Source organism: Actinomadura sp. NPDC048032, from assembly GCF_040653175.1.
Taxonomy (GTDB): domain Bacteria; phylum Actinomycetota; class Actinomycetes; order Streptosporangiales; family Streptosporangiaceae; genus Spirillospora; species Spirillospora verrucosospora.
In genome coordinates, this window is record NZ_JBEZJP010000002.1 from 1 (window position 1) to 56,680 (window position 56,680).

The 56,680-nt window shown below is 71.9% G+C and carries 50 protein-coding genes (1 of these 50 cut by a window edge); 22 read left to right on the top strand and 28 right to left on the bottom strand.

What is annotated here, in order from left to right:
* From AB0C69_RS00505 to abc-f, 3 genes are all read right to left on the bottom strand, one after another.
* Positions 1-582 (bottom strand): enoyl-CoA hydratase/isomerase family protein (locus tag AB0C69_RS00505; protein WP_360347845.1); only part of this gene is annotated, 582 nt, incomplete at its 3' end.
* Between the two features lie 144 nt (positions 583-726).
* Positions 727-939: a helix-turn-helix domain-containing protein gene (locus tag AB0C69_RS00510; RefSeq protein WP_021596738.1), complete on the bottom strand. Its 213-nt coding sequence runs from the start codon at positions 937-939 to the stop codon at positions 727-729.
* Between the two features lie 116 nt (positions 940-1,055).
* Positions 1,056-2,654, bottom strand: coding sequence for a ribosomal protection-like ABC-F family protein (gene abc-f, locus AB0C69_RS00515; RefSeq protein WP_360347850.1), 1,599 nt, complete (start codon positions 2,652-2,654; stop codon positions 1,056-1,058).
* A gap of 271 nt (positions 2,655-2,925) precedes the next feature.
* Here abc-f and AB0C69_RS00520 point away from each other — a divergent pair, with 271 nt between their 5' ends.
* A complete protein-coding gene (locus tag AB0C69_RS00520; protein ID WP_353834053.1) occupies positions 2,926-3,723 on the top strand; it encodes a VOC family protein in 798 nt (265 codons plus the stop codon).
* Positions 3,724-4,372: 649 nt separating this feature from the next.
* Here AB0C69_RS00520 and lexA read toward each other — a convergent pair.
* Entirely contained in the window at positions 4,373-5,059 is a 687-nt protein-coding gene (gene lexA / locus AB0C69_RS00525) for a transcriptional repressor LexA (RefSeq protein ID WP_353832695.1), read from the bottom strand.
* Positions 5,060-5,235: 176 nt separating this feature from the next.
* Here lexA and AB0C69_RS00530 point away from each other — a divergent pair, with 176 nt between their 5' ends.
* The 3 genes from AB0C69_RS00530 to AB0C69_RS00540 all read left to right on the top strand — a co-directional run bounded on the left by AB0C69_RS00530 (position 5,236) and on the right by AB0C69_RS00540 (position 9,602).
* On the top strand, positions 5,236-5,571 hold the full coding sequence (locus AB0C69_RS00530) for a LysM domain-containing protein (RefSeq protein ID WP_360347854.1): 336 nt from the start codon (positions 5,236-5,238) through the stop codon (positions 5,569-5,571).
* Positions 5,572-6,193: 622 nt separating this feature from the next.
* A complete protein-coding gene (gene nrdR, locus AB0C69_RS00535) occupies positions 6,194-6,667 on the top strand; it encodes a transcriptional regulator NrdR (RefSeq protein WP_141583086.1) in 474 nt (157 codons plus the stop codon).
* A 118-nt stretch (positions 6,668-6,785) separates the two neighbouring features.
* Positions 6,786-9,602 carry a vitamin B12-dependent ribonucleotide reductase gene (locus AB0C69_RS00540; RefSeq protein WP_345183129.1) on the top strand — a complete coding sequence of 939 codons (2,817 nt, stop codon included), beginning with the start codon at positions 6,786-6,788 and terminating at the stop codon, positions 9,600-9,602.
* 177 nt (positions 9,603-9,779) lie between these two features.
* On the opposite strand, the gene AB0C69_RS00545 is transcribed toward AB0C69_RS00540, so the two are convergent.
* Complete coding sequence (locus AB0C69_RS00545; RefSeq protein WP_360347859.1) at positions 9,780-11,252, bottom strand: MFS transporter; 1,473 nt, start codon at positions 11,250-11,252, stop codon at positions 9,780-9,782.
* 102 nt (positions 11,253-11,354) lie between these two features.
* On the opposite strand from AB0C69_RS00545, the gene AB0C69_RS00550 reads away from it, so the two are divergent.
* The 3 genes from AB0C69_RS00550 to AB0C69_RS00560 all read left to right on the top strand — a co-directional run bounded on the left by AB0C69_RS00550 (position 11,355) and on the right by AB0C69_RS00560 (position 14,031).
* Positions 11,355-11,954 carry a helix-turn-helix domain-containing protein gene (locus AB0C69_RS00550; RefSeq protein WP_360347862.1) on the top strand — a complete coding sequence of 200 codons (600 nt, stop codon included), beginning with the start codon at positions 11,355-11,357 and terminating at the stop codon, positions 11,952-11,954.
* Positions 11,955-12,067: 113 nt separating this feature from the next.
* Entirely contained in the window at positions 12,068-13,009 is a 942-nt protein-coding gene (gene sigJ / locus AB0C69_RS00555; RefSeq protein ID WP_360347865.1) for an RNA polymerase sigma factor SigJ, read from the top strand.
* An 86-nt stretch (positions 13,010-13,095) separates the two neighbouring features.
* Positions 13,096-14,031, top strand: coding sequence for an NAD(P)-dependent oxidoreductase (locus AB0C69_RS00560; RefSeq protein WP_360347868.1), 936 nt, complete (start codon positions 13,096-13,098; stop codon positions 14,029-14,031).
* 92 nt (positions 14,032-14,123) lie between these two features.
* Here AB0C69_RS00560 and AB0C69_RS00565 read toward each other — a convergent pair whose 3' ends face one another.
* Together AB0C69_RS00565 and AB0C69_RS00570 are read right to left on the bottom strand one after the other, a co-directional pair.
* On the bottom strand, positions 14,124-14,819 hold the full coding sequence (locus AB0C69_RS00565) for a DoxX family protein (RefSeq protein ID WP_360347871.1): 696 nt from the start codon (positions 14,817-14,819) through the stop codon (positions 14,124-14,126).
* Between the two features lie 98 nt (positions 14,820-14,917).
* Positions 14,918-15,805, bottom strand: a complete 888-nt coding sequence (locus AB0C69_RS00570) for a serine hydrolase (RefSeq protein ID WP_360347874.1) — start codon at positions 15,803-15,805, stop codon at positions 14,918-14,920.
* A 126-nt stretch (positions 15,806-15,931) separates the two neighbouring features.
* Between AB0C69_RS00570 and AB0C69_RS00575 the strand changes: the two genes are divergently transcribed.
* The 3 genes from AB0C69_RS00575 to AB0C69_RS00585 all read left to right on the top strand — a co-directional run bounded on the left by AB0C69_RS00575 (position 15,932) and on the right by AB0C69_RS00585 (position 19,358).
* The gene (locus tag AB0C69_RS00575; RefSeq protein WP_360347877.1) at positions 15,932-16,834 is read left to right on the top strand and encodes a LysR family transcriptional regulator; all 903 of its coding nucleotides are present in this window, start codon (positions 15,932-15,934) and stop codon (positions 16,832-16,834) included.
* Positions 16,835-17,014: 180 nt separating this feature from the next.
* Positions 17,015-18,178 carry an alpha/beta fold hydrolase gene (locus AB0C69_RS00580; RefSeq protein WP_360347880.1) on the top strand — a complete coding sequence of 388 codons (1,164 nt, stop codon included), beginning with the start codon at positions 17,015-17,017 and terminating at the stop codon, positions 18,176-18,178.
* Positions 18,179-18,269: 91 nt separating this feature from the next.
* Complete coding sequence (locus tag AB0C69_RS00585) at positions 18,270-19,358, top strand: hypothetical protein (RefSeq protein ID WP_360347883.1); 1,089 nt, start codon at positions 18,270-18,272, stop codon at positions 19,356-19,358.
* 17 nt (positions 19,359-19,375) lie between these two features.
* Here the strand turns inward: AB0C69_RS00585 and AB0C69_RS00590 are convergent, their stop codons facing one another.
* The 3 genes from AB0C69_RS00590 to AB0C69_RS00600 form a co-directional block, all read right to left on the bottom strand.
* Positions 19,376-20,341 carry a pirin family protein gene (locus tag AB0C69_RS00590; protein ID WP_360347886.1) on the bottom strand — a complete coding sequence of 322 codons (966 nt, stop codon included), beginning with the start codon at positions 20,339-20,341 and terminating at the stop codon, positions 19,376-19,378.
* Positions 20,342-20,485: 144 nt separating this feature from the next.
* Entirely contained in the window at positions 20,486-21,034 is a 549-nt protein-coding gene (locus tag AB0C69_RS00595) for a carboxymuconolactone decarboxylase family protein (protein WP_360347889.1), read from the bottom strand.
* A gap of 137 nt (positions 21,035-21,171) precedes the next feature.
* The gene (locus AB0C69_RS00600; protein WP_345183103.1) at positions 21,172-21,507 is read right to left on the bottom strand and encodes a helix-turn-helix domain-containing protein; all 336 of its coding nucleotides are present in this window, start codon (positions 21,505-21,507) and stop codon (positions 21,172-21,174) included.
* 115 nt (positions 21,508-21,622) lie between these two features.
* On the opposite strand from AB0C69_RS00600, the gene AB0C69_RS00605 reads away from it, so the two are divergent.
* Positions 21,623-22,672, top strand: a complete 1,050-nt coding sequence (locus AB0C69_RS00605; RefSeq protein ID WP_345183101.1) for a biotin/lipoate A/B protein ligase family protein — start codon at positions 21,623-21,625, stop codon at positions 22,670-22,672.
* A gap of 41 nt (positions 22,673-22,713) precedes the next feature.
* Here the strand turns inward: AB0C69_RS00605 and AB0C69_RS00610 are convergent, their stop codons facing one another.
* Positions 22,714-24,138: an MFS transporter gene (locus tag AB0C69_RS00610; protein ID WP_360347893.1), complete on the bottom strand. Its 1,425-nt coding sequence runs from the start codon at positions 24,136-24,138 to the stop codon at positions 22,714-22,716.
* Positions 24,139-24,258: 120 nt separating this feature from the next.
* Between AB0C69_RS00610 and AB0C69_RS00615 the strand changes: the two genes are divergently transcribed.
* The 3 genes from AB0C69_RS00615 (at position 24,259) to AB0C69_RS00625 (ending at position 27,289) form a co-directional block, all read left to right on the top strand.
* Positions 24,259-24,894, top strand: coding sequence for a TetR/AcrR family transcriptional regulator (locus AB0C69_RS00615; protein WP_360347896.1), 636 nt, complete (start codon positions 24,259-24,261; stop codon positions 24,892-24,894).
* Between the two features lie 119 nt (positions 24,895-25,013).
* Positions 25,014-26,531, top strand: coding sequence for a TerD family protein (locus AB0C69_RS00620; protein WP_360347899.1), 1,518 nt, complete (start codon positions 25,014-25,016; stop codon positions 26,529-26,531).
* Positions 26,532-26,626: 95 nt separating this feature from the next.
* Entirely contained in the window at positions 26,627-27,289 is a 663-nt protein-coding gene (locus AB0C69_RS00625) for a nitroreductase family protein (protein ID WP_345183092.1), read from the top strand.
* Positions 27,290-27,305: 16 nt separating this feature from the next.
* Here the strand turns inward: AB0C69_RS00625 and AB0C69_RS00630 are convergent, their stop codons facing one another.
* Complete coding sequence (locus AB0C69_RS00630; protein WP_345183090.1) at positions 27,306-27,938, bottom strand: endonuclease; 633 nt, start codon at positions 27,936-27,938, stop codon at positions 27,306-27,308.
* Positions 27,939-28,019: 81 nt separating this feature from the next.
* A complete protein-coding gene (locus AB0C69_RS00635) occupies positions 28,020-28,769 on the bottom strand; it encodes a ribonuclease HII (protein WP_360348002.1) in 750 nt (249 codons plus the stop codon).
* Positions 28,770-29,026: 257 nt separating this feature from the next.
* Here AB0C69_RS00635 and AB0C69_RS00640 point away from each other — a divergent pair, with 257 nt between their 5' ends.
* From AB0C69_RS00640 to AB0C69_RS00650, 3 genes are read left to right on the top strand one after another with little or no spacing between them, the layout of a single operon-like run.
* Positions 29,027-31,588 (top strand): AAA family ATPase, encoded by a 2,562-nt coding sequence (locus AB0C69_RS00640; protein ID WP_360347902.1) that lies wholly within the window; start codon positions 29,027-29,029, stop codon positions 31,586-31,588.
* A 54-nt stretch (positions 31,589-31,642) separates the two neighbouring features.
* A complete protein-coding gene (locus AB0C69_RS00645) occupies positions 31,643-32,728 on the top strand; it encodes a winged helix DNA-binding domain-containing protein (RefSeq protein ID WP_360347905.1) in 1,086 nt (361 codons plus the stop codon).
* A 27-nt stretch (positions 32,729-32,755) separates the two neighbouring features.
* On the top strand, positions 32,756-33,451 hold the full coding sequence (locus AB0C69_RS00650; protein WP_360347908.1) for a histidine phosphatase family protein: 696 nt from the start codon (positions 32,756-32,758) through the stop codon (positions 33,449-33,451).
* A gap of 24 nt (positions 33,452-33,475) precedes the next feature.
* Here AB0C69_RS00650 and AB0C69_RS00655 read toward each other — a convergent pair whose 3' ends face one another.
* The 9 genes from AB0C69_RS00655 to AB0C69_RS00695 all read right to left on the bottom strand — a co-directional run bounded on the left by AB0C69_RS00655 (position 33,476) and on the right by AB0C69_RS00695 (position 43,608).
* Positions 33,476-34,324, bottom strand: coding sequence for a biotin-dependent carboxyltransferase family protein (locus AB0C69_RS00655; RefSeq protein WP_360347911.1), 849 nt, complete (start codon positions 34,322-34,324; stop codon positions 33,476-33,478).
* Positions 34,321-34,935, bottom strand: a complete 615-nt coding sequence (gene pxpB, locus AB0C69_RS00660; protein ID WP_360347914.1) for a 5-oxoprolinase subunit PxpB — start codon at positions 34,933-34,935, stop codon at positions 34,321-34,323. The genes AB0C69_RS00655 and pxpB overlap by 4 nt, the downstream gene beginning before the upstream one ends.
* A complete protein-coding gene (locus AB0C69_RS00665) occupies positions 34,932-35,684 on the bottom strand; it encodes a 5-oxoprolinase subunit PxpA (RefSeq protein ID WP_353835774.1) in 753 nt (250 codons plus the stop codon). Before AB0C69_RS00665 ends, pxpB begins: the two co-directional genes overlap by 4 nt.
* Positions 35,685-35,791: 107 nt before the next feature.
* On the bottom strand, positions 35,792-36,160 hold the full coding sequence (locus AB0C69_RS00670) for a hypothetical protein (protein ID WP_360347917.1): 369 nt from the start codon (positions 36,158-36,160) through the stop codon (positions 35,792-35,794).
* Positions 36,157-38,181 (bottom strand): SseB family protein, encoded by a 2,025-nt coding sequence (locus AB0C69_RS00675; protein ID WP_360347920.1) that lies wholly within the window; start codon positions 38,179-38,181, stop codon positions 36,157-36,159. The genes AB0C69_RS00670 and AB0C69_RS00675 overlap by 4 nt, the downstream gene beginning before the upstream one ends.
* 60 nt (positions 38,182-38,241) lie before the next feature.
* Positions 38,242-39,915 (bottom strand): SseB family protein, encoded by a 1,674-nt coding sequence (locus tag AB0C69_RS00680; RefSeq protein ID WP_360347923.1) that lies wholly within the window; start codon positions 39,913-39,915, stop codon positions 38,242-38,244.
* A 97-nt stretch (positions 39,916-40,012) separates the two neighbouring features.
* On the bottom strand, positions 40,013-41,551 hold the full coding sequence (locus AB0C69_RS00685) for a hypothetical protein (protein ID WP_360348005.1): 1,539 nt from the start codon (positions 41,549-41,551) through the stop codon (positions 40,013-40,015).
* 586 nt (positions 41,552-42,137) lie between these two features.
* Positions 42,138-42,917, bottom strand: a complete 780-nt coding sequence (locus tag AB0C69_RS00690; RefSeq protein WP_360347926.1) for a cytochrome b/b6 domain-containing protein — start codon at positions 42,915-42,917, stop codon at positions 42,138-42,140.
* Positions 42,904-43,608 carry a molybdopterin-dependent oxidoreductase gene (locus AB0C69_RS00695; RefSeq protein ID WP_345183067.1) on the bottom strand — a complete coding sequence of 235 codons (705 nt, stop codon included), beginning with the start codon at positions 43,606-43,608 and terminating at the stop codon, positions 42,904-42,906. The genes AB0C69_RS00690 and AB0C69_RS00695 overlap by 14 nt, the downstream gene beginning before the upstream one ends.
* Positions 43,609-43,725: 117 nt before the next feature.
* Between AB0C69_RS00695 and AB0C69_RS00700 the strand changes: the two genes are divergently transcribed.
* The 3 genes from AB0C69_RS00700 (at position 43,726) to AB0C69_RS00710 (ending at position 48,669) form a co-directional block, all read left to right on the top strand.
* Complete coding sequence (locus tag AB0C69_RS00700) at positions 43,726-44,307, top strand: HhH-GPD-type base excision DNA repair protein (protein WP_353834132.1); 582 nt, start codon at positions 43,726-43,728, stop codon at positions 44,305-44,307.
* A gap of 380 nt (positions 44,308-44,687) precedes the next feature.
* Entirely contained in the window at positions 44,688-46,766 is a 2,079-nt protein-coding gene (locus AB0C69_RS00705; protein WP_360347930.1) for a SpoIIE family protein phosphatase, read from the top strand.
* Between the two features lie 253 nt (positions 46,767-47,019).
* Entirely contained in the window at positions 47,020-48,669 is a 1,650-nt protein-coding gene (locus AB0C69_RS00710) for an RNA polymerase sigma factor (RefSeq protein WP_360347933.1), read from the top strand.
* 376 nt (positions 48,670-49,045) lie between these two features.
* Here the strand turns inward: AB0C69_RS00710 and AB0C69_RS00715 are convergent, their stop codons facing one another.
* On the bottom strand, positions 49,046-49,288 hold the full coding sequence (locus AB0C69_RS00715) for a hypothetical protein (protein ID WP_360347936.1): 243 nt from the start codon (positions 49,286-49,288) through the stop codon (positions 49,046-49,048).
* A 239-nt stretch (positions 49,289-49,527) separates the two neighbouring features.
* Between AB0C69_RS00715 and AB0C69_RS00720 the strand changes: the two genes are divergently transcribed.
* Positions 49,528-49,812 (top strand): phosphopantetheine-binding protein, encoded by a 285-nt coding sequence (locus AB0C69_RS00720; protein WP_353833234.1) that lies wholly within the window; start codon positions 49,528-49,530, stop codon positions 49,810-49,812.
* Between the two features lies 1 nt (position 49,813).
* Positions 49,814-51,163, top strand: a complete 1,350-nt coding sequence (locus tag AB0C69_RS00725; RefSeq protein WP_360347939.1) for a TrpB-like pyridoxal phosphate-dependent enzyme — start codon at positions 49,814-49,816, stop codon at positions 51,161-51,163.
* 73 nt (positions 51,164-51,236) lie between these two features.
* On the opposite strand, the gene AB0C69_RS00730 is transcribed toward AB0C69_RS00725, so the two are convergent.
* The 5 genes in view from AB0C69_RS00730 to AB0C69_RS00750 are tightly spaced (at most 57 nt apart) and all read right to left on the bottom strand, a layout consistent with a single transcriptional unit that may run on beyond the window.
* Entirely contained in the window at positions 51,237-52,829 is a 1,593-nt protein-coding gene (locus AB0C69_RS00730; protein WP_360347942.1) for a sialidase family protein, read from the bottom strand.
* Between the two features lie 57 nt (positions 52,830-52,886).
* On the bottom strand, positions 52,887-54,011 hold the full coding sequence (locus AB0C69_RS00735) for an alanine racemase (RefSeq protein ID WP_360347945.1): 1,125 nt from the start codon (positions 54,009-54,011) through the stop codon (positions 52,887-52,889).
* Positions 54,008-54,835, bottom strand: coding sequence for an amidohydrolase family protein (locus AB0C69_RS00740; RefSeq protein ID WP_360347948.1), 828 nt, complete (start codon positions 54,833-54,835; stop codon positions 54,008-54,010). Before AB0C69_RS00740 ends, AB0C69_RS00735 begins: the two co-directional genes overlap by 4 nt.
* On the bottom strand, positions 54,832-55,734 hold the full coding sequence (locus AB0C69_RS00745; RefSeq protein WP_360347951.1) for an IclR family transcriptional regulator: 903 nt from the start codon (positions 55,732-55,734) through the stop codon (positions 54,832-54,834). The genes AB0C69_RS00740 and AB0C69_RS00745 overlap by 4 nt, the downstream gene beginning before the upstream one ends.
* 32 nt (positions 55,735-55,766) lie before the next feature.
* Positions 55,767-56,680: the 3' portion of a D-aminoacylase gene (locus tag AB0C69_RS00750; protein ID WP_360347954.1), read on the bottom strand. 637 nt of this gene lie beyond the right edge of the window; the window shows 914 of its 1,551 coding nt (coding positions 638-1,551); its start codon lies beyond the right edge, outside the window; the stop codon is at positions 55,767-55,769.

Below are 56,680 nucleotides of genomic sequence, written 5' to 3' on the forward strand. Positions count from 1 at the left end.
GCACAGCTCCAGGGCCCGCCCGATCCCCACGATCTCGACCAGCGGCTTGGTGCCGGTCAGGTCCGGGACGAGCCCGAGCGCGGGCTCCTTCATGCAGAACTTCGCGTCCTCGGCGACCACGCGGATGTCGCAGGCCAGCGCGAGCTGGAAGCCGGCGCCGATGGCGTGGCCGTGCACCGCCGCGACGGAGACGATGTCGGGGCGCCGCAGCCAGGTGTAGCCCTCCTGCAGCTCGGCGATGAAGCGGTCGGTTCCCTCGGCGTCTGCGCCGTCGGTGAATCCTTCGCCGCCTCCCCCGCCGGAGAACATGCCGAGGTCGATGCCCGCCGAGAACGAGGGGCCCTCGCCCCGCAGGACGACGACGCGCACGTCCGGGGGCAGGGAGCGCCCGATCGCGGCGAGCCCGCGCCAGGTCGCGAACGTCATGGCGTTGCGCCGCTCGGGCCGGTCCAGGGTGACGGTCGCGATCGCGCCGTCCACGTCCAGCCGCAGGCCCGCCTCGTCGAGGCCGGGCGGGGTGTGCTCCGCCGTCTCCGGCGCCGTGGCCGTTTCCGGCCCGCCGGCCGTGGTCGCGTCCCCCATGGGTCTTCCTTCCGATGAGCGTTCGGGTCCCGCCCCGCCGTCCACGGGGCGGGACCCGCACCTGTCCGTCGCCGCGACCGAACCTTACTCGGTCGGTCGCGGCGCCGGGTCAGGCGGTGCGCTCATCCGGGGGCCGGTGTCCGGTCAGGACTTCTTGCCCCGGGTCGCGCCACCGCGACCGCGCAGGTTGACGCCGGACTCGGTCAGAATCCGGTGGATGAAACCGTACGAGCGGCCGGTGGCGGCTGCCAGGGCGCGGATGCTCTCGCCGGAGTCGTACCTCTTCTTCAGGTCCGCCGCCAGCTTGTCGCGCTCGGCACCGGTCACGCGGGTGCCCTTCTTCAGGGTCTCGGCCACGAGTACCTCCCGTAGTGATGTGGTGACCGCTGCGTTATCCCCCGCCATGATCAGTCATTCCCGCCGGTTCGGCTACCCACTCGGCCAGAAAAGATCTGCGGAAGTCACTCCGCAGGTCACGCGAGGGCCACCAGATCGGCAAACTCGTCACTCCAGATGTCTTCCACACCATCTGGCAGCAAAATCACTCTTTCCGGTGCGAGCGCCTCCACCGCGCCCTCGTCGTGGGTCACCAGGACGATCGCTCCGGCGAACGTCCGCAGCGCGGCGAGGATCTCCTCGCGGCTCGCCGGGTCGAGGTTGTTGGTGGGCTCGTCGAGCAGCAGCACGTTGGCGCTGGAGACCACGAGCATCGCCAGTGCCAGCCGGGTCTTCTCGCCGCCGGACAGCACCCCGGCGGGCTTGTCGACGTCGTCGCCGGAGAACAGGAACGACCCGAGGATCTTGCGGACCTCGACCGGTGCCATGCCGGGCGCGGCGGACTGCATGTTCTCCAGGACGGACCGCTCGACCTCCAGCGTCTCGTGCTCCTGCGCGTAGTAGCCGATCCGCAGCCCGTGACCGGCCACGACGGTACCGGTGTCGGCCTTGTCGACCCCGGCCAGCAGGCGCAGGAGGGTGGTCTTCCCGGCGCCGTTCAGGCCCAGGATGACGACCCGGCTGCCGCGGTCGATGGCCAGGTCGACGTCGGTGAATATCTCCAAAGATCCGTACGATTTCGACAAACCCTCCGCGGTGAGGGGGGTTTTGCCGCAGGGAGCCGGGTCCGGGAAGCGAATTTTGGCCACCTTGTCGGCCTGCCGCTCGCCCTCGACGCCCGCCAGCAGCTGCCGGGCCCGCCGGTCCATCTGCTGGGCCGCCTTGGCCTTGGTGGCCTTGGCCCGCATCTTGTCGGCCTGCGACAGCAGCGTCGACGCCTGCCGCTGCGCGTTCGCCGACTCGCGCTTGCGGCGCCGCTCGTCGGTCTCGCGCTGGTCGAGGTACTTCTTCCAGCCGACGTTGTAGATGTCGATCACGCTGCGGTTGGCGTCCTGGTGGAAGACCCGGTTGACCACCGCGTCGAGCAGCTCCACGTCGTGGCTGATGACGACCAGGCCGCCCTGGTGGCCCTTGAGGAAGTCGCGCAGCCAGACGATCGAGTCGGCGTCCAGGTGGTTGGTGGGCTCGTCCAGCAGCAGGGTGTCGGCGCCGGAGAACAGGATGCGGGCCAGCTCGACGCGCCGCCGCTGGCCGCCCGACAGCGTGCCGAGCGGCTGGGTCAGCACCCGGTCCGGCAGCCCGAGGCTGGAGGCGATCGAGGCGGCCTCGGCCTCCGCGCTGTAGCCGCCGAGGACGTGCAGCCGCTCCTCCAGCCGCCCGTACCGGCGGACGGCCTTGTCGCGCCCGGCGCCGGTCGCGGTCGCCATCGCCTCCTCGGCGGCGCGCAGCTCGCGGATCACCTCGTCCAGCCCGCGGGCCGACAGGATCCGGTCGCGGGCCAGCTCGTCGAGGTCGACGCCGCGGGGGTCCTGCGGCAGGTAGCCGATGGTCCCGGAGGACGTCACGGCGCCCTGCGCGGGCAGCGCCTCACCCGCCAGGACCTTGGTGAGGGTGGTCTTGCCGGCGCCGTTGCGGCCGACGAAGCCGACCCGGTCGCCGGGGTTGACCCGGAAGCTGGCGGCCTCGATCAGCAGCCGGGCCCCGGCGCGCAGCTCGATGTCTTTCGCGATGATCACAGTGACAGGGCTCCCCTGACGGACGGCTCGGTGGACAGGCACGAAGAAGCGCGCCGCGCGGTCCTGTGACCGGGGCGCGCTGGGCGGCCTGTCAGTTCGGGAGCGGAACCATTCGCCCAGTGTACGTGAAGCCGGGCCGGTCCCGGCCATCGCGGCGCCTGCCGGGGCCCGATGTGTAGACGCGGTGGGCGGGGCCAGGATGGGAAGTGGCGGCGCGTGCGGCGGGACGACACCGGGGCCACGGTCCCCAGCACGGAGGAGTGTGAGGCAGATGACCCACGTCACGGGCAACGCGCCGGAAGGAACGCCCAACTGGCTGGACATCGGCGTCCCCGATCTCGACCGGGCCAGGACGTTCTACGGGACCCTGCTGGGCTGGCAGTTCCAGGACGCCGGGCCGGAGGCGGGCCACTACAACATGTGCAACCTGCGCGGCGAGCCCGTCGCGGGGATGATGCAGAACCCCGAGGGCGAGCCCGACGTGTTCTGGTGGAGCGTCTACTTCGCCGCGGACGACTGCGACGCGCTGGTCAAGCGCGCCACCGACGGGGGCGGGGAGGTCGTGGTCGCGCCCATGGACGTGATGGACCTCGGCCGCATGGCCGTCCTGCGCGACCCGCAGGGCGCGCACTTCGGCCTGTGGCAGGGCCGCTCCCACTTCGGCTCGCGGATCGTCAACGAGCCGGGCTCGTTCGCGTGGAACGAACTGGTCACGCGCGACTCCGCCGCGGCCGGGGAGTTCTACCGGGCGGTGTTCGGCTACGAACTGGAGCCGATGCCGGGCGACATGGACTACACCGTCCTGCGGCGGGCGGGCGACGGGCGCTACGCCGGCGGCATCCTCGGGGGTTCCGAGATCGTCCTCGGCGGGGGTGACGGCCCCGTCTCGTCCTGGCTGACGTACTTCGCGGTCGACGACGCCGACGAGGCGGTCCGCAAGGTCCGCGCGGGCGGCGGCGCCGTCGACTCCGAGCCCGAGGACACCCCGTACGGGCGGGCGGCCTCCGTCCGCGACCCCTTCGGCGTCCCGTTCCAGGTGATCAAGCCCGCGCAGGAGCCGGAGTCCTGACCGGGCGGCCCGGGGGCCGGACGTGCTGCTGGCCGGGTGCGTTGTCTGAGGTGGCGTGCCCACCTGGCTCATGCGCCACCTGAGATAGCGCGCCATGCAAGGGTGCGCAGCCTCTGGGCGTGCCCAGTACCGGGGGGACGCGCCGATTGAGGTTACGCGCCATACGGGTCGGGCACCCGCCGATTGAGGTCGCTGTGCCGCTGGGTGGGCGCCTCGCTTGAGGTGGTGTGCCCGCTGGGGTAATGCGCCCCCTCGGACCGAGCCTTTGCCGGTCTTGGCTGCTCAGGGTGTGTGCCATACGGGTTGTGCGTCAGAGCTGGCGCTATGCGGGTGGTGCGCCGCTTGAGGGTGATGCGTTGACGGGGTGGGTGCGCTGCCTGGGGTGGTGCGCCTTACGAGGTGTGCGCAGCCTCGGGGTGTGACCTGTGCCGGGGCGTGTGGCGGTTGAGGTTGCGCGCGCCATGCGAGTGCGGGCATAGATGGCGCTTGCCAGGTGGGGCGGGGGGGCACACGTGGGGCAATGGGGTAGAGCGCTCGTTGCGCCCTGGGGTGGTGCCAGGGGGCCGTCTTGGCGTTGGTGACGGCGGCTGGGGGCTGGGCGTGCGTGGGCGGCCGCCGGAGGTGGTCCGGCGGCCGCTGAGGGCCGGCGTCACATCTTGCGGAGGACCGCCACGACCCGGCCGAGCACCGAGGCCTCGTCGCCGGGGATCGGCTCGTAGGCGGGGTTCTGGGGCATCAGCCAGATGTGGCCGTCGTCGCGGCGCTTGAACGTCTTGACCGTGGCCTCGCCGTCGATCATGGCGGCCACGATGTCGCCCTGCTCGGCCACCGGCTGCTGCCGCACGACCACCCAGTCACCGTCCGCGATCGCGGCGTCGATCATCGAGTCGCCGGTGACCTTCAGCAGGAAGTGGGTGCCCTCGCCGACGAGCTGCTTCGGCAGCGTGAAGACGTCCTCGACGGCCTCCTCGGCGAGGATCGGGCCACCGGCGGCGATGCGGCCGACGAGCGGCACGTAGGCGGGCGCGGGCTGCCCCGAGGCCGGCTCGTAGGTCTCCTCGTGCGTGCGCACCGGCGTCGTGCCCGGCACCCGCACCTCGACCGCGCGCGGCCGGTTGGGGTCGCGCCGCAGGAAACCCTTGCGCTGCAGCGCCCGGAGCTGGTGCGACACGCTGGAGGTGCTGGTCAGCCCCACGGCCTCGCCGATCTCACGCATCGACGGCGGGTACCCGCGGCGCTGGACCGAGTCACGGATCACCTCCAGCACCATGCGCTGTCGCTGGGTCAGGCCCGTCTCGTCCATCGGCCCGTCGGGCAGCTCCCGGACCTTGCTCATCGCTCGTCGCCTCCCGGGCGCCTCGGATCCGTCACTCCTTGTCATGAACGCTATCGCGTCCAGGCCCGATGATCAAACAATTGTTCGAAGATGCGCTCGCTTTTTCGGGAGGGCCCCTGGTAGAACATCGTACAGGCGTTCGATCGAAAATGCATTCGAAGTCGAGGAGGGGAGAGATGCCGGGTTCACCCCGCAGTGACCATCCCCCGATCCGCCTGACCCGCCGGGGCCGCGCCGTCCTGGTCGCCTTCGCCGCCACCGTCACGCTCATCCTGCTCTGGCTCAACGTGGGCTCGGGCGCCTTCGCCGGTTCCCGGGAAAGCCACGGCGGCCCGGCGCGTCCCTCTGAAACGGTCGTCGTCGAGCCCGGCGAGACCCTTTGGGACATCGCCTCCGCCGCCGATCCTGGCAGCGATCCTCGCCTCGTCGTGCAGCGCATAATCGACCTCAATGGCCTGGCCGGCGACCCCACCGTCCACCCCGGCCAGGAGCTCCGGCTGCCCTCAAGCTGACCGGCGCGCCCGACACGCTCGGTCACCACGGCTGCGGCCACCCGTCACATCCGTCGAACGTTCCTTCCTCTCGCCCGACGGTTGCGGGAGCGGTTCGGCGGTCCGCGCTCCTGTCGATCATGCGCGCCGCCGCCGCGTCGTCGGCCGTCTTGGACGTCGCGCGGGCCCGTCGCGATCCAATGCGTGGGGGTGGGCGCCGGGTGCGGCATGGCGGCCTGGGGGGGCCTTGTTCTCGGGGTGGGGGTGGCGGGTCGCGCCCGTAACGGCAAGAGGCGGTGGGGCGTGCGTGTGAGTGGTGGCGGCGACGCCTGTCGGTGGTGGGCCCTGCTGGAGGCGGCGGGTGGGGGAGAGGGGCCTCTTGCTGGGACTTTGCCGTGATGGGGGTTACCGGGAGGGGCCTGTCGGAGGCGGTGGGTGACGACACGCCCGGACGGAAAATCCGGGTCTCGGAGATGACCTGCGCGGACGCGGCGGATGTGACGGAGGGGACGCGGGAGCAGGTTGCGAAGCGGTCCGGCGAGCCCTACGGTTGACCACAACATCTAGTAGTCACATCGATGTAGTTCCCTATATATGGCGCTACCATCGGTGTAACTCGTTTACGACAGGGGAGGGATTGGACGTGCACTGCCCGTTCTGTCGCAACCCTGACACCAAAGTCATCGACAGCCGTTCGACCGATGACGGTGGCGCCATTAGGCGCCGCCGGTCGTGCTCGGAATGCGGCAAGCGATTCACGACGCAGGAGAATGTGCTCGTGATGGTGGCCAAGCGCAGCGGGGTCACCGAGCCGTTCTCCCGGGAAAAGATCATCGCCGGGGTGCGCAGGGCCTGCCAGGGCCGCCCGGTCGACGAGGATGCGCTCGCGAAGTTGGGACAGCGGGTCGAAGAGGCGATCAGGTCGTCCGGATCCGCGGAAATCCCCTCGCACGAGATCGGCCTCGCGATCCTGGGGCCGCTCGGCGAACTCGACGAGGTCGCCTATCTGCGATTCGCCTCGGTCTACCGGAGCTTCGAGTCGCTGGACGACTTCGCCAAGGAGATCGAAGCACTGCGGAAGGCCGGTTCCTCGGGGGAGCCCGGCCCGTCCCGTTAGGGACGGTTCCGGAAACACATCAGCACAAGTAAAGGCGTCTCCGCGCGGGCATCGTTCGCGCGGCGGCGTGGTTGTTCCTGGACAGGGCCCGGCGGGAGGGTCCGAGAGGGGGAAGGTCATGACGGAGACGGTGAGCGGCTCGACGGCGCGGCGCGGCAAGGGGGGCCGCAAAGGGCTGAAGATCGAGCGCATCTTCACCACGCCCGGCGTGCACCCGTACGACGAGATGCGCTGGGAGCGTCGTGACGTCGTCATGACCAACTGGCGCGACGGCTCGGTGAACTTCGAGCAGCGCGGCGTCGAGTTCCCCGACTTCTGGTCGCTGAACGCCGTCAACATCGTCACGTCGAAGTACTTCCGCGGGGCGGTCGGCACGCCGCAGCGGGAGTGGAGCCTGAAGCAGCTCGTCGACCGCGTCGTCCGGATGTACGTGGACACGGGCCTCAAGGAGGGCTACTTCGCCTCCGACGAGGACGCCGAGATCTTCGACCACGAGCTGAAGTACGCGCTGGTCCACCAGATGTTCAGCTTCAACTCCCCCGTGTGGTTCAACGTCGGCACCAAGTCCCCGCAGCAGGTCTCGGCGTGCTTCATCCTGTCCGTGGACGACACGATGGAGTCGATCCTGGACTGGTACAAGGAAGAGGGCGTGATCTTCAAGGGCGGCTCGGGCGCCGGCCTGAACCTGTCCCGCATCCGCTCCAGCCGGGAGCTGCTGTCCTCGGGCGGGACGGCCAGCGGCCCGGTGTCGTTCATGCGCGGCGCCGACGCGTCCGCCGGGACGATCAAGTCGGGCGGCGCGACCCGCCGCGCCGCCAAGATGGTCGTGCTGGACGTCGACCACCCCGACATCGGGGAGTTCATCGAGACCAAGGCGCGCGAGGAGGACAAGATCCGCGCGCTGCGGGACGCCGGGTTCGACATGGACCTCGGCGGCAAGGACATCGGCAGCGTCCAGTACCAGAACGCCAACAACTCCGTCCGGGTGTCGGACGAGTTCATGCACGCCGTGGAGTCGGACGGCGAGTTCGCGCTGCGCGCCCGGATGACCGGCGAGGTCGTCGAGACGATCAAGGCCAAGGAGCTGTTCCGGCTGATGGCCAAGGCGGCGTGGGAGTGCGCCGACCCGGGCATCCAGTACGACGACACGATCAACGACTGGCACACCAACCCCGAGACCGGGCGGATCACCGCGTCCAACCCCTGCTCGGAGTACATGAGCCTGGACAACTCGTCCTGCAACCTCGCGAGCATCAACCTGCTCAAGTTCCTCACCCCCGAGGACGCCTTCGACGTCGCCAGGTTCGTCAAGCTCACCGAGCTGATCATCACGGCGATGGACATCTCCATCACGTTCGCCGACTTCCCGACGGAGAAGATCGCGCAGACGACCCGCGACTACCGGCAGCTCGGCATCGGCTACGCCAACCTGGGCGCGCTGCTGATGGCGACCGGGCACGCCTACGACTCCGAGGGCGGACGGTCCCTCGCGGCGGCGATCACGTCGCTGATGACGGGCGTCGCCTACCGGCGTTCGGCCGAGATCGCGGGCGTCGTCGGGCCGTACGCGGGCTACGCGCGCAACGCCGAGGGCCACAAGCGCGTCATGCGCAAGCACGCCGCCGCCAACGACGACGTCCGCACGCTGGACGCGATGGGCAAGGCGATCCACGCCGCCGCGGCCAAGCAGTGGACCGACTGCCTGAAGGCCGGCGAGAAGAACGGCTACCGCAACGCGCAGGCCAGCCTGCTCGCCCCCACCGGGACGATCGGCCTGATGATGGACTGCGACACCACCGGCATCGAGCCGGACCTCGCGCTGATGAAGTTCAAGAAGCTCGTCGGCGGCGGGTCCATGCAGATCGTCAACCACACGGTGCCGCGCGCCCTGAAGCAGCTCGGCTACCAGCAGGAGCAGATCGAGGCGATCGTCGAGTACATCTCCGAGCACGGCCACGTCGTGGACGCGCCCGGGCTGCGCCCCGAGCACTACGAGGTGTTCGACTGCGCGATGGGCGAGCGGGCGATCAGCCCGATGGGGCACGTCCGGATGATGGCGGCCGTCCAGCCGTTCCTGTCCGGCGCGATCTCCAAGACCGTCAACATGCCGGAGCAGGCCACCATCGAGGACATCGAGAAGGTGTACTTCGAGGGCTGGCGGCTCGGCCTGAAGGCCCTGGCGATCTACCGCGACAACTGCAAGGTCGGCCAGCCGCTGTCCGTCGCGGGCAAGAAGGAGGAGCCGAAGGCGGCGGCGCCCGCCGAGACGGCGCCGCGTCCCGTCCGCCGGCGCCTGCCGAAGCAGCGCCCCGCGACCGTGACCCGCTTCTCCGTGGCGGGCGCCGAGGGCTACATGACCGCTTCGTCCTACCCGGACGACGGCGTCGGCGAGGTCTTCCTCAAGCTCGGCAAGCAGGGTTCCACGCTCGCCGGCGTGATGGACGCCTTCTCCATGGCGATCTCCATCAGCCTCCAGTACGGCGTCCCGCTGGAGACGTGGGTGGAGAAGTTCACCAACATGCGGTTCGAGCCGGCGGGCATGACCGACGACCCGGACATCCGCATGGCGACCTCGGTGATGGACTACATCTTCCGCCGCCTGGCGCTGGACCACCTCCCGTACGAGGAGCGCGCCGGCCTCGGCATCTTCACCGCCGAGGAGCGCGCGATGCAGGCCAACGGCGAGGACCCCGCCGCCCTGCACGTCGAGGAGGAGGTCGACCGCGAGTCCCTGGCGCAGTCCGCCGAGATCGCCCGGCCGGCGGCGCCCGCCCCGGCCGCGGGCGGCGAGGCGCGCTCGTCCATGGAGGTCATCGAGAGCCGCCAGGGCCGCACGGCCGACGCGCCGCTCTGCCTCACCTGCGGCACCAAGATGCGCCCGGCGGGCAGCTGCTACGTCTGCGAGGGCTGCGGCTCCACCAGCGGCTGCAGCTGATCTCGGCTGTGTAGTGCCTGGTCAGAGCGGGGTATCGGCGATGAGCCGGTACCCCGCTCTCTCTTTCGCGTGAGCGTTTGTTGCGTTCGGTGCGACTCGGCATTCGACCTGCGGCCTGTCGTGACCGGCCTTTGCCAGGGCCAGAGGCGAAGCTTCGACGGGGTTATGCGACCGCCATCAGATGGGCTCCTCGCCAGGCAGGGGTTCGCGCGTGGGGGCTTGGCGGGTCTTCATCGTCAGGGCCAGCAGGATGGTGCAGGCGGTGAAGGCAGCTCCGACGGTGAAGGCCGTGGTCGCCCCCTTGGTGAAGACGTGGTGGCCTGTTCCGTGTGCCGTGCGGGTTGCGGCACCGAACGCGGTGACGAGGATGGCCAGCCCCAGCGCGCCGCCGATCTGCTGCATGACGTTGAGAAGGCCGGAGGCGGCGCCGGCGTCCTCCGTGCGTACGCCGGAGGTCAGCATGGTGGTGATCCCGACCAGCAGGGTGCCCATGCCGAGACCGGCGATGAGTGTCGGGCCGAGCAGCGATCCCGCGTAGCCGGCCGACGGTGTGAGCCGGGCCAGCCAGAGAAGGCCCACGGTGATGGCCGCGGCGCCGGAGGCGGTGAGCGTCTTCGCGCCGAGGCGGGGCAGCAGCCGAGCGGAAGCGTTGGAGGAGACGAGGATCAAGATGGTCAGCGGCACGAACGCGAGGCCGGCCTTCAGCGGGTCGTAGCCGCGGATCTGCTGCAGGAACTGGGTGAGGAAGAAGAACATGCCGTTGCCCGCGGCCATGACGAACAGCAGGCCGAGGTAGCCGGTGGCCCGGTTGCGGTCGGCGAACAGCCGCAGCGGAGTGATCGGCTGCCGGGCACGGCCCTCGACGGCCACGAACAGCGCGAGCAGGATGACGGACGTGCCGAGCGCGCCGAGGGCGAGCGGGTCGCCGAAGTCCTGTTCGGCGGCGCGGATGAAGCCGAAGACGAGTGCGGTCACGCCCAGGGTCGAGGTCAGCGAGCCGGCGAGATCGAAGTGTCCTGGACGGCGGTCGGTCCTGGGGATGAACAGCGGGGCCGAGATGAGCAGGACGGCGCCGACCGGCACGTTGATGAACAGGACCCAGCGCCAGGAGATCCAGTCGGTGAGCATTCCGCCGGCGATCAGACCGAGCGCGGCGCCGGAGCCGGAAACGGCCGCGTAGGCGCCGAGCGCCCGCCCTCGCGCGGCCTGGTCGGGGAAGCCGGTAGTGATCAGGGCGAGCACGGTCGGTGCGGCGACGGCGGCGCCGATCCCCTGCCCGGCGCGGGCGGCGAGCAGCATCCCGGCCGACGTCGACAGCCCCCCGGCCAGTGAGGCGACGGTGAACACGGCGACCCCGCCGATGAGCGCCCGCCGCTGGCCGAAGATGTCGCCGACGCGTCCGCCGAGCAGGAGCAGCCCGCCGAACGCCAGCATGTAGGCGTTCAGCACCCACGACAGATCGGCGGGGGAGAACCCCATGTCTCGCTGGATGTGGGGCAGGGCGATGTTCACCACGCTGGTGTCGAGGATGAACATCGTCTGGCAGATCAGCACGATCGCCAGCACGAGGCCCGGTCGGCGCCGCGGTCCGGGCGGATCGGGCACGCGGGCGGCCCCCGTCGTCGGCGCGGGCAGGATCTCTTCGGTCATGGTGCTCCTCGCTGCGGCGATGAGAGTTAAACGAGGAGGCTCCTCGCTTCAAGTCCGGTACGATATGAGGAGGTTCCTCGTTTAGCAACCGGCGGAGGGTTCATGACGAATGGGCGGGCGACCGAGCGGGCGCCGCGCAAGGACGCGCAGCGCAACTACGACCGGCTGCTGACGGCGGCGCGGGCGGCGTTCACCGAGCAGGGCGTCGGCGCGTCCTTGAACGACATCGCGCGCAGAGCCGGCGTCGGGAACGTGACCCTCTACCGGCACTTCCCGAACCGCCAGGCGCTTCTGGAGGCACTACTGGGTGAGAGCCTGCGCGGGCTGCGCGTGCGCTCGGACGCACTGCTCACCGCCGCCATGCCTGGCGACGCACTGGTCGAGTGGTTCGAGGCCGCGGTGGAGCATGCGATGACCTATCGCGGCCTGGTCGACGCCCTCGTTGACAGCCTCGCCGATCCGGAATCGGACCTGCACGCCAGTTGCCAGGCCATGAAAGCGGGTGGGGCGCAACTGTTGGCGCGCGCTCAGGAGCCCGGAGCCGTCCGGCCGGACGTCAACGCCTCCGCGCTGTTCTCGCTCGTCGCGGCGGTCGCCTGGGCCGTGGAACGAGCACCTGAGGACCGTGAGCAGATCCTGGCCGTCTTCTTCGACGGACTTCGCCCCACTGAGGCCCCCGTACGTGGTGACGGCGGCGCTTGAGACCGAGATTCGGGCGGGAATACCGCACCCTTCGAACAAGCGCACTGCTCTAGTGCACGAGCACACGAGACGGGCCGCGACCAGGTGGAACTGCGGGAGACTAGGATCGGATCATGCCTTTGACGGGGACGGACGTCGACCGGTTCGAGCTGGCGAGGCCCCGCCTGGAGGCCATCGCCTACCGTCTGCTCGGTTCCGCGGACGAGGCGCAGGACGTCGTGCAGGAGACGTTCCTGCGCTGGCAGGCCGCCGACGTCGCCCACATCGAGGTCCCCGAGGCCTGGCTGACGAAGGTGCTCACCAACCTGTGCCTCAACCAGCTCACCTCCGCGCGGGCGCGCCGCGAGACCTACGTGGGCCGATGGCTCCCCGAGCCGCTGCTCGCGGGGGACGTGATGCTCGGGCCCGCCGACACGGCCGAGCAGCGCGAATCGGTGTCGTACGCGGTCCTCACCCTCATGGAGCGCCTGACCCCCAACGAACGGGCCGTCTACGTGCTGCGGGAGGCCTTCGACTACCCGCACCGGGAGATCGCCGAGGTCCTCGACATCACCGAGGCCGCCAGCCAGCAGATCTTTCACCGCGCGAAGAAGCATGTCGCGCACGGGAAGGCCCGCGGCGCGATCGACGAGGCGGCCGCCCATCGGATCGTCGAGGAGTTCCTCGCGGCCGCCACCAGCGGGCGGACGGATGAGCTCGTGCGCCTGCTCACCAAGGACGCCGTCTCCGTCGGCGACGGGGGAGGGAAGGTCCCGGCGCGCACCAAGGCGTTCGAGGGGGCCGTCGCGGTCGCGACGTTCGTGCGGGCGCTCTTCAAGCCCGCGGAGGCCAAACGCGCCATCGTCGGCGGCTCGTCCGAGATCTACGCCTGGGTCGCCAATGGCGAGCCCGCCGTTGTGGCCGTCGTGGACGGCCGGGTCGTCGCCGTCATGTGCCTGGAGGTGACGGCCGAGGGCATCACCGCCTGCCGTACTCAGGCGAACCCCGACAAGCTCGCACGCGCGACCGCGCAATGGGCGGCGGCCGAGCATGGGGAGCCCCTGCTCACGGTGTGACGTAGGACACGTTCGACTTCTGTCAGCAATCGGCGGGCCATCCGGTTCAAGTGGCGAACCCGGACCGGAGAGCAAGGGAGCCGACGATGAGAGTACTGGTGGCAGGAGCGACCGGAGCGATGGGCAAGGAGCTCGTGCCTCGTCTGGTCGAAGCGGGGCACGAGGTGTTCGCCATGGTCCGCGGCGAAGCCGGCAAGGCCGGGGCGGCGCGGCTGGGCGCGGTACCGGTCATCGCCGACGCGCTCGATCGCTCCCAGGTCGAGGCGGCCGTGCGCGAGGCGGCCCCGGAGGTGATCGTCAACCAGTTGACCGCCATCGGGCACATCGACACCCGCCATTTCGAACGCAGCTTCGCCGCGACCGACCGGTTGCGGATCGAGGGCAACGACAATCTGCTCGCCGCCGCCCGCGCCACCGGGGTACGGCGCTTCGTCGCCCAGAGCAACGGCGCGTTCACCTACGATCGGACCGGCGGGCGGGTCAAGAGCGAGCACGACCCCTTGGACCGCTCACCGGTCGCGCCGATGGCCTCGATGATCGCCGCGGTCGGGCACCTGGAGAAGGCCGTGCTGGGCGCCGACTGGACCGAGGGGATCGTGCTGCGCTACGGCGCGTTCTACGGACCCGGCACCTCCATGGCGCCGGGTTCCGAGCAGCTGGAGATGATCCGCAAGCGCAAGTTCCCGGTCGTCGGCGACGGCGGCGGGGTGTGGTCGTTCGTCCACATCGCCGACGCCGCCGAGGCCACGGTCGCGGCGGTGGAGAACGGCGGCCGCGGTGTCTACAACATCGTGGACGACGACCCCGCCCCGGTCGCCGAATGGCTGCCGGAGCTGGCGGCGATGCTGGGCGCCAAGAAGCCGCTGCGCGTGCCGCGGTTCATCGGACGGCTGGCAGCCGGAGAGGCCGGAGTCGTGCTCATGACCGAACTGCGCGGCGCGTCCAACGCCAAGGCCAAGCGCGAACTGGGCTGGAACCCGGCGCACCCCAGCTGGCGTCAGGGCCTCCAGGTAAAGGCGTGAGTTGGTGATCGCCGCCCCGCCCTCCACGAGCGGGCGGAGCAGCCGGTGCTCACGGAGCGAGGGACCGGCTTCGGTCGGTCCCCTCGCCTGGCTCAGGTCGGTGTGCCGGTGTCGTCGGCGGGGCGCTTGGTCGGCTGGGTGGACGAGGCGCGGCGGCGCTGGGACGGCTTGCGGCGTCCGGCCACCAGCACGTCGTCGGGGTCGTCGGCGGGCTTGTCCGGCTTCTCGGACGGGTCCGGGGCGGGAGCCGCGGGCGCCTTGGGGGAGCGGCGCGGCTTCTTCGCGGGCTTCGTCTCGGCCTGCCGCAGCGACTCCACGAAGCTCGCCGCGTCCTCCTCGTCCTCGTCGCCCTGATGGGGGCGGTGGAAGCGCTTCGCGACGATCCACTGGTCGAGGGTCAGGCGGCCTCCGCCGCCCGCCGCGAACAGCAGGCCGGCCATGCCCAGCGCGAGGACCAGCTCGTATCCGTTCTGGACGGTCTTGCCGTCCACCAGGAACAGGCCCTGGTCCGCGTGGACGAAGACGAACGCGCCGGCCATGTCGATGAAGAGGAGGGCCCCGGCGATCGGCAGGCCGAGCCCGACGATCAGCGCGGCCCCGCCGAGGAGCTCGACGAACGCGGAGTAGACCGCCGCGGCGGTCGGCAGCGGCACGCCGAGGGCGTCGAAGGAGCGGCCCGTCGCGGTGACCCCCGCCTCGATCTTCTGCCAGCCGTGTGCCATGAAGACGATGCCCACGCCCAGCCGCGCCAGGACGGCGGCGACGTCGTACAGCGGACGAGTGCGCATGCCAGCGGCTCCTTCGGCGCGGGGGGACGGGCCCTGGTTGACGGAGAGTATGACGGCCCCGGGGCGGATATCGCGAACATCGCAGGTGAACGGACCGCTCAGGTTTCGATGGAGGCGCGGACGAGGGCCGCGGCGACGGTTCCGCAAACGTGCTCCAGGGTCTCGACGCCGTCCCGCAGGGTGGGGTCGCGTTCGGAGAGAGCGGCGAGCAGGAAGGTGCGGCCCGCGATGGCGACGATTCCGATGCTGTTGACCGTCCAGGCGCCGCCGTGCCTTTCGCGGGGCAGCCAGCCGTTCTTCACCTCGGCGCCGGTCCCCGCCGCGCTGACTCCCCATGCCTGCTCTGGCGCCACGTCCCCCATCAGGCGGCGGACGTAGCGGCGGCTCGCCGAACTCAGCGGGCTGTCCGCGGAGGTGAGGGCGGTCAGCAGCCGGATCTGGTCGGCGGCGCTCGTCGTCGTCGACCCCCAGGAGCCGCCGGGACCGGGCTCGGTGTCGCGCAGGCCGAGCTTCCTGTTGGCGGCGGCCAGACCGCGCGCGCCGCCGACGGAACGCCACAACGCGCTGGCGGCGTCGTTGTCGCTGACCTTGATGGCCCGCTCGGCGAGGGCCTTCTCGCTGGACGTGAGTGCACGCCGCTCGTGCTGAGCCCGGAGAAGCAGCGCCATGACGATGTCGACCTTGACGATGCTGGCCGTCGCCGTGCGCAGGCCGTCGCCGTAGGAGTACGAGAGGCCGGTGGACGCCTCGCGCACCGAGATCGACAGATCGCCGGTCCTGCCGTCCAGGTACCGGCGGAGCGCGCGGGTGAGTTCATCGCGCTGGGATCGGGTGAGGGTGGGTGTCGTCGGATGCCGCCTCTGGGCCGGGGCCGTCGGGGCCATCGTAGGGACGGCGGGCGGCTCGTAGACGAACGCCGTCGAACCGGCCACGAGGGTCGCGGTCGCGGCGAGCACCGCGGCGGCGAGGAGCACGGCCCGTCTCATCGACGCCGTCCTGCGTCGGAATCCATGATCGGGAGTGTCGGGAGCGGGCTGTTACCCCGGCGTTAACACCCGAGACGGCGTAATAGGTGCCACACATGAGCAACGTCGTGGTGAGAGCATGTACGCATGATGGGTTCTCGACAGCTGGAGTACTTCAGGGCGGTGGCGCGTGAGCTGCACTTCACGCGTGCGGCGGAGACGTTGCAGATCGCGCAGCCCGCCCTGTCCCAGCAGATCCGCAAGCTGGAGCGGCAGCTCGGCATCACCCTGTTCGAGCGCAACAACCACAGGGTCGAGCTGACACCGGCCGGGTCGGCGCTCCTGGAGCACGCCGAGCGGATCCTGTCCGACATCGCGGCGGTCGAGGACGAGATGCGCGGCTGGGCGGAGGGGACACGGGGCCGGATCCGCCTCGGCGGGGCCCGCGGCCTGACGGCCCGGCTCGCGCGCCTGCTGGCGGAGTTCTCCGGGGAGTTCCCGGCGGTCGACGTGGAACTTCGGGAGATGAACACCGAGGAGATGGTCGCGGGCCTCGGCGGAGGACGCCTCGACGCGGCGACCGTCGTCCGGATGCCGCCGCAGGAGGAAGGGCGGCGGCTGGAGTCCCTCCCCCTCGGCGAGGAGCCGCTCGTCCTCATCACTTCGGTGTCGGCGCCGCTCGCGGGCCGGTACAGGGTGCCCGTCGCCGCGCTGGACGGTGTCGACCTGGTCTGCTACTCGCCGGGCTCGGTGATCCGCGAGATCGTCCTGTCCGCCCTGGCGGCCGCCGGCGCGACGGCGCGCATCCGGTTCGAGACGCGGGAGTACAGCACGGCCAGGGCGATGGCGAGCGTGGGACTCGCCGCGGCCGTCGTCCCCCGCTCGGTCGCCGAGGAGCCGGGCCAGCCGGTGAGCGTCGTGCGGCTTGAGCCCGAACCGACCTGGGCGCCGTCCCTCGCCTGGCCCGCCGGACGCCGTCCGAGTCCCGCGCTGGCCGCGTTCATCGACTTCGCGGCGCGCCGTCCGGACCTCGCCTCGATCGGACCGTGACCGCAGACCGCCGGGGAACCGGAACGGGCACGGCGAGACGTCCGCGACGCGGGCGGTTGACACGAGAGTAATAAGGCTGAGATATGACGATGAGCCTTACTAGGTCTTAGACATCTTGCCGCTACCGGCACGAGCATGGAGGCGTCCCACAGAACGCGGACTTCTACAGAGGAGCAGGACATGAACCGTGGCGAGCGCGGACGGCGCGAATATGAAGGGTTGATGGGGCGCAGGCCCGAAGAGGCGCTCGGTGAGGTGCTCCAGACGTCCCCGCAGATGTTCGAGGCCGTGGTGGAGGGGGCGTTCGGCGGGGCGCTGGCCCGGCCCGAACTGGGCCGCCGGGCGCGCGAGCTGGCCTCCGTCGCCATCATCGCGGCCCTGGGCGGCGCCGAACGCCGCCTCGCCAGCCATGTGCGGGGAGCGTTGCGGCAGGGCGTCGAACCGTCCGAACTGCTGGCCCTGTGCGAGCACGTCTCGGTTTACGCGGGCTTCCCTCGCGCGCTGGACGCGCTCGCCGTCGTCAACGGCGTTCTGGAAGAGCAGGGCATGGCCAAGCCGCCGCGCATGCACCGCATCGCGCTCGCCGATCATGAGACCCTCGTCGCGCAGAAGGGCGACCGCGGGCCGGCCGTGATCCTCTCGCACTCCCTGGGCGTGGACTGGCGCATGTGGGAGCCCGTCATGGAGCGGCTGGCGGACGGCCGGCGGGTCTTCGCCTACGACTTCCGCGGACACGGCGGCGCAGCCGGGGCGTCCCGGCCGTTCAGCATGGACGACCTCGCCGCGGACCTGCTCGGCGTCCTCGACGCCTTCGACGTGGAGCGGGCGCACGTCGTCGGCCTGTCGATGGGCGGCGGCATCGCGCAGACCGTCGCCGCCCGCGCACCCGAACGCGTCGCCTCGCTGGCCCTGCTCGCCACCACCGACCACGCCTTCGACGCCTTCGAGGACCGAGCCCGGTCCGGTGAGGCCGACGGCATGGAAGCGCAGATCGTCCCCACCCTGACGCGCTGGTTCACGCCCGCCGCGCTCGCCACCGACCCCTGGGGCGTCCGGTACGCGCGGGAGCGCATCCGGCGCTTCGACTCCGCCGACTGGGCCGCGGCCTGGCGGGCCTTCAAGGGCCTGGACGTCCAGGGCCGGCTGGCAGGGAAGGACTTCCCGACCCTGGTGCTCGCGGGAGAACGGGACGCCTCGACGACCCCGGAGATCATGTCGGGCATCGCCGGGCGCATCCCGGGCTCGACCTACCGGGAGCTTCCCGGCACGCCGCACATGCAGACCCTCGAACGTCCCGACCTGGTCGCCGAAGCCCTCGACGAGTTCCTCCCCGCTGATCGCTAGGCCGTCGCCCTCCCTCCCCCGGGGGAGGCGTACGCTCCGCGCGGGGGAGGGGCGCCCGCCCGGCGGGCGGCAGGCTTCGATCATGACGGGAATGTCCGGAGTGATCGGGACGAGATGGGCGGCGGCGCGACGGCTCGGCGGGTACGGCGCCGCCGCGTCGTTGTCGCTTTATCTGGCGGTCAAGGTCGTGTGGGTAGCGGCCGCGGCGTTCGGCCACGTTCCGGCGCATTTCGGCGGCGCGGACTGGATCGTGCTCAACGTGGTGACGGTCGGCATGTCCGCGACCGGGATCGCGCTGGGGCTCGTCCTGGCGCGGGGCATGCGGTGGCGGATCCCGGCCGCGCCTCTGGTCTTCCTCACCTGGGTGGGCGGCGGCTTCCTGATCCCCCTCATGCCCTACACCCTGGTCAGTGCCCTCCTGGGCGGCGGTGGTGAGGAAACCGGCGGCGACGCGGCGCCCTCGTGGGAGATGACTTTCATCGGCATCGGATTCACCGGCATGGCCATCGGCCTCGCCATCGCGCTCCCCATCTACATGCGGGAACGATGGCCGACCGCCTTCTTGGGGCATCTCTCCGACCGCAACCGGACCGCCGTCGGACGCGCGCGCACGGCCACCGTGCTCACCGCCGTGCCGGCCGCCTTCTGGACGCTGTGGTCGGCGGGTGCGGAACTCGGGCTCGACCCCGCGCACCGCGATCTCGTCGACGTGAACACCCGCCTCCTCCTGGGCGACTCGGCCCTGTGGGCGCTCCTCGGCGTCTGGAGCGTCCTGGCCATCAGCTCCGCACGCCCGAACACGCCCGCATGGCTGCCGACGGCCATCGGATTCACCGCGTCCGGCTCCCTTTTCGCCTGGGGCGGCTGGAAACTCGCGGTCGCGGTCTTTCGCCCGGGCGGCTACACGTCCGCCGAGTATCCGATCGCGGCCATCGCCCTCAACGGCCTCGCCGCCGCAGGAGGCCTGCTGATGCTGAGCACCCTCCTGGCCTCCCTCCGCGCCTCCGAAGCGCCGCCCGCCAACGCGCAGGCCGCCGACACGCCGCCCGGCAACGCGCCGCCCGGCAACGCGCAGGTCGCCGACGCGCCGCCCGGCAACGCGCCGCCCGGCAACGCGCCGCCCGGCAACGCGCCGCCCGGCGACGCGCAGGCCGGCGACGCGCAGGCCGGCGAGAGCTGAGAGCGGCGCGCGGCCGTTCAGCGAGTCCGGCCCCTCGGTTTCAGAGGCGTCGCGGGCATGGCGGGCGCCGGGATCGGGGAGCCGTCGTAGCCGCGCACGCTGCCGAAGCGGTCGCCTCCCATCCAGTCGTCGCGGGCGCGGGCTATCTCCTCACCCGTCCGGGCGACGAAGTTCCACCACATGACGAGCTTCTCCTCGAACGGTTCGCCGCCGAGCAGCACGAGCCCGCTCGCCACGTCGGCCCTCAGGGGCAGCTCGCGGCGGCCGGATCCCAGGTACAGCATCGACCCGGGGTCCACGCGCATGCCGTCGACCTCCGTGACGCCGGACATCGTGAGCACGGCGTACTCGAAGTCCGGTTCCACGGGCAGGCGCACGTCCGCGCCGTCCGCCAGGGCGACGTCCGCCCCGACGATGGGCGTGAAGACCGTGCCGGGCGACGCGGCCCCGTCCAGCTCCCCGAGGATCACGGTGGCGCCGAACCCCGGACCGTCGACGACGGGCAGGTCGGCGTGATGCTCGAACGCCGGGTCGGTGTCCCTGTCCGAATCGGGCAGCGCCACCCAGAGCTGGGCCCCGTGCAGGACGGGGCCGTGCCCGCGCGGCGACTCCTCCGAATGCGAGATCGCCCGACCGGACGTCATCAGCCCGAGCTCCTTCGGCCGGACGGTCTGCAGACTGCCCAGGCTGTCGCGGTGGAGGACCTCGCCGCCGTGCAGCCAGCTCACCGTCTGCAGGCCGATGTGCGGATGCGGCGGCACCTGCATCCCCGGCTCGTCGGCGATGTCGTCCGGTCCGTAGTGGTCGACGAAGCACCAGGCGCCGACCATCCGGCGGCCCAGGCTGGGCAGCAGCCGCCGCACGACCGTGCTCTCGCCGAGCGGCACCCGCCGGGGCGGCAGCAGCTCATGGACCGGCCCTCCCGGGACGTCCTCGCGCCCCCCGCACTCGACCGGTTTCGGCTTGACGTCAAGATTGCTCATCGGACCACCCTCCCCGCAACGCCGCCATTCAACAACGCCCCCGCCCCGCCCACCCAACCGACCTGCCAAGAAGCGCGTCACCGCAGCGGTGCGTGAGTCGTCCCGAGGTTCTCGTGGGCGGGTGTGTGGCGAAGTGGTGGTGCCTTATGTGAGGAAGGGCGGGGCCCAGGGTTCGTTGTCGATCTCCAGTGTGTTGATCAGTTGGCCGATGGTGCGGTACCAGCCGGCGAGCACCAGGATCTCGAGCAGTTGAGGCTCCTCGTAGTGCTCGGCGAGGGCGGTCCAGGTCCGGTCGGATATGCGGGCCGAGTCGTGGAGTTCGTCGGCCGCGCTCATCAGAAGGCGCTCCTTCGGCGACCAGGGGGCGCCGTCGCCGGACACGGTCGCCCGGAGGTGCTCTCGGCCGAGCCCGGCGGCCTTGCCGAACGCCGCGGCGTGGACGCCCCACTCGTACTCGCAGCCGGTGCGGGCGCAGGTCCGGTCGATGATGATCTCCCGGTCGCGGGCGGGCAGGCGGCCGTGGGCGAGCAGGCCGGCGCCGAGCACGCGCATGCGGGACGCCAGTTCGGGGTTCCGGTGCAGGACGCGGAACAGCACCAGAGGGTCGTGGGCGACGTCCGGCGGCATCCATCTGGCCAGGGCGGCGGCGACTTCGGGGGTGTACGGGGGATCGAGCGGCGCGATGCGGGGCACGGCGACCTCCGGAGTGCTTCGGTTTTAGAAGCAGTCTGATGCTTCGGAAAAAGAAACGCAAGGGAGCGTGCGGAGGGCGTCGAGGCGGCCGTCGGGCCCCCGGGCCGGGATCAGCGGCCGCAGGACGGGGCGCGGTGTCAGCCGGGCCCTTCGTCGAGCGCGGCGGCCCATCGGTCGGACCATCGCGACAGCGGGCGGAGAGCCTCCCGGGCGTCGCGGCCCAGCTCGGTCAGGGCGTAGAGGTTCTCGGGCGTCTGGCGGACGAGGCCCGCGTCGATCAGTTCGAGGAGCCGCTGCCGCAGGACGCTGGAGGACATGGCGTCGCAGCGCTGCTGGAGGGAGCGGAAGCCGAGGGGCTGGTCCTGGAGTTCCCAGACGATGCGCAGGGTCCAGCGGCGGCCGAACAGGTCGAGGGCCGCCATCAGCGGGCGGCCCCCGGACGAGCCGCGCACCGGCCTTCCCGGTTTCGGCATGCCCCCTCCTGTGGTCGGGTTCCCGGAACACTAGCCGCAGTGGCCGCCCGCCGCCGCGCCGTCGTCGCGCACGCGGCGGAATCCGGTGCGGGTCCGCGGGGTTCAGGTCTACGTGATGCACGGTGAGTACAAGGTCCCCGGCGGCAAGCTGGTCGTCGCCGACGTCGACGTCGTGGACGGGGTGCTGCGCGGCCCGAGGATCAGCGGCGACTTCTTCCTGGAACCGGACGACGCCCTCGAAACGATCAATGCGGCCCTGGACGGGCTGCCGGCCGGGCTCGACGCCCGGGCGCTCGGGGCCCGCGTCCAGGCGGCTCTCCCGCGGGACACCGTGATGCTCGGCATCACCGCCGAGGCCGTGGGGATCGCGGTGCGGCGGGCCGTCGCGCGCGCGTCCGACTGGCGCGAGCACGACTGGCGGCTCGTCCATGAGCCGCCGCAGGACCCGGCGCTGCACATGGCCCTCGACCAGGTTCTCGCCGAGGAGGTCGGCGCGGGACGGCGCCCGCCGACGCTGCGGGTGTGGGAGTGGGCGTCGCCGGCGGTGGTCATCGGCAGCTTCCAGTCGCTGCGCAACGAGGTCGACGCCGCGGAGGCCGAGCGGCACGGCGTGGAGGTGGTCCGCCGGATCAGCGGCGGCGGCGCGATGTTCATCGAGCCGGGCAACACCATCACCTACTCGCTCTACGCCCCCGAAAGCCTGGTGGCGGGGATGTCCTTCGCCGAGAGCTACGCCTTCCTCGACGACTGGGTGCTGGGAGCGCTGGGCGAGCTCGGGATCAGGGCCTGGTACCAGCCGCTGAACGACATCACCTCCGACCACGGCAAGATCGCCGGGGCGGCGCAGAAGCGGCTGGCCGCCGGCGCCGTGCTGCACCACGTGACCATGGCCTACGACATCGACGCCGACAAGATGCTGAAGGTCCTCCGCATCGGCCGGGAGAAGATCTCCGACAAGGGCATCGCCAGCGCGGTCAAGCGCGTGGACCCGCTCCGCCGCCAGACCGGCCTGCCCCGCGAAGAGATCATCGATCGCATGATCGCCCATTTCCGCGGCCGCTACGGCCTCACCGACGACCGCGTGACCGACGACGAACGGCGCCTCGCCGACAAGTACGTGACCGGCAAGTTCGCCACCCCCGACTGGACCGCCCGAGTCCCCTGACACTCCGACGCCTCTCACGACATCGTTCCTTTCTGGTGCGGTCAGGCGGGTTGGGTGTGCGTGCAGGGGGTGGATTCTTGGACGGGGTGCTGCTGCTCGCGCCCGGCGGCTCGTTCGGGGTGGGCTATGAGGCGCCAGGCCCCCAGGGCCGCGGCGAGGTAGGCGGCCCCGACCAGTGAGAACGCGATGGCCGCGCTGGCCGTCCAGTCGGTGGACGCGCCCAGTACGGCGCCTATGACCGCTACGCCGATGAGCGTGCCTATCTGGCGTCCCGTGTTGAGGACGGAGCCCGCGACGCCGCCGTTGCCCGGGCCCGCGGCGTCGACCATGACCGCCGTCATGGCGGGGGAGACGATGCCGCCCGCGATGCCGGTCGTCGCCAGGGCCGCCGCGGTCGCCCAGTAGGGGCCCGACGGGGTGAGCGCGGTCAGGGCGAACGCCGCTGCGGCCGCCAGGACGAGGGAGGCGGTCAGCAGAAGGCCGGCCGGGATGCGGGTGGACAGGTGCGCGAACGCCAGATTGCTCAGCGGCAGGAAGACCGTCATCGGGAGGACCATCAGGCCCGCCCGGATCGGGCCGGCGCCCGTGCCGTGCTGGAAGTACAGGCCGACCAGGAAGAGCGTCCCGAAGAAGGCGGCGTTGAAGAGGAAGCCCACGGTGTTGGCGCCGGTGAAGCGCGGGTCGCGGAACAGCGCCCACGGCATCACGGTGGCGGGGGCGCGGCGTTCCCGCAGCAGGAGGAGGGCGGTGGCGCCCGGCACCAGGGCGATCGCGGCGAGGACCGGGAGGGAGGTCCAGCCGCGGTGCGGTCCCTCGATCAGCACGAAGCTCAGGGCGCCGAGGCCGGCGGTCAGCGCGGCGTGGCCGGGGAGGGCGAGCGGGCCGGGACGGCCGGGGACGGGGGCGATGTGGCGGCGGGCCAGCGCCATGCCCGCGATCGCGAGCGGCAGGTTGAGCAGGAAGATGCTGCGCCAGCCGAGCGTGCCCACCAGGACGCCGCCGAGCGTCGGGCCGAGCGCGATCGAGGACGACACGATCGCCGACCAGAGGCCGAGCACGCGCGTGCGGCGCCGCGGGTCGGGGAACGCCTCGACCAGCAGGGCGAGCGAGCTCGGCATGAACAGCGCGGCGCCCGCGCCCTGGACGAGCCGGGCCGCGATGAGGACCTCGATCGCGGGGGCGAGCGCGGCGGCCAGCGAGGCGGCGAGGAACACCGCCATGCCCGCCAGGTAGACGCGCCGGGCCCCGAGCCGGCCGGCGAGGCCGCCCGCCAGCATCAGCAGGGCCGCGAACGTCAGCACGTAGCCGTCGACGGCCCAGGTCAGGCGGCTCAGCGGAGCGTGGAGGCGCTCCTGCACGGTCGCCCCCGCTATCTGCATGACCGTGGCGTCCACGCTCGCCATCACGAAGCCCGCGGCGAGCGCGGTGATCTTCATGGCGGGGGAGCCTCCGTGTCCGGATGCCATCACCGGTCCCTTCGTCAAACGGACGGGTCGCGTCCGCTTCCGGAGAAGTTAGCGCAACCGGACGTGAGCTGTCCACTTAAATCGGACCGGAAGCGTCCGCTTGTGGCTAGAATCCGATTCATGAGCGGTACCAGGAGCGCGGTGGACCGGCTGCTGGACGACGGCACGGGCCGCCGCCCGCGGGCCGACGCCCGGCGCAACGTGGAGCGTCTCGTCGCGGCGGCGCGCGAGGCGACCGGCGAGATCGGCGGCGAGGTCACGGCCCACGAGATCGCGCGCCGCGCCGGGGTGGGCGTCGGGACGTTCTACCGGCGCGTCAGCACCCTGGAGACGCTGCTCGAGGCGGTCCTCGCCGAGGTGCTCGGTGAGATCGTCGCCAAGGGTGACGAGGGCCTCGCCGATCCCGACCCCTGGGAGGGCTTCTGCGGCTTCGCGGCGTCCTACACCCGGCTTCGAAACGAACTGTGCGACATCAACTACGCGCTGGGCGGTGGCATCGACCACGCGCGCGCGGAACTGCGCGAGCGCATCCGCCTTCTGGTGGAGCGGGCGCAGGGCGCCGGCGCCATGCGCGCCGACATCACGTGGCAGGACGTCGCGTTCCTGCTGGTGTCCGTCTCCACCGGCGACCACACGGTGGGCCTGCAAGCGGGTGACCAGCAGTGGGACCGCAATCTGCGAATCGTCCTGGACGGCCTGCGCACGCCCGAGCCCGCGCCGCTGCCGGGGGCGCCGCCCACCGACTCGTCCGGGTGAGGCCGCGCGAGCGAAACGGAACTCCCCCGGGGCGCCGAGCGTCCTCCCCTCATGGCGAGTCGCGGGGCCGGGCGGCTGCCCGTAGGTTGGTGACAGTCGGTCGATGACGAGGAGCGTTCATGTCGATGCAGAAGGGCGCCAACACGGCGGTTCCGGTTCCTTCGGTGCGGGTCGAGCTTGGCTGGCAGGGCGGCCCCGGCGTGCCCGACGCGGACGCTTCTGCGCTCCTGCTGGCGGAGACCGGCCGGGTCCGGTCGGACGACGACTTCGTCTTCTACAACCAGCCCGTGCACGGGTCGGGCGCCGTCAGGCACGAGGGCAAGCAGCAGGGGCCGACCGTCCGTGACGTCCTGGCGGTCGACCTGAACAGGGTCGAGCCCGCCGTCGACAAGATCGTCATCGCCGCGTCCTCCGACGGAGGGACGTTCTCCAAGTTCCAGGGGCTCTACGTGCGCGTGCTGGACGCCGCGGGCGGGGCCGAGGTCGCCCGGTTCGAAAGCCCGGGCGCCACCACCGAGACCGCGTTCGTCCTCGGCGAGCTCTACCGCAGGCAGGGCGCGTGGAAGTTCCGTGCGATCGGCCAGGGATACGACTCCGGGCTCGCCGGGCTGGCCACCGACTTCGGCATCAGCGTCGACGACCCCGGCCAGGCGGCGCCTCCCGCGCCCCCGCAGCCGCAGGCTCCGCCGCCCGCCCCTCCGCAGCCGCAGCAGCCCGCGCCGCAGGAGCAGTACGCGCCTCCCGGCGGGCAGTACGTGCCGCCGCCGCCCGGCGGCCAGTACACGCCTCCGCCCCCGCCTGCCGGCGGGCAGTACGCGCCCCCGCCCGGGCAGTATCCGCCGCCGCCCGGCCAGTACGCGCCCCCGCCGCCGCCCGGCCAGTACCAGCCGCCCGCGGAGCAGTACGCCCCGCCCGCCGGCCAGTACCCGCCGCCCGGCCAGTACGCGCCGCCGCCCCCCGCCGGGGCCACGCCTCCCGCCGGGGCCACGCCGCCGCAACAGCAGGGCGGCAAGATCTCTCTGACGAAGAACGCGCCGTCGGTGTCGCTCACCAAGCACGGGGCGACGGGCGGCCACATGCGCGTCAACCTCAACTGGACGGCGCGCGAGGGCGCGGCCAAGGGGCTCCTCGGCAAGCGCCGCCGCGGCGTCGACCTCGACCTGGACCTTTGCTGCCTGTGGGAGCTGAAGGACGGCCGGAAGGGCATCATCCACGCCCTCGGCGACATGGGCGCGCTCGACCGCCCGCCCTACATCAAGCTCGACAAGGACGACCGCACCGGCGCGATCGAGACGGGGGAGAACCTCCACATCAACCTCGACCACACGGCGGAGTTCAAGCGGATCCTGGTGTTCGCCGAGATCTACGAAGGCGCCGACGACTTCCGGGGCATGAACGCGGTCGCCACGCTGTTCCCGGTGGGCGCGCCGCCGATCGAGATGCACATGAACGACTGCATGGACGCCTCCCGTGACGCGGTTCTGGCGCTCATCGAGAACGTGAACGGGGAGCTGGTCGTCCGCCGTGAGGGCCGGTACGTCCTGCCGCCGCCCGGCCGTCCGCGCTGGGGCAAGATGACGGTCGACCAGGCGTACGGCTGGAACCTGGAGTGGGTCGCCTCGCGCGGAAAGGACTGAGCACCCCACGACGCGCGGAGTGCCGGAACGGGCCCGGGAACGTTGGCTGATGCTGCCGATTGTCCCGGGCCGGGGCCGACGGTAGGAACGGTCACATGAGCACCCAGCCGCAGTACCCCGTCGTGCCTGCGCCTCGTTTCGACGTCGCGCCCGAGCAGTCGGTCGAGCGCGTCCAGACGTTCGCCGACACGATGACGCTGCGCCGCACCGTCCGGGACTTCTCCGACCGTCCGGTGCCGCGCGCCGTCATCGAGCACGCGATCCGGGCCGCGGCGACGGCGCCCAGCGGGGCCAACCTGCAGCCGTGGCGTTTCGTGGTGGTGACCGACCCGGAGCGCAAGAGGCGACTCCGGGACGCCGCCGAGCGGGAGGAGCGGGAGTTCTACGAGCAGCGCGCCTCTCAGGAGTGGCTGGACGCGCTGGCTCCGCTCGGCACCGACTGGCGCAAGCCGTTCCTTGAGGACGCCCCCGCGGTCATCATCGTCTTCGAAGTCCACAAAGGCCCTGAGACGCCGCGACCGTACTACGTAAAGGAGTCGGTGGGCATCGCCGTGGGGTTTCTCTTGGCCGGCCTCCACCAGGCGGGTCTGGCGACCCTCACGCACACGCCGAGCCCCATGCGCTTCCTGAACGAGGTGTGCGACCGTCCGCGGGAAGAACGCGCCTACGTCGTGATACCCGTCGGCTACCCGGCGGACGACGCGATGGTGCCCGACATCACCCGCAAGCACATGGACGAGGTCGTCGTCTGGACGTGACGCGTGCGCGCCTCGCCTACGCGGCCTTCAGGTGCTCGGCCAGCTTCTTGTCCCGGGCCACTCTGACGAGCGCCGCGGTGAGCCGGGCCAGGTCCTTCTCCGGCACCTGCGAGGCGAGCTTCTCGGCGTCGCTGGGCAGTCCCAGGCGTTCGGCGCCCTTCTTCACCTGGTCGTCGACGTAGGGGCGGAGCCACGGCCAGATGGCCTGCGCCTCGCGGCAGAAGATGTCCACTCCGGTGGGGCCGATGCCGGGGAACTCCCGCAGCAGTTCCGCGGCCTTCTCGGGGTCGCGTCCGGCTTCGATGGCGAGCCGCCGCAGATCGCCCTTGTACCTGTCCTCGACGATCTGCGCCACGTCGCCCAGGCGGGACGCGGTGCTCTCGTCGTAGCGGACGTAGTGGCCCCTGCCGAGCGCGTCGACGCGCTCCTGCCAGGTGAGCCGGCCCATGCCGCGTGCCGTGCCGCCTCCCGCCTCGAACAGCTCGCGGGCGGCGGCGAGGGCGATGTCCGAGGAGATGCGGGCGCTCAGCAGGTTGGCCAGGACGAGCAGCTTGAACAGCGCGGCCGGCTGGTCCTTCAGGGTTATGCCGGCCTCCTCGGCGAACGTCCCGCCGGATTCCCGCAGCAGCTTCTTGACGACGGTGTCCATGGCATCCACCTCCCGTGTCTGCCGCTCTACCCGGGCCGTCGGGGATGACTCATGCACGCGCGCGAGAGGGCTCACAGGGGATCACAGCAGGCTGAGCTGCCCTTCGCCGGCGAGCGGATCGCGGTGCTTCTTCATGTGGCGCCAGCGTGGGAGTTCGTCCAGGTACGACCACGACAGCCTGTGGTGCGGCGTGGGCCCATGCTCCTCCAACGCCTTCTGATGGACGGGGGAGGGATACCCGGCACTGTCGGCGAACCCGAAGCCGGGGAACTCGCCGTCCAGATCCGCCATGAGACGGTCTCGATAGACCTTGGCCAGGACGGACGCGGCCGCTACGGTGACCGATCTCTGGTCGGCCTTGATTTCGCACCGGACGCGCCAAGGACGGCTGAGGAAATCGTGCTTGCCGTCGAGGATGACCACATCTGGCTGGACGGGCAGCGATTCCAACGCGCGGATAGCGGCGCGCCTCAGAGCGGCGGTCATGCCCAGCTCGTCGATCTCTTCTGGGCTGGACGCGCCAATGGCGTGCCCGGCCAGCCAGTCAGGGAGGATATCTGCGAATGCCTCGCGATGCGCATGCGTGAGGAGCTTGGAATCGGTCAGCGCGACCGTCTTCTTCCCGCGCCCAGGCAGGACGGGTGGCGGGCTCGCGTCCGTCACTGCCGCGCACACCACGACGGGCCCCGCCCACGCGCCTCGTCCGACCTCGTCCACTCCCGCGATCACGACCGGGCGGCCGCTTCCGGACGGCGCGGCCCGCAGCTCCTCTTCGATCTCGTAACCTGCGGCGCGCGCCGCGCTCGGGGCTGCGGCGGGAGAGGGGACCAGCCCGGGCAGGGCGCCGGTGGGGTCGGTCAAGGGGTCTCCTTAGAGCGGGAACGGACTGCGCCACCGATCGTAGGGGCGCGCCGTCCCGCGCGCCCGGAAGCGGAAGCAGAGCAGAACATCGACTTCTGGACAGGACGAATGTCCTGCTCCCAGGCGCGGCGTGGGCTCTGCTTCGCACCAGGCAGGGGTCGATGTAAGTCAACGAACAGGGCGCGGGTAGTCCCGTTCCGGGCGGTCCTGCGCTTTACTCGCTCTTGATGGCTTTGTTCGGCAGGTCTCGCTCCCGCCCGGCGAAGAACGCCGCGGCGCGGGATCTTTTCGAGCGCCTGAGATGGCGCTACTTCCAGGTCGCTCCCGGGCTGAGGTTTCTGGGGGCGGTCCTGCTGATCGCGCTTGTGCTGGTGGCGACGGTCCTCCTGGACGGGCCGATCCTCGGCGCGGCAGCGTTCACGGTGATCCTGCTGGTCGTCGTTCATCTGACACTGCGCTCGCCAACGGGCATGGCCGTCGTCACGGTGATTCTGGCCTGGCTGGCGCTGTCGGTGCCTTTGGGCAGGCTCTACCCGGACGATGGGCACCCGCCCTATCTGAACCCGTCGCTGCTTCTCGCCCTGCTCGCCGTGCCCGTCGCATTCATCGCCTTCCGCCTGCGCGGATACGCGCCGTGGAGCACGACGCTTCTGGGGTTGGCCGCCGCGGGTGTGGCGACCGCGGCGTGCGCCCACCCGCTGCCGCAGGCCAGCGTCACGCCAGGGTGGCTCGCGGCACTGGCCGTTCTCGCCTACCGCTGGGACCGGGCAAGGCGAGCCGTTCCGGCGGAGGCTTACGAAACGGGTTGGGTGCAGGAGCAGGCGAGCCCGAAGGGGGACGCCATGGCAGGGCCGCGCAAGAACTCCTCTGGTCCGGAGAAGCGGGAGCGGACGGACAAGCCGAGCAGGCCCGACCGGCGCGGTTCCGGCGAGGACGGGGGCGCCGCCACCTCCGCGCAGGCGGCGCACGACCAGCGCGCAGCGGCGCAGGCCGCCGACCCGGGCGCCGCCCCCGAGCGCAAGGCGCCGCCCGAGCGCCGGACGGAGTCGCCGGACATCTCCGTGGCGGACGCGCTCGCGGAGCTGGAGAGCATGATCGGGCTGGAGCCGGTCAAGCGGCAGGTCCGCTCCATCGCCGCGTCCATCGAGGCGGCGCACATGCGCGCCGCCGCCGGGGTCCCCACCGAGAAGCCCATGCGGCACTTCGTCTTCGTGGGGCCCTCCGGCACGGGCAAGACCACCGTCGCCCGCGTGCTCGCCAAGATCTTCTACGCGTTCGGGCTGCTGCCCGAACCCGCCCTGGTCGAGGCTCACCGCGCTGACCTCGTTGGTGAGTTCCTGGGTGCGACGGCCATTAAGACCAACCGGCTCGTCGACTCCGCTCTGGGCGGGGTCCTGTTCATCGACGAGGCGTACAGCCTGGTCAACTCCGCGGAGGGGCAACCCGACCGGTTCGGCGACGAGGCCGTCCAGACCTTGCTCAAGCGAGCTGAGGACGACCGCGACAACCTCGTCATCATCCTGGCGGGGTACGAGACACAGATGGCGGAGTTCCTCGACTCCAACCCTGGGCTGGCCTCCCGTTTCGGCACGCGCGTGCTCTTCCCGTCCTACCGCCCCTCGGAGCTGCTGCAGATCGCCGATTTCCACACCGCGCTTCGCGAGGACAGGCTCGACCCGGAGGCCCGCCGGAGGCTCGCCGCCCGATTCGAGGAGGTCGAGCGGCGCGGCATCATCGACGACCTGGGCAACGGCCGGTTCGTCAGGTCGCTGGCCGAGGCGGCGGCGCGCGCGCGGGACGTGCGCGTGGTCGAAGCCGTCTCGTCGTCGGGCGCACCGGCCAGGCCCACCGCCGACGACCTGGTCACCGTGCGCGCCGAGGACGTGGAGACCGCCTTCGCCGAGGTCACCGAGCGGTTCCGCGGCTACGCCGAGACCCCGACCCTGGACGAGGCGCTCGGGTCCCTCGACGCGATGATCGGGCTGGAGCCGGTGAAGCGGCAGGTCCGTGAGATCGCCGCCCAGTTGCAGGTGGCCCGGATGCGGCAGGAGCAGGGCCTGGTCACGCGCCCGCCGACCCGCCACTTCGTGTTCACGGGGCCGCCGGGCACGGGCAAGACCACCGTCGCGCGTGTTCTCGGCAGCATCTTCGCCGCATCGGGGCTCCTCGCCCGTCCGGAGGTGGTCGAGGCACAGCGCGCCGACCTCGTCGGCGAGCACCTCGGCGCGACGGCGTTGAAGACGAACAAAATCATCGACTCCGCCCTCGGAGGCGTCCTGTTCGTCGACGAGGCGTACTCGCTGAGCAACTCCGGCTACTCGGGCGGCGACGCGTTCGGGGCGGAGGCGGTGCAGACGCTGCTCAAGCGGGCCGAGGACGACCGCGACCGCCTCGTCGTCATTCTGGCCGGATACGACGCCGACATGACCCGGTTCCTGGCCTCCAACCCTGGGCTGGCCTCCCGGTTCGACGTGCGCGTGGACTTCCCCTCCTACGGGCCCGACGAACTGCTCCGCATCGCCCAGCTCATGGCCGAGCAGGGCGGCGACCAGTGGGAGGAGCGCGCCCTGGACGATCTGGCCCTCGTGTTCCAGCGCGCATGCGGGACCGGCCGGATCGACGAACTGGGCAACGGACGCTTCGCCCGCTCCATGTACGAGAAGGCGTGCGCGTGCCGGGCGCTTCGGGCGGCACGGCTCGGGTCCGCGGCGACCGCCGCCGACCTCACGCTCCTCACCACCGACGACGTCCGGGACGCCTTCGCCGAGCTGTCCCACCGCCTCGCCTGACCCGCCGCCGGGGGCGCCTCGTGGAATGTCGGTGCGCCGCGATGTAATCGGCGCATGGCCTCGGTGACGTGGAAGCAGATCCTCGCCTGGCGGATGCGGCGGCAGTTCGTCGAGCAGCCGGAGGACGTGCCCGCCCCGGAGATCGCCCGGCGGCTGGCGGGCGTGCAGGCGCAGGTGGCGTCCGCCGCCGAGTTCGCCGTCGCGGTGCGCCGGCGGACGCCCGTCTCCGGCGAGGTGACACGGGTCCTGCTGGACGATCGGACGCTCGTCAAGACGTGGGCCGCGCGCGGCACCCTGCATCTCCTGCCCGCCGACGAGGCCGCCGCCCATCTCATGCTGTGCTCGTCCATCCGCAACTGGGAGAAGGGGACCTGGCAGCGGACCTTCGGCGCCACGCCGGCCGACCTTGAGGCGATCGCCGCTGCCGCCGCCGACGCGTTGTCGGACGGGGCGGCGCTCACGCGCGAGGAGCTCACCCGGGCCGTCGTGGACGAGACGGGCTCACGGCATCTGGCCGAGGTGCTCGGGTCCGGTTGGGGCACGCTGCTCAAGCCGCTGGCCTGGTGGGGCGTGCTCTGTTACGGGCCGCCCCAGGGCACCAAGGTCACTTTCACCTCTCCGGCGCGATGGCTTCCGGGCTGGACGGGTCTGCCCTCCATGGAGGAGGCCGCCCGTACCGTGATCCGCGCCTATCTGGGCGCCCACGGGCCCGCGACCCCCGAGATGTTCGACAACTGGCTGATGCGCAAGCAGAGCCGGAAGAAGGACGTCAGGGCGTGGTTCGCCGCCGCCGAGGATGGGTTGTCCTCTGTCGAGGTCGAAGGCGTCTCCATGTACGTCCTTGACGAGCACAGGGACGAACTCCTCGACACCGCGCCCACCACGTCCGTCCGGCTGCTCGGTGGGTTCGACCAGTACATCCTTGGCGCCGGGACAGGTTCGACCCACCTGGTGCCGCCCGAGCACAAGAGCCAGGTGAGCCGAGCGGCGGGATGGATTTCTCCGGTCGTCCTGTACGAGGGCCGTGTCGCCGGCGTCTGGGAAGCCGCTAGAGGCGACGTGACCGTGACCCCGTTCGAGGACATCCCGGCTGCGCCGTTGAAGGAGGAACTGAACCGGCTGGCCCCGTTGCTGGGCTGACGAGCGTCTCCGTCTAGGGTGCGCAGAGTGGACCAGCGGGATGAGCCGACCGAGTATCGGCAGACGCCGTACAAGGCGCCGGACGGCGCCACCGAAGTCCTTCTCATCAGGCACGGCGCTTCCGCGCCGGCGCGCCCCGACAGGCCGTTCCCGCTCGTGGACGGCCACGGCGACCCAGAACTCGCGCCCGAGGGGCGGGAGCAGGCGGAGCGGGTCGGTGAGCGGCTCGCCGGCGAGCGCCTCGACGCCATCTACGTGACGCCCCTGCGCCGCACGTCCCAGACGGCGGCGCCGCTGGCTCGCCGAGTCGGGCTGGAGCCCCGGGTCGAGCGGAACCTGCGCGAGGTGCACCTCGGCGAGTGGGAGGGCGGTCTCTTCCGGAAGATGGTCGCCGAGAACGATCCGGTGGCGCAGCGGATGTTCGCCGAGGAACGCTGGGACGTCATCCCTGGGGCGGAGAGGAACGAGGCGTTCGCCGCGCGCATTGAGGAGGGGCTCGTCCGTATAGCGGCGGCCCACGCGGGTGGACGGATCGCCGTGTTCACCCACGGCGGGGTCATCGCCCAGGCCCTCGCGGCCGCCACCGGCGCCAGGCCGTTCGCGTTCCTCGGCGCGGACAACGGCTCGATCTCACGGCTCGTCAGGATCGGCGCCCTGGCGTCGCTGCGCGGCTTCAACGACGTCTCGCACCTGGACGGGTCCGTCCCCGCACCGCTGACCTAGACACCGGGCGACACGGAGGCGGGGCTAGAGCCGGAAGCGAAGCCTCTGCCCCGGGCGCAGTTGCGCGGCGTCGGCCACGGCGGCCGAAGCGAGCACCGCGACCACCGGGTAGCCGCCGGTGGTCGGATGGTCGGCCAGGAAGATGATGGGCAGCCTGCTGGGCGGCACCTGGAGCGAACCGATGACCATGCCCTCGCTGCCGAGTTCGCCGTCGCGCGCCCGTTCTAGGGGCGGCCCGTTCAGGCGGACGCCCACGCGGTTGCTGTCCGGCGACACCTCGTAGAGGGCGGACGTGAGCGTGGCCAATGCGTCTTGGGCGAACCAGTCGTCACGCGGACCGGGCAGGATCCGCAGGATCGGGGTCTCCGGCATGACCACTGTGGGCACGACATCCACATTGATGTGACTCAGGCCCCTCGCAGAGCCGACCGGCAGGCGGTCACCTGGCGCGAGCGGCGCTGGCCCGAGGCCGGACAGTAGGTCGGTCGAACGGCTGCCCAGCACTTCGTCTACGGCGATGCCGCCTCGTACGGCGACGTAGCTACGGAGCCCGGACGCGGGTGCGCCGAGTTCGACGACGGCGCCTCTCCCAACGAAGCAGGGCGCGTTCATCCCGTGAGGGCGGCCGTCGATGCGCAGCGTCACCGGAGCCCCGGTCACCGCGATCCAGGCGCGGCGGTGGAAGCGCAGGGCGGCGCCGCCGAAGGTGAACTCCACGCCCGCCGCGCCCTCCGGGTTGCCCACGAGACGGTTGGCCAGCCTGAACGCGCGCTGGTCGGCGGCTCCGGACCGGGGGACGCCGAGATGCGCGCGGCCGGGCCTGCCGAGATCCTGGACGGTCGCCAGCGGGCCGGGCCGCACGACCTCGATCAAGGACGCTCCTCGGGGACGAACCGCACCCGCGTCCCCGGCCGGAGCAGGGACGGCGGATCGCGCGACACGTCCCACAGCGGCAGGCGGCTGTGGCCGAGCAGCCGCCAGCCGCCCGGCGACCGGGACGGGTACACGGCCGCGTACGGACCCGCCATCGCGACCGAACCGGCCGGGACGGCCTTCCTCGGTGAGGCGCGGCGCGGCACGTGCAGCGCCGGATCCAGCCCCGACAGGTAGCCGAAGCCCGGGGAGAAGCCCAGATAGGCGACCGTGTACGAGGCCGCGGAGTGCCGCTGGACGACCTCCTCGCGCGACAGTCCGGTGAGGGAGGCGACCGCGTCGAGGTCCTCACCGTCGTAGACGACGGGTATCTCCAGTGGCTCGGCGTCGCTCACCACGTCGTCGGCCAGGCGCAGCCGCGGGAGGCGGGCGGCCAGACCGTTCAGGTCGGCGGAGCGGTCCGCGACCACCAGGACGGTCCGTTCGCCTGGGACGACGTCCACGACACCGGGCAGCGGGACGTTCCTGAGGGCGGCGTCCATCCGGTGGGCGGTCGCCAGGTCTCCGGTCTCCACGAGCAAGGCGGTGTCGCCGACCCGCCGCACCTTCACGCGAACGATTCCAGGATGACGCCCGCCGCGGACAGCGCGGACCGGACGGACCTGGCGAGGACGACCGCGCCGGGGGTGTCGCCGTGCACGCATATGGAACGGGCCTTCAACGCGACCTCGGTGCCGTCCACCGCGACGACGGTGCCGTCCACGGCCATCCGCACAGCGCGCTGCACGACCGTGTCGGGGTCGTGGACGACCGCCCCGGGCTCGCGTCGGGACACGAGCGCGCCGGACGGCGTGTAGGCGCGGTCGGCGAAGCACTCGGCGACGACGGTGAGGCCGTCGGCGACGTCATGCACCGCGGAGCCCGGAAGGGTGAGCAGGGGGAGCGACGGATCGTAGGCCCGCACCGCGTCGGCCACGGCGCGCGCCTGGACGGGGTCACGCGCGACCCTGTTGTAGAGGGCGCCGTGCGGTTTTACGTACGCCACACGCCCGCCTTCCGCGCGCGCGATGCCGTCGAGCGCCGAGAGCTGGTACAGGATCTCGGCGGTCAGCTCCGGGGCGGCCACGTCCATCTCCCGGCGGCCGAAGCCGGCGAGGTCCCAGTAGGAGACCTGGGCGCCGATCGTCACCCCGCGCTCGACGGCCGCCGCGCACACCCGACGCATGATCAGCGGATCGCCCGCGTGGAACCCGCACGCCACGTTCGCGCTCGTGATGACGTCGAGCAGCGCCGAGTCGTCGCCCAGCCTCCAGACCCCGAACCCTTCGCCGAGGTCGGCGTTGACGTCGATGACCGTCATGCCCCACAACCCGTCATGCCCCACAACCCGTCATGCCCCACTACCCGTCATGCTCTGCACCCTCATGCCCCGCGACCCGTCAGAGCCGCTGCCGCCGAATCCCGTGCTCAGACGGTCTCCTCGCGGAGATCCTCGATTTCGTGCCGGGACGCCCACGCCTGGTACACGCCCCGGTCGAACGGCTCCAGGCCGAGCCTCTCCGCCACTGGGACCTTGCCGCCGCTGTACTCCACGCGCAGCCAGCCCTCGTGTTCGCCGAGGACCACGAACGGCTCGCCGCGCCACGTGCAGTGGGTGGTCACGTACTGGAGGCGGTCGACGTCCGCCAGGGGCACCACCTGGACGTACCGGTCAGGGGAGACCTGCCTGAACCCCTCCGCGTCTCGTGTGGCGTAGAGGCGCACCCGGTCGCCGTCAGGGCTCGCCTCGTACTCGGCGCCCCGCCAGCCCGCGTAGTAGCCGTGCCGGATGCTCACCCCTGGCCTCCCGGCAGTTTCACGAGCCACCTGCGCAGGTCGGCGTCGTAGCTCGCCACGAGGGAGACCCTGCCCTGCGCGTCGAGCCGATGCATCTCGGCCCTGTGGGGCAGGCGCTGGCTCTCGACCTTGAACTCGGGGATCGCGGGCCCGTCGCCCGGCGCGTACCCCGACCCGGGGAACGGCGCCTTCTCGATGACCCATCCGCCCGCGATGATGCCCATGCTCCACTCGTCGATTCCGCCCAGCGGACGCCGGAACAGGTCGGGCTTCACGGCCGGCCAGCGGATCACGAAGATCTGCTCATCGGCGGGCGCGAACGGCGACCCTTCGTACACCAGCCCCAGAGCCCGGATCAGCGCGGCGGGGGTTTTCAGCTCCTGAACGTCCTGGAACCGGTGCACGTAACCGGCGACCAGGTCGTAACCGCCTTCCAAATAGTGCTGCACATGCTCGGGCCGCACGACCTTCTGCATCACCACGACCTGGGACGCGTCAGCGGGCCCCTGCGTCTGAGGCCCCATGCCCCGGGCGCCTGACGGGGCCCGGGCCCCGCGTTCGACGATGCTGGGTGCTCTCTCTACGCGGGTCTGCGCGCTTCCAGGGGAGGGCGGCGCGGCCGCGGCCGGGACGCTCTGCTTCCGGGTGTCCGTGCTGGGGGGCCTTGGGTCTGTGCGCGGGCGCGGGGCTTCGGTCCGTGCCCGCTCGCGCTGGCCGTAAAGCGGCGCGACAGGAAGACCCTGCGGATCGGCAGGCGTCTCCCGGGCCGTCGATGGTTCCTTTGCGACCGGTCTTTCCCTGGGGACAGGCGTCTCCCTGGTCGGCGGGGCCTGCCCGGCGGCGGGGACCTCGGGCCGCGGCGGGGCGGGCGGCGCCGGGGGCGGGGCGGGCGGAGCGGGCGGACGCTGGACGGGCGCGCGGACCCCGGGCGCGGGCGGACCGTCCGGTGGCGCTGTGCTCGCCTGTGCGGGCGCCGGCGGCGCGGGGGGTGCGTCGGTCCGGGGCCGCGCCGGTTCGGGGCGCTGAAGCGGCCTGGAGGCCCGGCGGCCGCCCGGCCGGGCACCGCGCCCCTCGGCGCGGGACGCCGAGCCGCGCGACGAGCGGCGCGACGACTGACCGGCCACGTGGACGTCGGTCGGCACCGGCGGCGTGGGCGTCCGGGGCTCCTCGGGTTCGAGGAGCGCGTTGGCGTCCAGGTAGCACGCGCTCGGCAGGCCGGGGTTCACCGCGAGCTGCCACTCCGGGTGCGGCCAGCGCCGCGACAGCTCCGCCAGCGAGGCCTGCCGGTGGTGGACCGCCTGCCCCTGCAGAGAGCGGTCCATGGCCTCGGGCGAAGTGAAGGCGAGCACGAACGTGCCGTCGCCGAAACGCGCCGTGGCGAACTGGTGCTCGCCGCCCTCCGGATCGCCGGGCGCGGGCAGGTACAGCGTGGCGCGCGCGAGCAGCTCCAGGTAGCCGTGCTGGTCACCGCGTTCGCGGGCCTCGGCCAGCGCCGCCTCCAGGGCCGACCCGGACGGGCGTGCCGGACGCGCCGCGGCCTGGGCGGGACGCTCGTCCTCGGGGACGGCGAGCGCGATGCCGAGACCGGGCAGGGCCAGGGGCCCGCCGTCGGACCCGGCCTTGCTCGCCTGGTAGACGAGTTCGAGCGGAGACTCGATGCCGTAGACGTCGCGGAACGCGCCCGTCATCTGCCCGGCGAGCAGGGCGCACGCTTCCAGCAGCTCCGAGGAGGCGCGCCCACCGCGGCCGCCGCGCTCGCGGAAGGTGAACCGGTCCCACCAGTTCTTGCGGTCCTCCTCGTCTGGCGGCTCCCAGCCGAGCGCCCTCAGTCGCCGCTCCTGACGCGACGCGAGGGGGCGGGGCAGGAAAGCGCTGCCGACGGCCTCCGCGTCGAGCGTCCCCTCGGAGCGCATCGCCTGCACGTAGGGCAGACCGCTCGGGCCTTGCAGGATGAGGAACGAGGTGACCGGCAGCCGTGAAAGCTCCAGTGTCAGCCGTCTGGCGAAGTCGTTCCAGTCCACTGGGGATCCACTTTCACGTGCGGGGCGGGATTCCGTACTCGACGGTAGCCGAAGGGCGCGTCACTCGCTCCAGGGAGACGGGACCGCGTCGGCCCGCACGGGTGTCCAGACCCCGCCGATGGCGTCGTAGACCGCGACCGGTTCCTGCCCGCCCTCGCCCGCCGAGCGCCACAGGCGCGTGCCGTGCGGGGGCCGCATCGGGACGCCGGCGGGACGCGGCGCATGAGCGGGCGCCTGCCGTGCCCGCCGTGCCGGCCGGGTCGCCGGGGCCGGTGGGACCGAAGGGGCTGGCGGGACCGACGGGGGTGGCGGGGCCGGCGGGTCTTCGGCAGGGCCGTTGCTCGCCAGCGGGTCCTTGACCGGCGGGGTCTCGGCCGGAGGGGTCTTGACCGGCGGAATGTCGGCCGGCGGGTCGTCGGTCGGTGCGCCGAGAGGCGCCGCAGCGGCCGGCTCCGGTGCCCTCGGAGGTGCGCCGCCCGCTTCCAGGGCCGCCCGCAGATCGGCCGCCGAGTACGGGTCGACCGCCGTGTGAGCGTCGTCGTAGGGGACGTCCGCCGTCCCGCCCGGAGCCGCCCCGCCCGGCGCGGGCACCCCAGGGGCCGAACCGTTGACCGGAGGAGTCGAGCCGCCTGCGACGGGGTTCGGCCCAGAGAGCGCGTTGGGGTCGACCGTCCCGTAAGGGTTGGGCTCGTTCGACAGAGGGTCGTACTGGAGGGGATCGGGCGCTCCGCCTCTGCCGCCCTGCAACCGTCCGATGACCGACGAGTCCAGGAGCACTTCGCTGGGCAGGCCCCAGTTGATGGCCAGCCGCCACGCGGGATCGGGCCAACCGGCGGCCAGCCGGGCGAACGAGGTGCGCCGGTACAGGCCGGGATGCCGGTCGCCGGTGCGCGCGAGTGCCCCGGGCGAGGTGAACACCGTGACGTAGGTGCCGCTGCCGATGGTGATGGTGGGGAACTCGGCGCGGTCGGGGTCCTCCACGGCGGAGGCGGTCGCCGGCAGCACCAGGTCGGCGTTCTCCAGGAGCTTGAAGTAGGCGGTGTTGTCGCCGTTCGCCTTTGCTTCGGCGAGACGTGGTTCGAGCAGTTCCGCGTCCATGCCGGGCAGCGCCTGATCCGGCAGCGGCAGCCGCGTCCCCGCCAGAGGGGCGCCCGCCGGAAGAGGGTCGACGCCGGACAGCGGATCGGCGCCCGACAGCGGATCGGCGCCGGACAGGGGGTCGACACCAGGGCGGGCTCCGCCGGACGATGCGCGGCGCTTGCTCACCCGCGACGGGTCGGCCACCTCGATCCCGAAGTCGAGCAGCTCGATGAGGCCCGACCCGTGCCGGTGGAACGACTCGTACACGAGGTCGGACGGGCGCCGGACGCCCTGGACGTCCCGCAGCGCCGTGACCATCACGTCGGCCAGGCGCGAGAAATCGGCCTCGGTCACGCTCAGCATCCCGCCGGGCATGCCCGCCTCGGGCAGTTCGGTCCACCAGTTGCGCGGCGCGGGGTCGGCGGGCGGGCGCCAGCCCACCTCGCTCATGACCTCCTCGTCGGCCAGGGTGAGCAGGAGGGGGCCTTCGAGGAAGTTGTTGCTGACGGCCTCGGCGTAGAGCCGGTCGGGCTCGCGCATGGCCTGGACGTAGTGACGGCTCTCGTCGCGTTCGCGCACGATCAGGATCGTGTCCCGTTCGAGACCTGCCAGCTCACGTCCCAGCCGCCGGGCGAACTCGGACCACTCCAACAAGATCACTCCCTACGACCAGGGGCCGGTGCCGACCCCCGCGAGACCGCGCCCGGGACCCGATGATTGTCGCCGGGAGCGCGACGCGCAAACCGGGAGTTCAGTCGGGCGGCGGTTCGTGACGAAGCACACGCAGGGCCTCCCGGAGGGCCTCCGGGTCGCCCCCGCAGCGGTCCAGGACGCCGATGAGCCTGTGCAGGATCTCGTGGCGTTCGTAGCCGACGTCCAGCAGCGACTGCGCGGTGTCCCACAGGTGGGGCGGCTCGCCGTCCCACAGCATCGCCGCGAGCCGCATGTGCGCGTCGAGGTGCTCCTCGTCGCCGCCGGGGTGCTCGAACTCCAGCAGGGCGCGGCGGTCGCCCGGGTCGGCCGGGTCGAGCTCCGACAGGTCGAGGATGTCGTCGCGCCCCGCCCGCCGGTGCGTGCCCGACAGGAACGGCAGGGCGAACGCGCGGCGGGGGAGGGCCTCCAGGTCGCCGTCGGGCAGCAGCCGGTCGACCAGGCCCCGGTCGAGGCCGAAGGCGGCCGGATCGCGGTAGGCCGCGGAGAATTTCGCGGTGGCGTCCCAGAGGGCGTCCAGGGTCGCCCTGATCCCCTCTTCCGGCAGCCCCGTCCGCCGTCCGGCCCAGCGGATCCACGCGGCCAGGACGTGGGGGACGGCCTCCTGCTCCGACGGGGTGAGCAGGACCTTGCGCGGCAGCCAGTCGAGCAGGAACATCTCGCACTTGATCGGGCTGACCCGCAGGGGCCGTCCGAAGTCGTGCGCGCAGCCGTAGTCGATGATCCGGTCCACGCACCGGATCGCCGCGGAGATGTCCGACAGCTCTCCCGCCTCGTCCGAGGCGAGGAACCGCGTCGCGATCGTGGCGCGCCGGTCGCGGCCGTACACCGGAGGCTGGGGCAGGCGGCCGCCCGGCGGAAGGATGTCCACGCGCGCGCGGACGAACGCGTGGTAGGAGCCGAAGTTCTCGTTCACCGGCGGGTCGTCTGTCTCGTCGGTGAGATCCAAGGCGCTCTGCAGCAACGCCTTGGTGTCGCGCGGGTCGAGCTCCTCGAACCGCATCAGCGGGTTCTCGCGGCCTTCGCGGCGGCAGTGGTCGAGAAGCCGGTCCACCCGGGAGGAGACCCAGGCGTCCCGGACCATCCCGCTCGCCGGCGGGCGCCCCGCAGGCGCGGCCGCCGCGAACGGGCCGACGCGCGGCTGGACGACCCCGGCCCTGTTGCGGTCGACCAGGATGACAAGGGCGTGCCTTTCGGAGCCCCCGTAGGTGTAGGTGCAGATGACGGAGTCTTGGTCGCCGTAGACGTCCCTGGACGCGAAGCACGCCTCGGGCTCGACCATGCCGACGCGGTCGGCCCAGCCGGGCCTGGCGACGCCGTCGCTCATCAGTTGCAGCGCCGCGCGCTCGGCCTTGGCCGCCTGGCGCGGGGTGCCCATGTAGGCGATGCCGGTGAGCAGCGCCAGCGCCGCCGGCGTGGCGGCGGCCGCGGCGTAGCCGACCAGGGCCTCGCCGATGACCTCCTCCACGTCGCCGTCCGGGACGCGCTGCCCCCACCAGGAGCCGAGGATCTCGCTGACGATGAGCTCCGCGTCCAGGGGACTGCGCACCGCCAGCAGTTCGCGGGCGTGCTGGAGCATGCCGTCGAAAATCGCCGAGACCTCGTCCGGGGGTTTCGGGCCGTCCCGGGCCGGGTCCCCGGAGGAGCGGCTGCGGCTGCGGGGACTCACCCCCCTAGCCTCTCAGATCCGGCGCGTACGGTGGCCCGGACACCGGCGAAGGCCGGAATGGGCCGCCACCGAACCCGCGCCGCCTCGATCGGCCGCTCAGCGGTCTTTTCAGCCGGAAACGTCGCCGGTGGGTGAGTGCCTAGAGGGCGGCTGCGATTTCAGGATCCCGGTGAGCTGCTCTCGGGCCATCCGCTCGACTCTGTCCGGAGTGGTCTCCAGACCCAGATGGGCCATGCAGGCCTGGACGTCGGCCACACACCGGTGCACCGCGTCTGAGGGGAAGGACGCGAACTCGTCGCAAAGCCGCTGTGCGAGAGCGTCACGTGTCTCGTTCCGGTGATCGGCCAGTGCAGGCATCAGCGCACACCTCCGCGCACGGGGTACCGGCGGGCGGGGACGCCGCCGGCGAGACGGAGTTCCCTCGGACGGCCCATGCCTGGAGCTTCAGCGAGAACCCTGCCTCGATGTCACATTCCAGGCCCCGATGCGCAGAGAGTCAAGACGTTCCGGGGGGTCGTTTCGCAAATTCTGGACCCCGTTCACCGGGCGTTCCCCGAGGACCGGCCGGCGCCTCGCCCGTCTCCGCGCTGGCCTCGCCCACCTGCGGGTTCGCTTCGGCGGCGGTCGGCCGTCCAGCCGCGTCCGGGGACCTGCGCGCGGCGTCGGCCCAGCTCGCGTGATGCCGTGCGGCCCAGCCGGGGTCCACCCGCCCGGTCAGCATCCCTGTCAGCGCCTCGCGATCCCTCAGCGCCTCCCACAGGTGCCCGGCGGTCACCGCGAGGACGGCGAGGAAGAGCCAGTCGTGGACGAAGGTGGAGCCAGTGCGCCACCGGTCTTCCCACGGGCCGGGGAAGGTCATGATCTCGCCGGTGCCGAGCATGACGAGGATCGCGCCCGCGGTGAACGCCGCGTTCAGCTTCTGGCCCGCGTTGAACTTGCCTACTGGCAGGACCCCGCGCCCGTCCCGGACGGCCCTGCGGTCGCCGCGCCTTAGCCACTCCCAGTCCGCGGGCACGAACCTGTTCAGCCTGCGAAGGTCGGTCCTGAACGCCCGGGACAGCAGACCGAGCACGATCGGCACGGGCAGGGCGAACCCGCACCAGACATGGACGGTCTTGACCATCTCCCTGCGGCCCACCAGCGTCGAGAGCGGCGGCAGGTAGAGCACGGCGGCGGTCAGCAGGCAGACCAGCATCAGCAGTGCGGTGACATGGTGGATCGAACGCTCGGCCCGGGTGAACCGCACGAGCCGTCCTGGCGGCTCAGGTCGGTGCATCGCTGCGTCCGTTCGACCGTCCCACCCAGGCGTCCACGTCGTAACCGAGTTCCTCCCAGTAGCCGGGCTTCACCCGGTCGGTCAGTTCGATGCCGCCCAGCCATTTCAGCGACTTGTAGCCGTACATGGGCGCGACGTACAGCCGCGTGGGGCCGCCGTGGTCGTGGGTGACGGGCTTGCCGTCCATCTGGGTCGCGACCAGGACGTCCCGCCGTCGCGCCTGCTCCAGCGTCAGCGACTCGGTGTAGACGCCGTCGAACGACGTGAACCGCACGGCGCGGGCTCGGGCGGACACTCCGACCGCGTCCAGCAGGTCGGGCAGCGCCACGCCGACCCACCGCACATCCGGCACCCGCCAGCCCGTGACGCACTGGAAGTCCCTGTCGAGCGCTGTCTGCGGAAAATGCGCTAGATCGGCCATCCCAAATGATTGCGGCTTGTCCACAAGACCGGAAACGGTCACCCGGTGCGTAGCGGCGCTGTGCCGCTTCACACCGGGCGTGACCGAGTAGTAGCGAAACCCGCCGGCAGCAGGCAGGACGTCCCCGATCGGCCCGACCGGCGCCAGGGTCCGGCTCACCTTGTCCTGGACGGACGCGCCCACGGCGGCCCCCGCCACGCCGAGGCCGAGCATCCCCAGGACGACCCTCCGCCCCACCGGGCTGCCTTCCAGTCGTTCGTCCTCGCTCACCGCTCCATTCGAGCACCCCGGCCTGCGGCTCGCCAGGGGACGGCGGACCTCGTAAGACTTTTGACAGATCCCGGCGTCGCCTCCGACCGGCTCCGGGCGCCGCCCTAAGCTGACCCCATGGCCACGAAGGTTCACCTCGCGCAGCGTCCAGAGGCCGACGAACTGCTCGGACGCAGTCCGCTGGCCGCTCTTGTGGGCATGCTGCTCGACCAGCAGATCCCGATGGAATGGGCGTTCTCCGGCCCCTACACCATCGCGCAGCGGCTCGGTTCGGACGATCTGGACGCCTACGAGATCGCCGCCTACGACCCGGAGCGGTTCGCGGCGCTCCTGGCGGAGAAGCCGGCCGTCCACCGGTATCCCGGTTCGATGGCCAAACGCGTCCAGCAGCTGTGCCAGTACCTCGTGGACCACTACGACGGTGACGCCGAGAAGGTGTGGAAGGGCGTCGACAGCGGCAAGGAGCTCTACAAGCGGCTGAACGGCCTCCCGGGCTTCGGCAAGCAGAAGGCGCAGATCTTCCTGGCCCTGCTGGGCAAGCAGTACGGAGTGCGGCCGGAAGGCTGGCGCGAGGCCGCCGGCGACTACGGCGAGGAGGGCTCGCACCGGTCCGTCGCCGACATCACCGGACCCGACTCCCTCGCCAGGGTGCGGGCCTTCAAGCAGGAGATGAAGGCCGCCGCCAAGGCGGCCGGGTGAGGTCGCGAGCAGGACGGAACTCGCCGAACGGGGCGAGTTGACACCCCGTGACGCATGTACGCCGTAACATCTCCTACTTGCCGTCCATGCCGGGCCGCCGCGCGCGCCCTCCACGACGGTGTCCGAAACCGACGAGTTCGTCCGAGGCCGAAGGGGCAAGGATGTTCATCAGGGCTTCCGTACGCGGCGAACCATCGGGATGATGAAGACCTGACTCCGACCGGTGTTGTGATGGAGGCGGGAGCGTTAACCTGCTCCCATTCACTCATAGTGATGAATAATTGCCGCGCGGTACGGGACCCTCTGGGGCGGAGGTGTTGTCGTTGAGCACCGAGACGTCCGTTCCGCATCCCCGCGTCTCAGGGGTGGAGGGGCAGCCCATGGATGCGTCCGACGCCGCGCTGTACGCGACCTTGCTGCGGGAAGCGCCCGAAGGGCTGGCGTTCTTCGATCGCGATCTGCGTTGCCGCCGGGCCAACGACGCGCTCGCGGAGCTGCTGGACGTGCGCGTCCGCGATCTCCAGCAGCGCCGGCCGTCGGAGGTGCTGCCCGAGGCGCTGGCGGCGGCGTTCGAGACGGCGCTCCGCAAGGTGATCGCCGACGACCGCCCGGTGACCGACCTCGAACTCGTCGTCCCGGTCCGGGATGCCGAGGCGACCGGCGATGCGCCCGGCGTGGCCACCGCCGTCGAGGAGCGCATCCTGGCGTGCACGTGGCTGCCCGCCAACGGCGGCGGCGACGAGCGGCCGGGCGTCGTCCTGACCGCTCTGGACGTGACCGAGCGGCGCAGGGCCGAGGAGGTCATCCGCCGCAAGGAGCAGCGCTACCGCTCGCTCGTGGAGGCCAGCGCCCAGGTGGTGTGGGTCGCCGCGCCGGCCGGCGGGGCGATCGACGACGCGCCCGAGTGGCGCGCCATCACCGGCCAGACGCCGGACGACTACGCGGTCGGCGGCTGGCTGTCGGTCGTGCATCCCGAGGACCGGCCCCGCATCGAGGCGCACTGGCGCGACTGCGTGGCAGAGAACCGGGTCTTCGAGACCAACTACCGCATCCGCACCAAGAGCGGCACATACCGGCACTTCGACGTCAGGGCCGTGCCCATCTGGCGCGGCGACGCGGTGATCGAGTGGGTCGGCGCCAACACCGACGTCACCGGGCAGCGCGAGGCCGAGGAGATGCGCGGCCGGCTGACCGAGCAGCTCTCGGCGGCGGCGCTGCGCACGGCGCGCCTCCAGCAGGCCACGTCCATGCTCGCCGAGGCCCTGACCGTCTCCCAGGTGGTCCAGGTCATCACCGAGGTCGGGCGGTCCGCCATCGGCGCCGACTACTCCGCGGTGGCGCTGCTGGACGACGACAAGCTGCGGCTCAGCATCGTGGCCCCGTCCCAGCCGGGGACGGAGGGCGAGACGTCCTCGGCCTCCCGCGACGAGATCAAGGTCAGCGACCAGACCGTGATGTCGGTGGCGGTGCGCGAGAGCCGGCCGTTCCTGGCCGAGCACCCCGACAGCCTGCGCCTGCAACTGGGCCACGGCGAGCGCGACCTGTTCGCCCGGCACACGGAGGAGCGCGCCTGGGTGGGCCTGCCGCTGCTCGCGGCCGGCGCCCCGATCGGCGCGCTCCGCTTCTCCTTCACCCGGCCCAGGGAGATCACCGAGGAGGAGCGGGTCTTCCTGGAGGCGCTCGCGGGCCAGTGCGCGCTGGCCGTGGAGCGGGCCCTGCTGTTCGAGCGCGAGCACAAGACCGCCGAGGAGCTCCAGCGGAGCCTGCTGCCCAGCGACCTGCCGCAGCTGCCGGGCATGGCGCTCGCCGCCCGCTACAACCCCGCGACGCGCCACGTGCAGGTGGGCGGCGACTGGTACGACGTCTTCCGCCTCGCCGACAACCGGCTCGCCGTGGCCGTCGGCGACGTGATGGGCAAGGGCGTCCTCGCCGCGGCCGGAATGGGCCGCGTGCGCAACGCCCTGCGCGCCCTCGCGCTGAACGACCCGCGCCCCGCCGCGGTCCTGGCCGGCCTCGACCGGCTGTTCAGCGCCACGGAGGACGAGGAGCAGTTCACCACCGTCGTCTACGCGGTCATCGACCCTGAGACCGGCCAGGGAGAGCTCAGCAACGCGGGCCACCCTCCGGCCCTTCTGATCTCGCCCGACACGCCCGCGCGCGTGAGCAAGCGCGAACCCGGAACCCCCCTCGGCTGGCCGAGCCAGCGGCAGCAGACAAGTTTTTCCATCAGGACCGGCAACACTGTGGTCTTCTATTCCGATGGACTTGTGGAGAACCGTAGGCGTGGGGTGGACGCCGGGCTTGAGGAGCTCGTCGCCGTCGCGGCGGACGCCCCACCTGAAGTGGTAGGAGATCCCGAGAGACTCGTCGACTTCCTGGTCGATCGGATGCTTGCCGGATATGAGCAGGTAGACGATGTGACCGTGCTTGCGCTGCACGTCCCGCCCAAGTCCGAGTGAACCCCGCCGAAGACGGCGCCGAGACGGTCCGCGACGTTCGAAGGACCGCCCCGCGCCCTCTAAGGTGGAGTGTTACCGGGTAGGACTCCAAGGCGGAATGCGCAGCAGTGCCAGAATGCTTGACCCAGAGAGAGCGGGTACGCTGCGGTCCCGCACCGGGAGGTCCGCTCCGTGTGTGGTCCCACCCAGTGTGAGGCCGAGCCCGTCAGGGCACTTGGGTCAACCAAGCCACACGTTCGTTCGAGAGGTATTTGTGTCGCCTGCTAGCTCGACCTCGAAAGCGTCAGATCTGCACGATCACGTCATCGCGCAACTGATCGAGCGTGGACGGTCCCAGGGTTACCTCGAAGCCGACGACGTACGACGTACGTTCGAGGAGGCCGACATCCCCGTGTCGAAGGCCTCCAGCATTCTGCGGAGCCTCAGCAAGGAGGGTGTGACCGTCATGGTGAGCGCTGCCGACTCCGCGGCGCCCAAGCGTCCGCGCAAGCGCGCGACGCCGCCGGCACGCAGGCCCAAGACCGCCGCCGCCGCCAAGGAGCAGCCCGACACGGTGACCGCCGTCGTCGGCGACGACGCGCCGGAGGAGGCCGCCGCCGCGCCGCGCCCGGCGGCTCCCAAGCCCGCGCCGCCGAAGAAGGCCGCGCCGGCCAAGGGTGCCAAGGCGAAGAAGGCCGGACCGGCGAAGAAGGGCGCGCAGCCGGTCAAGGCCGCCCCGTCCGACAGGGCCGACAAGGGTGAGGACCCCGAGGTCGACGACGAGGTCGACGTCGACCTCGACGAGGACCTGACCGACCTCGAGGCCGAGCTCGTGGACGACACGGCCGAGGCCGAGGAGGCCGAGGCCGAGGCCGAGGAGGAGCCCGCCGCCGCGCCCGTCGCGAAGGCCGCTCCGGGCGCCAAGGGCGACACCCCGACCTCCGAGGAGGAGGGGTTCACCCTCGGCGACGACGACGAGGACGCGCCCGCCCAGCAGATCGCGGCCGCCGGCGCCACCGCCGACCCGGTCAAGGACTACCTCAAGCAGATCGGCAAGGTGCCGCTGCTGAACGCCGAGCAGGAGGTCGAGCTCGCCAAGCGGATCGAGGCCGGCCTGTTCGCCGAGGAGCGCCTCGCCGTCACCGGCCCCTCGATGTCCGAAGAGGACCTCGAGGACTTCGAGTGGATCGCCGAGGACGGCCGCCGCGCCAAGAACCACCTGCTGGAGGCCAACCTCCGCCTGGTGGTCTCGCTGGCCAAGCGCTACACCGGCCGCGGCATGCTGTTCCTCGACCTGATCCAGGAGGGCAACCTCGGCCTGATCCGCGCGGTCGAGAAGTTCGACTACACCAAGGGCTACAAGTTCTCCACGTACGCCACCTGGTGGATCCGGCAGGCCATCACCCGCGCCATGGCCGACCAGGCCCGCACCATCCGCATCCCGGTGCACATGGTCGAGGTCATCAACAAGCTGGCGCGCGTGCAGCGGCAGATGCTCCAGGACCTGGGCCGCGAGCCCACCCCGGAGGAGCTGGCCAAGGAGCTCGACATGACCCCGGAGAAGGTCGTCGAGGTCCAGAAGTACGGCCGCGAGCCCATCTCGCTGCACACGCCGCTCGGTGAGGACGGCGACAGCGAGTTCGGCGACCTCATCGAGGACTCCGAGGCCATCGTCCCGGCCGACGCGGTCAGCTTCACGCTGCTGCAGGAGCAGCTCCACTCCGTTCTCGACACGCTCAGCGAGCGCGAGGCGGGCGTGGTGTCGATGAGGTTCGGCCTCACCGACGGGCAGCCGAAGACGCTGGACGAGATCGGCAAGGTGTACGGGGTGACCCGGGAGCGCATCCGGCAGATCGAGTCCAAGACCATGTCGAAGCTGCGGCACCCGTCCCGCTCGCAGGTCCTGCGCGACTACCTGGACTGACCGGCCGCACCGCGGACCGACCGACGGCAGGGCCCCGGCGATCGCGCCGGGGCCCTGCCGCCCCGCGCCCTGCCCCACCGGCCCCGCGCGCTTCAAAACCCCCCACGCGCCGCCGACGCCGTCCGCGTGCCGCTGGGGCGTTCGCGTGGCCAGGGGCGTTCGCGTGGTGGCCTGTTCGCGTGGCCTGGCCATTCGTGCTTCGAGACCGTTCGCGTGGACGGGGCCGTTCGAGGGCCCCGGTCTGTGTGCGCTCCAAGACCAACCGCGTGTCGCCGACCTTCGCGCGGGGCTGGCCTGGGCGCGGGGCCGGAGCGGTGGCGGGGGTGGTTTTTGGGGTGCTCGGGGCGTTGGGATGGCCAGGTGTGGCCGTGGGGCGTCAGTCGTGGAGGATGACGTCGAGGTTCGCGCCGTTCAGTTCGACGGTGTGGCCGAGGCCGGCGACGGCCTTCAGCAGCTCCTCCGGGGTGCGCGGCGCGGCGCCCGACTTGATCAGGTCGTGGGCGATGCGTCCGCGGGTCGCCTTGGCCATGTGGCTGACGACGGTGCGCTTGGGGACGCCGCCGACGAGGCGCTCCCGGAACACCCGGACGGAGACCGCCGGGCCGGGCGCCTTCCACACCGACGCGTACGGTACGGACCGTCAGCCAATCGAAGCGGAAAACGTTCCGGCCGTGGACGGCCCGCCACCGGTTCGTCGGCAAGAACCGGGGCTCGGACGGCCAGGTCGCCGGTAAGCGATGCGCCGTTCCCCGAAACGGGCGCCCTCCCTCCGCGGGTATCGATTCCCGTCCTGCCGACTCACTCCCGCCGACTCACCCCCGCCATTCCCGGGCCGACGCCGCAGACGAGGTGCATGCCATGGATCGTGCCAGCAACGCGGATCTGTCGGCGCAGATCAAGAGCATCATGATCCGCGTTCTCGATCTGGACGTCGCCCCCGAACGCCTGGACGACACGGTCTCGCTCTACTCGCCGGTCGTGGGCATGGACTCCCTGAGCCTGCTGCACACCCTCGTGGAGATCGAGAAAGAGTTCGGCATCGAGATCGACGACGAGGACGTGATGCTCGCCGAACTGAGGAACGTGGGAAGCCTTGTCGACATGATCAGCGGAATCATCGGCGCGGAGGGCGGAAAAGCGTAACATGCGCGATGTTTTCGAACTGGACCGTGACCGGGTTCCCACGCACTGGTACAACATCCTCGCCGACCTTCCGATCGAGGTGCCCCCGGCACGGCCGGCGCCGCCGAGGAACGGCGGTTCGGCGCCGCTGCGGCCGCAACTGCCGTTGTCGATGTACCGCCAGAGCATCGGCCGTGAGCGCTACGTCGAGATACCCGGCCCCGTTCGATCGGAGTACCAGCGCTGGCGCCCGACACCCCTTTTCCGGGCGTCCAGGCTGGAGAAGGCCCTCGACACCCCGGCGCACATCTATTTCAAGTACGAAGGCACCAGTCCGTCCGGCAGCCACAAGATAAACACCGCGCTTGCACAGGCCTATTACTACGGCAGGTCCGGCGTCAGGGAGATGGTGACGGGAACCGGCGCCGGCCAGTGGGGCACCGCGCTCGCGATGGCCTGCCACCCGTACGGGATGGCGTGCACCGTGTTCATGGTGCGGTCCAGCTACGAGCAGAAGCCGTACCGGGGCACGCTGATGCGGTTGAACGGGGCCGAGGTCGTCCCGAGCCCCAGTACGAGGACGGAGGTGGGCAAGGCCGCCCTGCGCGCCGACCCGGATTCGCCGGGCACCCTCGGGATCGCCAACGCCGAGGCGATCGAGTACGCCAACGGCCGGAAGGAGGCGCGGTTCTCGATCGGCAGCGGAGAGAACCACGTCCTCCTGCACCAGACGGTCATCGGCGAGGAGGCCCTGCTGCAGATGGAGCTGGCCGGCGAGTTCCCCGACGTCGTGATCGGCGCGATGGGGGCGGGCAGCAATTTCGCCGGGCTGACCTTCCCCTTCTACCGGGCGGCGCTGGCGGAGAACAGCGGGACGCGGTTCCTGGCGGTGGAGCCCGACGCGTGCCCCAAGATGACCAGGGGCAGCTACATGCTGGACTACACCGACTACTCCGGTGTGACCCCCGCGGTCAAGATGTACACCCTGGGGCACACGTTCACGGCCTACCACATCCACGCCGGGGGCCTGCGGTACCACGGCGCCGCTCCGATCGTCAGCGCCATGTACGACAACGGCATGGTGGAGGCGACCTCCTACTCCCAGACCCGCGTCTTCGAGAGCGGCGCCGCGTTCGCGAAGGCCGAAGGGCTCGTTCCCGCCCCCGAGTCGGCCCACGCCGTCGCCGCCGCGATCGACGAGGCGGTGCGGGCGCGCGACGAGGGCGAGGGGCGGGTCGTCCTGGTCGGTCTCAGCGGCCATGGACTGCTGGACCTCGGCGCCTACGAGAGCCACCTCTCCGGACAGACCGTCGACGTCGCTCCCACCGACGAGGAGATCAAGGCGTCCCTGCGCCTCATCGAATCGCTGTGACGGACGTCGGCACGCCACCGGTGGTGACGTGCCGACCTGGCTCTCCGCCCCTCGTCCCGTCGGGACGTGCGGGTCAGGGAGCGGCGGGGGCGCGGACGCCCAGCTCGGCCAGGACGGCCGCACCGCTGGACCGGGTGATCTCGACCTGGACCCTGTCGACCGGGGCGCCGGCGTCGACGCGGAACCAGGTGAGGTCGTCTCCCCAGCGCACGCGGTAGTCGAGGTCGCCGACCGCGTGCCACGCGCCGTCCGAGGCGGTCCGGACCTTGATCTGCGCCGCTTCGGCGTGGCCCGGCTTGAGCGCCATGCCGGCCTCGGCGACCCGGGTCGGCTCGTCGAACGTGATCGTGTACTGGGCCGGGGCCGCCGTGGCCTTCCAGGCGGCGTCGTAGTAGCCGACCACGCCGTCGATCGGCCCGGTGCGCCCCACCTTCGGCTGGCTCGGGGCCGTGTACACGAGGTCGGTGTCGATCCCGAGCCGGCCCGCGGCGTGCAGCGCGGCCAGGTCCACGCGGCGCGGGTCCGCCGGCTCCGACCGGATGCCCGCCACGTCGACGAAGTCACCGACCAGCTGGCTCCGGTCGGAGTCGAAGCCGAGCACGAGGACCCGGCCGGGAGAGACCTCCGCGACGGCGGGGTTGGCCTGGTCACCGGTCCCGGAGTCGTACACCAGCTCGCGCGGCGCGCCCGTCCACGGCCGGTCGGGGTGCCGCAGGACGGCGCCGACGGTTCCGCGGCGGTTGGTGAAGTGCCCCGACAGGTCGCCGTAGGCGAGGAAGACGTCGCCGTTCCGCAGGACCTCGGTGTGGGCCGAGGAGGTCACCAGGTCGATCTCGGCCGGGGGCGTCCAGGTGCGGCCGCCGTCGCGCGACCAGGACTCCTGGGAATGGACCGCGCCCATCGTGGAGGCTCCCGTGCCGATGCGCAGCAGGGCGTGGACGGTCCCGTCGCGCAGGACGGTGAGCACGGGCTCCTGGTAGTGCGTGCCCTGCGCGGACGCGATCAGCGACTCGGTGCCCTCGTGCCAGGACGCGCCGCCGTCCAGGCTGCGCACGACGGTGGCGCGCTGCCAGCGGTCGTCGGGGACCGTGCCGTAGAGGGGGATGATCAGTTCGCCGGAGGGCAGCTCCTTGATCTGGCCGTGGCTCGCCGCCCATCCCAGCTCGTAGGTGTCGACGATGTCGGACTCGCCGCTCATCGAGGTCCGCACCGCCGCGGGCTCGGACCAGCTGGCCCCGCCGTCGTCGCTGTGCCGGACGAACACGCCCATCGGCTCGGGGGGCGCGACCGAGTAGTCGATCTGGAACCAGCTCAGCAGGAGCCTGCCCGAGCGGAGCTGGGTGATCATCGGGTCGCGGTCGTCGTACGGGGAGTCGTGGACGGCCTCGGGCGGCGACCAGGTGCGGCCGCCGTCCCGGCTGTCGAGCATCACCAGCCGGCCGTCCTGCCCGGTGTGCCCGGCCCCCTCCCGCGCCACCGCGACGAGGGACCCGTCGCCGAGCCGCTCCATGTTCGGGAAATGCAGCTTCTTGCCCGGCGCCGCCTGGGCGACGATCACGTCGGGACGGTCCGGAGCCGAGGGGGTGGACGGGCTCGCGTGCGCCACGGCGCCCGGAAGCCCCAGCGCGAGCAGGGCGCCCATGGCGATGGAGATACCTCGATGCATTCGCATGGCTCCCGGATAGAACACGGAATATCATTCCATGTCAATGTTCGAATTCCGTTAATGGCGCGCCCGGATCGGCTGGCGTTCGGCGGCGCGGTCGCCGTCCACGAAGTACAGCGCGCTCCACATGTTGGTCGTGCCGCAGGCGTGGTTGGGGACGACGCGCAGCAGGTCGCCCACGCGCAGGCCGGCGGTTCCGGGCCCGGTGAGGTAGCCGTGCTCCTCGTTGCCGCCGGTGAACTCCACTCCGTCCAGCGGGGCGCCCGCGGCGTCGCAGACGACGCCCAGCGTTCCGGCGGTCGCGACGGAGTCGGAGCTCATCGCCTTGATCCCCGCGTCGATGATGACGGTCCCGGGGCGCTGGGCGCTGGTGACGCGGGTCAGCACGGTCTGCGCGCACCGGTCGATCCCGGCGCTGCCCAGGCCGACCTGGTTGGCGTCGTAGTAGACGTAGGTGCCGGGGCGCGCCTCGGTGACCCCCGCGGCGAACGGCGCGGACGTGGCGCCGGGGGTCGAGCCGACCGAGACCAGGGGGCACTCGTGCCCGGCGGCGCGCAACGCCTCGGCGACCTGCGCCAGCGTGCGTCCGGCGAGGTCGCCCGCCGCCTCCAGCCCCGGGCGGTCGGGACCGTGCGCGGCGAGATGCCCCTCGTGGGTGAGGACGCCCCGCATCTCCAGAGCGGGCAGCGCGGAGAGCGCGCCCGCGCTCTCGACGGCCTTACCGGGATCGACGCCCGCCCGGTGCAGGCCCGTGTCGACCTCCAGGACGAACGGGACGGTGACCCCGCTGGAGGAGGCCGCGTCCGACAGCGGCCCGGCGGCCTCCAGCGAGTCGAGAGCGATGGTCAGCCCGCCCCGGGCCAGGGCCTGGACGGCGAAGGCCACCTTGGCGGGCCCCACCGGTTGGTGCGCCCACAGGACGTCCTCGACGCCCGCGTCCTGCAGGAGCCCGACCTCGGCGGGCGTGGCGCAGGTGAACCCTGTCGCGCCGTGGGCGAGCTGGCGGCGCGCGACCGCGAGGCATTTCGACGTCTTGAAATGGGGCCGCAGCGCGATCCCGGCGGCCCCGATCGAGCTCGCCATGGCGGCCAGGTTGGCCTCCATGCGGGCCCGGTCGACGAGCAGCGCGGGTGTCGGAAGGGCGTCCAGGGGCAGCCCGCCGGGCGGGAGGTCCGGGTTCATGCCAGTCCCATCCGGGGCCGCGGGTCCCCGTCCAGCAGCCACTCGACGGTCTCCTTCTTGATCTCGGGGAAGCCGGAGGGGCGCTGCCCGGCCATCTCGCGCAGCCCCGCGACGGCCTCGGCGGGCGTCCACAGCGGGAAGTCGGACCCGAAGACGAGCCTGTCGACCACGTCCCACTCCTGGGCGCGGGCCAGCGCCAGATAGCCGTCCATGGGACGGGCCCAGCACGCCGACACGTCGGAGTAGACCCGGCGGTTCTTGCGCAGGGTCACGATCGTCTCGCGCTGCCAGGGGTGCCCGAGGTGCGCGATGATCTGGACGAGGCCGGGGTGGCGGCGCGCGACGTCGTCCACGACCAGGGGGTTGCTGACCGACAGGTCGCCCGCCGGGCTCGGCGTGGCGCCCATGTGCCACAGGACGACGAGCCCGGCGTCGGCCGCGGCCCGGTAGAACGGGTCGTAGGCGGTGTCGCGCGGGTCGAACAGGGCCAGCACCGGATACAGCTTGATGCCGCGCAGCCCGCGCGCGACGCCGTCGGCGAGCTGGTCGAGCACGTCGGGGTCGGTGGGGTCGAGCGCCATGAACCCGATCGTGTCCGTGGCGGTCTCCGCGCAGAACCGCTCGGTGTACTCGTTCGGGGTGAGGACCCCGGCGGCCGTGGCGCGGATGCCGAACACGCACGCCGCGGTCACGTCCGCCATGGCGCGGTCGTAGTCGGCGGGAGTGAACTCGTGGGCTCCCCGCCCGTAGACGGGTCTCCAGTGGTGCTCCCACTCGTGGCCCCAGTGCTCGGGCCGCTGGCAGTGGGTATGGAAGTCGATCAAGCATCCTCCCGGGTGCTGGGCGCGCCGGAGCGCAGGGACGAGCGCAGGTACTCCAGGGCGGCGACGACGTCGGCGTCGGCCGCGAGGTCCGCCGCCGCGGCCCGCAGCCCGTCCAGGTAGCCGGCGCGGCGGTCGCCGTCGAACTCGGCGGACGGCCCCGACACGCTGAGGGCGGCCACGCAGTCGCCGCCCACCTCGACGGGCACGGCGACGCAGCGGAGCCCGACGCTGCCCTCGTTGTCGTCGAGGGCGTGGCCGCGCTCGGCCGTGGCCCGCAGGTCCTCGGCCAGGGCGCTCGCCGTCGTGAGGGTGTGCTCGGTGCGGGCCGGGAACGGCTCGGGCGGCAGGTACGCGGCGACCTTGGACGGGTCGAGCCGGGCGAGCAGCATCTTGCCGAGCCCGGTGCAGTGGGCGGCGTCGCGGGTGCCCGGCATGGTGTGGAACCGGATCGGCCGGTCGGGCTCGCGGACGCACACGTGCAGCACCTCCCGGCCGTCCAGCACGCCGAGGTTCGCGGTCTGGCCGGTGGCCTCGGCGACCTTCGCCAGGTGGCCTCCCGCCACCTGGGACAGGTCCAGCCCGGTCAGGTACGCGGTGGACAGCGTCAGGGTCTTGTGGCCGAGCCGGTAGGCGGGCCGCTCGTCGGCGCGGACCACGTAGCCCATCTCCTCCAGCACGCCGAGGAGCCGCACGAGCGTGCTCTTCGGCAGGCCGGTGCCGGCCGAGAAGTCGTTCAGGGTGAGGGCGCCGCCCTGCGCGGCGAGGCGTTCGAGCAGCGCCAGGCCCCGTGCCAGGGCGTTGGCGTGGTAGTTCGCCGCCGCCGGGCGGTCGTCGTCCACGTTGGCGCGGCGGGCCGCGGGCCGCGTGCCGGCGGCTCTCGTCCCTCTGGCTCTGTCCATGGTGCCTCGTCTCTGTTCTGGGGATGCGCGGTTCAGGGGACGCGCAGGATCTCGCCGGGCCGCGCGCCGCCGTGCGCGCCGTCCTCGACGACGGCGCGGCCGCCGACGACGACCGCGCGGATCCCGTCCGGATACCGCTGGGGTGCTGCGAACGTAGCCCGATCGGCGATGCGCGCGGGGTCGAAAACGACGATGTCCCCGTGCGCCCCCGGCCGCAGGACGCCGCGCCCCGCGAGCCCCGCCCGTTCGGCCGGCGCGGACGTGCACCTGCGGACGGCCTCGGCGAGCCCGAGCAGGCCCGGCCGGACGTACGCGGCGAAAAGCCGCGGGTAGCAGCCGTAGGAGCGGGGATGCGGCGTGCCGCGCCCGGTCGGCCCGGCGGGGTCGAGGGCCTGGCCGTCGGAGCCGATGACCCCGGCGGGATGGGTGAGCGCGTCGGCGAGGTCGCGTTCGCTGCGGCCTCCCGCCACCATCTGGACGGCGTTGCCGTGCTCGGCGACGAGGTCGATCACGAGGTCCGGCGGTTCCGTCCCGGCCTCGGCGGCCAGGGCGGTGACGGGGCGTCCCCCGACGGCGATGTCGTCCCAGGAGTTCGGCATGTCCCGCCACCCGTCCCGGACGCGGGCGCGGACGGCGCGGCCGTCGAGCCGGGCCCGCATCGCCCGCTCGCCGCCCTCCTGCGCCCACGCGGGCAGCAGCTGCGACAGCGGCGCGTTCCCGGCGAGGTAGGGGTAGATGTCGAAGCCGACGTCCAGCCCGGCGGCCCGCGCGGCGTCGATGAGCTCCAGCGCCCGCGCGACGGAGCCGTGGTTGCGCCGCCCGACCGCGACCAGGTGCGAGATCTGGGTGCGGCAGCCGGTGGCCGCCGCGACCCGCAGCGCCTGCCGCACGGAGTCGAGCAGCCCGTCGGCGTAGTCGCGCACATGCCAGGCGAACAGCCGGCCGT

What these genes read in the sequence shown, in the direction of transcription:
- AB0C69_RS00520 (WP_353834053.1), top strand. Translation starts at nt 2,926, where the DNA reads ATGACCCACGTCACGGGCAACGCGCCGGAAGGAACGCCCAACTGGCTG.
- lexA (WP_353832695.1), bottom strand. Translation starts at nt 5,059, where the DNA reads ATGAGCAAGGTCCGGGAGCTGCCCGACGGGCCGATGGACGAGACGGGC.
- AB0C69_RS00530 (WP_360347854.1), top strand. Translation starts at nt 5,236, where the DNA reads ATGCCGGGTTCACCCCGCAGTGACCATCCCCCGATCCGCCTGACCCGC.
- AB0C69_RS00540 (WP_345183129.1), top strand. Translation starts at nt 6,786, where the DNA reads ATGACGGAGACGGTGAGCGGCTCGACGGCGCGGCGCGGCAAGGGGGGC.
- AB0C69_RS00545 (WP_360347859.1), bottom strand. Translation starts at nt 11,252, where the DNA reads ATGACCGAAGAGATCCTGCCCGCGCCGACGACGGGGGCCGCCCGCGTG.
- AB0C69_RS00550 (WP_360347862.1), top strand. Translation starts at nt 11,355, where the DNA reads ATGACGAATGGGCGGGCGACCGAGCGGGCGCCGCGCAAGGACGCGCAG.
- sigJ (WP_360347865.1), top strand. Translation starts at nt 12,068, where the DNA reads ATGCCTTTGACGGGGACGGACGTCGACCGGTTCGAGCTGGCGAGGCCC.
- AB0C69_RS00560 (WP_360347868.1), top strand. Translation starts at nt 13,096, where the DNA reads ATGAGAGTACTGGTGGCAGGAGCGACCGGAGCGATGGGCAAGGAGCTC.
- AB0C69_RS00565 (WP_360347871.1), bottom strand. Translation starts at nt 14,819, where the DNA reads ATGCGCACTCGTCCGCTGTACGACGTCGCCGCCGTCCTGGCGCGGCTG.
- AB0C69_RS00570 (WP_360347874.1), bottom strand. Translation starts at nt 15,805, where the DNA reads ATGAGACGGGCCGTGCTCCTCGCCGCCGCGGTGCTCGCCGCGACCGCG.
- AB0C69_RS00575 (WP_360347877.1), top strand. Translation starts at nt 15,932, where the DNA reads ATGATGGGTTCTCGACAGCTGGAGTACTTCAGGGCGGTGGCGCGTGAG.
- AB0C69_RS00580 (WP_360347880.1), top strand. Translation starts at nt 17,015, where the DNA reads ATGAACCGTGGCGAGCGCGGACGGCGCGAATATGAAGGGTTGATGGGG.
- AB0C69_RS00585 (WP_360347883.1), top strand. Translation starts at nt 18,270, where the DNA reads ATGTCCGGAGTGATCGGGACGAGATGGGCGGCGGCGCGACGGCTCGGC.
- AB0C69_RS00590 (WP_360347886.1), bottom strand. Translation starts at nt 20,341, where the DNA reads ATGAGCAATCTTGACGTCAAGCCGAAACCGGTCGAGTGCGGGGGGCGC.
- AB0C69_RS00600 (WP_345183103.1), bottom strand. Translation starts at nt 21,507, where the DNA reads ATGCCGAAACCGGGAAGGCCGGTGCGCGGCTCGTCCGGGGGCCGCCCG.
- AB0C69_RS00605 (WP_345183101.1), top strand. Translation starts at nt 21,623, where the DNA reads ATGCACGGTGAGTACAAGGTCCCCGGCGGCAAGCTGGTCGTCGCCGAC.
- AB0C69_RS00610 (WP_360347893.1), bottom strand. Translation starts at nt 24,138, where the DNA reads ATGGCATCCGGACACGGAGGCTCCCCCGCCATGAAGATCACCGCGCTC.
- AB0C69_RS00615 (WP_360347896.1), top strand. Translation starts at nt 24,259, where the DNA reads ATGAGCGGTACCAGGAGCGCGGTGGACCGGCTGCTGGACGACGGCACG.
- AB0C69_RS00620 (WP_360347899.1), top strand. Translation starts at nt 25,014, where the DNA reads ATGTCGATGCAGAAGGGCGCCAACACGGCGGTTCCGGTTCCTTCGGTG.
- AB0C69_RS00625 (WP_345183092.1), top strand. Translation starts at nt 26,627, where the DNA reads ATGAGCACCCAGCCGCAGTACCCCGTCGTGCCTGCGCCTCGTTTCGAC.
- AB0C69_RS00630 (WP_345183090.1), bottom strand. Translation starts at nt 27,938, where the DNA reads ATGGACACCGTCGTCAAGAAGCTGCTGCGGGAATCCGGCGGGACGTTC.
- AB0C69_RS00640 (WP_360347902.1), top strand. Translation starts at nt 29,027, where the DNA reads ATGGCTTTGTTCGGCAGGTCTCGCTCCCGCCCGGCGAAGAACGCCGCG.
- AB0C69_RS00645 (WP_360347905.1), top strand. Translation starts at nt 31,643, where the DNA reads ATGGCCTCGGTGACGTGGAAGCAGATCCTCGCCTGGCGGATGCGGCGG.
- AB0C69_RS00665 (WP_353835774.1), bottom strand. Translation starts at nt 35,684, where the DNA reads ATGACGGTCATCGACGTCAACGCCGACCTCGGCGAAGGGTTCGGGGTC.
- AB0C69_RS00685 (WP_360348005.1), bottom strand. Translation starts at nt 41,551, where the DNA reads ATGCTCCAGCACGCCCGCGAACTGCTGGCGGTGCGCAGTCCCCTGGAC.
- AB0C69_RS00690 (WP_360347926.1), bottom strand. Translation starts at nt 42,917, where the DNA reads ATGCACCGACCTGAGCCGCCAGGACGGCTCGTGCGGTTCACCCGGGCC.
- AB0C69_RS00700 (WP_353834132.1), top strand. Translation starts at nt 43,726, where the DNA reads ATGGCCACGAAGGTTCACCTCGCGCAGCGTCCAGAGGCCGACGAACTG.
- AB0C69_RS00705 (WP_360347930.1), top strand. Translation starts at nt 44,688, where the DNA reads ATGGATGCGTCCGACGCCGCGCTGTACGCGACCTTGCTGCGGGAAGCG.
- AB0C69_RS00720 (WP_353833234.1), top strand. Translation starts at nt 49,528, where the DNA reads ATGGATCGTGCCAGCAACGCGGATCTGTCGGCGCAGATCAAGAGCATC.
- AB0C69_RS00725 (WP_360347939.1), top strand. Translation starts at nt 49,814, where the DNA reads ATGCGCGATGTTTTCGAACTGGACCGTGACCGGGTTCCCACGCACTGG.
- AB0C69_RS00730 (WP_360347942.1), bottom strand. Translation starts at nt 52,829, where the DNA reads ATGCATCGAGGTATCTCCATCGCCATGGGCGCCCTGCTCGCGCTGGGG.
- AB0C69_RS00735 (WP_360347945.1), bottom strand. Translation starts at nt 54,011, where the DNA reads ATGAACCCGGACCTCCCGCCCGGCGGGCTGCCCCTGGACGCCCTTCCG.
- AB0C69_RS00745 (WP_360347951.1), bottom strand. Translation starts at nt 55,734, where the DNA reads ATGGACAGAGCCAGAGGGACGAGAGCCGCCGGCACGCGGCCCGCGGCC.